The organism is Streptomyces sp. NPDC111656 (assembly GCF_055656965.1).
The window spans coordinates 112,538-170,208 of sequence record NZ_JBVKCA010000017.1 but is presented as its reverse complement, the minus strand read 5'-3'; the positions used below and the strand labels follow the sequence as shown (position 1 = coordinate 170,208).

General features: G+C 69.6%; 42 protein-coding genes and 7 pseudogenes (1 of these 49 cut by a window edge). 22 read left to right on the top strand and 27 right to left on the bottom strand.

Annotated features, from left to right (window positions below; genetic code table 11):
• Positions 1-1,385, bottom strand: partial view of a family 2B encapsulin nanocompartment shell protein gene (locus tag ACZ7M3_RS38515; protein WP_472069776.1) — the 5' portion only. It extends 46 nt beyond the left edge of the window; the window shows 1,385 of its 1,431 coding nt (coding positions 1-1,385); it begins with the start codon at positions 1,383-1,385; its stop codon lies off the left edge, out of view.
• On the opposite strand from ACZ7M3_RS38515, the gene ACZ7M3_RS38510 reads away from it, so the two are divergent.
• Both ACZ7M3_RS38510 and ACZ7M3_RS38505 read left to right on the top strand, forming a co-directional pair.
• Positions 1,386-1,508 (top strand): hypothetical protein, encoded by a 123-nt coding sequence (locus ACZ7M3_RS38510; protein ID WP_351296976.1) that lies wholly within the window; start codon positions 1,386-1,388, stop codon positions 1,506-1,508. It abuts the gene before it with no gap.
• Between the two features lie 414 nt (positions 1,509-1,922).
• A complete protein-coding gene (locus ACZ7M3_RS38505) occupies positions 1,923-3,368 on the top strand; it encodes a glyceraldehyde-3-phosphate dehydrogenase (RefSeq protein ID WP_472069774.1) in 1,446 nt (481 codons plus the stop codon).
• Between the two features lie 95 nt (positions 3,369-3,463).
• Here the strand turns inward: ACZ7M3_RS38505 and ACZ7M3_RS38500 are convergent.
• Positions 3,464-4,309: pseudogene (locus tag ACZ7M3_RS38500) on the bottom strand (sugar phosphate isomerase/epimerase family protein).
• Positions 4,310-4,907: 598 nt separating this feature from the next.
• On the opposite strand from ACZ7M3_RS38500, the gene ACZ7M3_RS38495 reads away from it, so the two are divergent.
• The 7 genes and pseudogenes from ACZ7M3_RS38495 to ACZ7M3_RS38465 all read left to right on the top strand — a co-directional run bounded on the left by ACZ7M3_RS38495 (position 4,908) and on the right by ACZ7M3_RS38465 (position 14,874).
• Positions 4,908-5,108, top strand: a complete 201-nt coding sequence (locus ACZ7M3_RS38495; RefSeq protein WP_472069772.1) for a DUF6229 family protein — start codon at positions 4,908-4,910, stop codon at positions 5,106-5,108.
• 362 nt (positions 5,109-5,470) lie between these two features.
• A complete protein-coding gene (locus ACZ7M3_RS38490; protein WP_472069770.1) occupies positions 5,471-8,350 on the top strand; it encodes a type 2 lanthipeptide synthetase LanM family protein in 2,880 nt (959 codons plus the stop codon).
• Positions 8,351-8,685: 335 nt separating this feature from the next.
• Entirely contained in the window at positions 8,686-9,825 is a 1,140-nt protein-coding gene (locus ACZ7M3_RS38485) for a PP2C family protein-serine/threonine phosphatase (RefSeq protein ID WP_472069930.1), read from the top strand.
• A gap of 48 nt (positions 9,826-9,873) precedes the next feature.
• Positions 9,874-11,490, top strand: a complete 1,617-nt coding sequence (locus tag ACZ7M3_RS38480) for a Na+/H+ antiporter (protein WP_472069768.1) — start codon at positions 9,874-9,876, stop codon at positions 11,488-11,490.
• Positions 11,491-11,811: 321 nt separating this feature from the next.
• Entirely contained in the window at positions 11,812-13,287 is a 1,476-nt protein-coding gene (locus ACZ7M3_RS38475) for an alpha/beta hydrolase (RefSeq protein ID WP_472069766.1), read from the top strand.
• A gap of 166 nt (positions 13,288-13,453) precedes the next feature.
• Positions 13,454-13,930: pseudogene (locus ACZ7M3_RS38470) on the top strand (transposase); the annotation flags it as partial.
• Positions 13,931-13,998: 68 nt separating this feature from the next.
• Positions 13,999-14,874: a PhzF family phenazine biosynthesis isomerase gene (locus tag ACZ7M3_RS38465; RefSeq protein WP_472069764.1), complete on the top strand. Its 876-nt coding sequence runs from the start codon at positions 13,999-14,001 to the stop codon at positions 14,872-14,874.
• A 141-nt stretch (positions 14,875-15,015) separates the two neighbouring features.
• On the opposite strand, the gene ACZ7M3_RS38460 is transcribed toward ACZ7M3_RS38465, so the two are convergent.
• The 3 genes from ACZ7M3_RS38460 to ACZ7M3_RS38450 form a co-directional block, all read right to left on the bottom strand.
• Positions 15,016-15,588, bottom strand: coding sequence for a dihydrofolate reductase family protein (locus tag ACZ7M3_RS38460; RefSeq protein ID WP_472069762.1), 573 nt, complete (start codon positions 15,586-15,588; stop codon positions 15,016-15,018).
• A gap of 184 nt (positions 15,589-15,772) precedes the next feature.
• Entirely contained in the window at positions 15,773-16,051 is a 279-nt protein-coding gene (locus ACZ7M3_RS38455) for a hypothetical protein (RefSeq protein WP_472069760.1), read from the bottom strand.
• Positions 16,052-16,499: 448 nt separating this feature from the next.
• Positions 16,500-18,122 carry a glycoside hydrolase family 76 protein gene (locus ACZ7M3_RS38450; protein WP_472069928.1) on the bottom strand — a complete coding sequence of 541 codons (1,623 nt, stop codon included), beginning with the start codon at positions 18,120-18,122 and terminating at the stop codon, positions 16,500-16,502.
• A 561-nt stretch (positions 18,123-18,683) separates the two neighbouring features.
• Here ACZ7M3_RS38450 and ACZ7M3_RS38445 point away from each other — a divergent pair.
• Positions 18,684-21,572, top strand: coding sequence for an alpha-L-rhamnosidase-related protein (locus tag ACZ7M3_RS38445; RefSeq protein WP_472069758.1), 2,889 nt, complete (start codon positions 18,684-18,686; stop codon positions 21,570-21,572).
• A gap of 58 nt (positions 21,573-21,630) precedes the next feature.
• Here ACZ7M3_RS38445 and ACZ7M3_RS38440 read toward each other — a convergent pair whose 3' ends face one another.
• The 4 genes and pseudogenes from ACZ7M3_RS38440 to ACZ7M3_RS38425 all read right to left on the bottom strand — a co-directional run bounded on the left by ACZ7M3_RS38440 (position 21,631) and on the right by ACZ7M3_RS38425 (position 25,030).
• Entirely contained in the window at positions 21,631-21,966 is a 336-nt protein-coding gene (locus tag ACZ7M3_RS38440; protein ID WP_472069756.1) for a hypothetical protein, read from the bottom strand.
• A 119-nt stretch (positions 21,967-22,085) separates the two neighbouring features.
• Positions 22,086-22,724, bottom strand: a pseudogene (locus tag ACZ7M3_RS38435) (glycoside hydrolase family 16 protein); the annotation flags it as partial.
• A 198-nt stretch (positions 22,725-22,922) separates the two neighbouring features.
• Positions 22,923-23,762, bottom strand: coding sequence for an SDR family NAD(P)-dependent oxidoreductase (locus ACZ7M3_RS38430; RefSeq protein WP_472069754.1), 840 nt, complete (start codon positions 23,760-23,762; stop codon positions 22,923-22,925).
• Positions 23,763-24,154: 392 nt separating this feature from the next.
• Positions 24,155-25,030, bottom strand: a complete 876-nt coding sequence (locus ACZ7M3_RS38425; protein ID WP_472069752.1) for a helix-turn-helix transcriptional regulator — start codon at positions 25,028-25,030, stop codon at positions 24,155-24,157.
• 222 nt (positions 25,031-25,252) lie between these two features.
• Between ACZ7M3_RS38425 and ACZ7M3_RS38420 the strand changes: the two genes are divergently transcribed.
• The 3 genes from ACZ7M3_RS38420 (at position 25,253) to cynS (ending at position 27,417) form a co-directional block, all read left to right on the top strand.
• Positions 25,253-26,125, top strand: coding sequence for a helix-turn-helix transcriptional regulator (locus ACZ7M3_RS38420; protein ID WP_472069750.1), 873 nt, complete (start codon positions 25,253-25,255; stop codon positions 26,123-26,125).
• Between the two features lie 159 nt (positions 26,126-26,284).
• Positions 26,285-26,851 (top strand): flavin reductase family protein, encoded by a 567-nt coding sequence (locus ACZ7M3_RS38415; protein ID WP_472069748.1) that lies wholly within the window; start codon positions 26,285-26,287, stop codon positions 26,849-26,851.
• Positions 26,852-26,973: 122 nt separating this feature from the next.
• Positions 26,974-27,417, top strand: a complete 444-nt coding sequence (cynS, locus tag ACZ7M3_RS38410; RefSeq protein ID WP_472069746.1) for a cyanase — start codon at positions 26,974-26,976, stop codon at positions 27,415-27,417.
• Between the two features lie 17 nt (positions 27,418-27,434).
• Here the strand turns inward: cynS and ACZ7M3_RS38405 are convergent.
• Positions 27,435-27,678: pseudogene (locus ACZ7M3_RS38405) on the bottom strand (transposase family protein); the annotation flags it as partial.
• Positions 27,679-27,747: 69 nt separating this feature from the next.
• Positions 27,748-27,912: a hypothetical protein gene (locus ACZ7M3_RS38400; RefSeq protein ID WP_472069744.1), complete on the bottom strand. Its 165-nt coding sequence runs from the start codon at positions 27,910-27,912 to the stop codon at positions 27,748-27,750.
• Between the two features lie 200 nt (positions 27,913-28,112).
• Between ACZ7M3_RS38400 and ACZ7M3_RS38395 the strand changes: the two genes are divergently transcribed.
• The 3 genes and pseudogenes from ACZ7M3_RS38395 (at position 28,113) to ACZ7M3_RS38385 (ending at position 30,701) form a co-directional block, all read left to right on the top strand.
• Positions 28,113-28,334 (top strand): hypothetical protein, encoded by a 222-nt coding sequence (locus ACZ7M3_RS38395; protein WP_472069742.1) that lies wholly within the window; start codon positions 28,113-28,115, stop codon positions 28,332-28,334.
• Between the two features lie 281 nt (positions 28,335-28,615).
• Positions 28,616-28,879 (top strand): annotated as a pseudogene (locus tag ACZ7M3_RS38390) (M24 family metallopeptidase); the annotation flags it as partial.
• Between the two features lie 211 nt (positions 28,880-29,090).
• Positions 29,091-30,701 carry a purple acid phosphatase family protein gene (locus ACZ7M3_RS38385; RefSeq protein ID WP_472069740.1) on the top strand — a complete coding sequence of 537 codons (1,611 nt, stop codon included), beginning with the start codon at positions 29,091-29,093 and terminating at the stop codon, positions 30,699-30,701.
• Positions 30,702-30,813: 112 nt separating this feature from the next.
• On the opposite strand, the gene ACZ7M3_RS38380 is transcribed toward ACZ7M3_RS38385, so the two are convergent.
• The 7 genes from ACZ7M3_RS38380 to ACZ7M3_RS38350 all read right to left on the bottom strand — a co-directional run bounded on the left by ACZ7M3_RS38380 (position 30,814) and on the right by ACZ7M3_RS38350 (position 41,667).
• Complete coding sequence (locus ACZ7M3_RS38380; RefSeq protein ID WP_472069738.1) at positions 30,814-31,875, bottom strand: threonine aldolase family protein; 1,062 nt, start codon at positions 31,873-31,875, stop codon at positions 30,814-30,816.
• 17 nt (positions 31,876-31,892) lie between these two features.
• Positions 31,893-32,468: a helix-turn-helix domain-containing protein gene (locus ACZ7M3_RS38375; protein WP_450424896.1), complete on the bottom strand. Its 576-nt coding sequence runs from the start codon at positions 32,466-32,468 to the stop codon at positions 31,893-31,895.
• A 259-nt stretch (positions 32,469-32,727) separates the two neighbouring features.
• A complete protein-coding gene (locus ACZ7M3_RS38370) occupies positions 32,728-35,712 on the bottom strand; it encodes a glycoside hydrolase family 2 TIM barrel-domain containing protein (protein ID WP_472069736.1) in 2,985 nt (994 codons plus the stop codon).
• Between the two features lie 46 nt (positions 35,713-35,758).
• Complete coding sequence (locus ACZ7M3_RS38365) at positions 35,759-38,539, bottom strand: glycoside hydrolase family 38 N-terminal domain-containing protein (protein ID WP_472069734.1); 2,781 nt, start codon at positions 38,537-38,539, stop codon at positions 35,759-35,761.
• Entirely contained in the window at positions 38,536-39,342 is an 807-nt protein-coding gene (locus ACZ7M3_RS38360) for a carbohydrate ABC transporter permease (protein ID WP_257017416.1), read from the bottom strand. Before ACZ7M3_RS38360 ends, ACZ7M3_RS38365 begins: the two co-directional genes overlap by 4 nt.
• 47 nt (positions 39,343-39,389) lie before the next feature.
• Entirely contained in the window at positions 39,390-40,325 is a 936-nt protein-coding gene (locus ACZ7M3_RS38355) for a carbohydrate ABC transporter permease (RefSeq protein WP_472069732.1), read from the bottom strand.
• Between the two features lie 7 nt (positions 40,326-40,332).
• The gene (locus ACZ7M3_RS38350; protein ID WP_472069730.1) at positions 40,333-41,667 is read right to left on the bottom strand and encodes an ABC transporter substrate-binding protein; all 1,335 of its coding nucleotides are present in this window, start codon (positions 41,665-41,667) and stop codon (positions 40,333-40,335) included.
• Between the two features lie 390 nt (positions 41,668-42,057).
• Between ACZ7M3_RS38350 and ACZ7M3_RS38345 the strand changes: the two genes are divergently transcribed.
• The gene (locus tag ACZ7M3_RS38345; protein ID WP_355311166.1) at positions 42,058-43,059 is read left to right on the top strand and encodes a LacI family DNA-binding transcriptional regulator; all 1,002 of its coding nucleotides are present in this window, start codon (positions 42,058-42,060) and stop codon (positions 43,057-43,059) included.
• A gap of 184 nt (positions 43,060-43,243) precedes the next feature.
• Here ACZ7M3_RS38345 and ACZ7M3_RS38340 read toward each other — a convergent pair whose 3' ends face one another.
• Complete coding sequence (locus tag ACZ7M3_RS38340) at positions 43,244-43,702, bottom strand: PPOX class F420-dependent oxidoreductase (protein WP_472069728.1); 459 nt, start codon at positions 43,700-43,702, stop codon at positions 43,244-43,246.
• 445 nt (positions 43,703-44,147) lie between these two features.
• Between ACZ7M3_RS38340 and ACZ7M3_RS38335 the strand changes: the two genes are divergently transcribed.
• The gene (locus ACZ7M3_RS38335; protein WP_472069726.1) at positions 44,148-45,326 is read left to right on the top strand and encodes an RNA-guided endonuclease InsQ/TnpB family protein; all 1,179 of its coding nucleotides are present in this window, start codon (positions 44,148-44,150) and stop codon (positions 45,324-45,326) included.
• A 112-nt stretch (positions 45,327-45,438) separates the two neighbouring features.
• Positions 45,439-45,561, top strand: a complete 123-nt coding sequence (locus ACZ7M3_RS38330; protein WP_472069724.1) for a dihydroxyacetone kinase subunit DhaK — start codon at positions 45,439-45,441, stop codon at positions 45,559-45,561.
• A gap of 461 nt (positions 45,562-46,022) precedes the next feature.
• Here ACZ7M3_RS38330 and ACZ7M3_RS38325 read toward each other — a convergent pair.
• The 4 genes and pseudogenes from ACZ7M3_RS38325 to ACZ7M3_RS38310 form a co-directional block, all read right to left on the bottom strand.
• Positions 46,023-46,485: pseudogene (locus ACZ7M3_RS38325) on the bottom strand (SCO2400 family protein); the annotation flags it as partial.
• A gap of 219 nt (positions 46,486-46,704) precedes the next feature.
• Positions 46,705-48,144: a gamma-aminobutyraldehyde dehydrogenase gene (locus ACZ7M3_RS38320; protein ID WP_472069722.1), complete on the bottom strand. Its 1,440-nt coding sequence runs from the start codon at positions 48,142-48,144 to the stop codon at positions 46,705-46,707.
• 15 nt (positions 48,145-48,159) lie between these two features.
• On the bottom strand, positions 48,160-48,558 hold the full coding sequence (locus tag ACZ7M3_RS38315) for a nuclear transport factor 2 family protein (RefSeq protein WP_472069720.1): 399 nt from the start codon (positions 48,556-48,558) through the stop codon (positions 48,160-48,162).
• A 73-nt stretch (positions 48,559-48,631) separates the two neighbouring features.
• A complete protein-coding gene (locus ACZ7M3_RS38310; protein ID WP_472069718.1) occupies positions 48,632-50,167 on the bottom strand; it encodes a purine-cytosine permease family protein in 1,536 nt (511 codons plus the stop codon).
• A 104-nt stretch (positions 50,168-50,271) separates the two neighbouring features.
• Between ACZ7M3_RS38310 and ACZ7M3_RS38305 the strand changes: the two genes are divergently transcribed.
• Entirely contained in the window at positions 50,272-51,723 is a 1,452-nt protein-coding gene (locus ACZ7M3_RS38305; RefSeq protein WP_472069716.1) for a PucR family transcriptional regulator, read from the top strand.
• Here the strand turns inward: ACZ7M3_RS38305 and ACZ7M3_RS38300 are convergent.
• Positions 51,713-53,068: an MFS transporter gene (locus ACZ7M3_RS38300; RefSeq protein ID WP_472069714.1), complete on the bottom strand. Its 1,356-nt coding sequence runs from the start codon at positions 53,066-53,068 to the stop codon at positions 51,713-51,715. The genes ACZ7M3_RS38305 and ACZ7M3_RS38300 overlap by 11 nt on opposite strands.
• A 55-nt stretch (positions 53,069-53,123) precedes the next feature.
• On the opposite strand from ACZ7M3_RS38300, the gene ACZ7M3_RS38295 reads away from it, so the two are divergent.
• On the top strand, positions 53,124-53,885 hold the full coding sequence (locus tag ACZ7M3_RS38295) for a helix-turn-helix transcriptional regulator (RefSeq protein ID WP_472069712.1): 762 nt from the start codon (positions 53,124-53,126) through the stop codon (positions 53,883-53,885).
• Positions 53,886-54,374: 489 nt separating this feature from the next.
• Here the strand turns inward: ACZ7M3_RS38295 and ACZ7M3_RS38290 are convergent, their stop codons facing one another.
• The gene (locus ACZ7M3_RS38290) at positions 54,375-55,571 is read right to left on the bottom strand and encodes an MFS transporter (RefSeq protein WP_472069710.1); all 1,197 of its coding nucleotides are present in this window, start codon (positions 55,569-55,571) and stop codon (positions 54,375-54,377) included.
• 54 nt (positions 55,572-55,625) lie between these two features.
• Here ACZ7M3_RS38290 and ACZ7M3_RS38285 point away from each other — a divergent pair.
• Positions 55,626-56,363 (top strand): annotated as a pseudogene (locus ACZ7M3_RS38285) (AraC family transcriptional regulator); the annotation flags it as partial.
• Positions 56,364-56,413: 50 nt separating this feature from the next.
• On the opposite strand, the gene ACZ7M3_RS38280 reads toward ACZ7M3_RS38285, so the two are convergent.
• Both ACZ7M3_RS38280 and ACZ7M3_RS38275 read right to left on the bottom strand, forming a co-directional pair.
• Complete coding sequence (locus tag ACZ7M3_RS38280; RefSeq protein WP_472069708.1) at positions 56,414-56,965, bottom strand: HdeD family acid-resistance protein; 552 nt, start codon at positions 56,963-56,965, stop codon at positions 56,414-56,416.
• A gap of 239 nt (positions 56,966-57,204) precedes the next feature.
• Complete coding sequence (locus ACZ7M3_RS38275; protein ID WP_472069926.1) at positions 57,205-57,435, bottom strand: STAS domain-containing protein; 231 nt, start codon at positions 57,433-57,435, stop codon at positions 57,205-57,207.
• Positions 57,436-57,671 lie beyond the last annotated feature (236 nt).

Sequence of the window (57,671 nt, the reverse complement as noted above, 5' to 3'; positions counted from 1 at the left end):
GCGTCGGGTACGAGGATGGCCATCGCGTAGTAGGCGGTCACCAGGTAGCTCATGATCGCGGTGCTGTCGATGCCCATGAACCGTACGTTCAGGCCGGGTTCGTACTCCTCCGGAATGCCGGTCTGGTGCAGGCCTACGACTCCTTGGTCCTTCTCTCCCGTGCGCAGCGCGATGATGCTGCTGGTGTGTTGGGTACTGATCGGGATCTTGCTGCACGGAAAGAGCGGAACGCCGCGCCACGCCGGTACTTCATGACCGTCGAGGTTCACGGTGCCGGGCACCAGCCCGCGCCGGTTGCACTGCCGGAAGAAGGCCGCTATCGCCTTCGGGTGGGCCAGGAACAGCCGGGTCTTGCGGCGCATCGACAGCAGTTCGTCGAGGTCGTCGGGCGTGGGGGGACCGGAGAAGGTGCTGACGCGCTGGCCGTAGTCGACGTTGTGCAGCAGACCGAACTCGCGGTTGTTGACCAGCTCCCACTCCTGGCGCTCGCGGATCTCCTCGATGGTCAGGCGGAGTTGCTGCTCGGTCTGGTTCATCGGATGGTTGTAGAGGTCGGCGACCCTGGTGTGGACGCGCAGGACGGTCTGGGTCAGGGACAGCTCGTATTCGCGCGGGGCGAGGTCGTAGTCGACGAAGCCGCCGGCGAGGACCGGTTCGCCCACGTGCCCGGCCTGCACGGGTACGTCGGCCTCGCCCTTGCGGTTCATGGGCTTGCTCTGCTGCTGTGCGAAGGCGTCCAGCTGGGCGGCGAGCGACGGGGTCCGCTCCACGAACGCCAGGAGCGTGTCCCAGTTGAGTGCCAGCACCACGCCCGGAGTCTCCGCCCGTACCGAGCTGAACCACAGTGGGTCGGCCTGGCCGATGGCCTCGTCCCCCATTCCGTCGCCGTCCGTGATGACTCCGGTGACCTCCTGCTCGCCGTACTTGCCGGTGGTGTAACGGGTGAACCGGCCGTGGACGACGAGATAGGCCTCGGTGACGGGCTGCCCGGCGTCGAAGAGGACCTGGCCCGTACGCACCTCACGCAGCCTGAACCGTGAGGAGATCTCCTGCAGGGCCGCGGTGTCGGAGTAGCCGCGCAGGGCGGGCAGCTCGGTCAGTGTCTCGGGAATGACCCTGATGTCGTCCGCGCCGTTCTGCTCGAACTGCACCCGGCCCCGGCCGACGCGGAGTTGGAGCCGCCGGTTCACCCGGTAGGCGCCGCCCTTGACGTCCACCCAAGGCAGCATTTTGAGCAGCCATCGCGAGGTGATGGCCTGCATCTGAGGTTCGGACTTGGTGGTGGTGGCCAGCTGACGTGCCGCGTCGGTGCTGAGACTGGTGGACCGTGGTCCGTCGGCGGTGGGCCCGGCGGCGCCTTCTGGGGAGCTTTCCGGGACTGTCACATGTCCTCCCGATACGTGAGCGGGCGTGGGTGGATACGCACGAACATCAGCGAACAAGACGGGGCGTGGACGCCGTACGCCTCGGGCAAGGGCTCCTGCTGCCCGGCCATGGACGACGTCTGACCTGAACCCGTGTCGAAGGGACGCCTCGGCGACGCGTCAGAAGCCGTGCGGCGTGGGTTCACGGAGGCGGTGGAGGTCGAAGACGGATTCCGGGGAGGTGGACGCCAGGACAGCAATCTCGTGACGGTCCGGGCAGTTGGGCAGCGCGCGCCCCATGTCAAGCGAAACAGTCACCGGTGGCGGTCGGAACCGCGTGAAAGGGGCGCATTCGTGCCCTCGAAGTGGGCATCCATCGCGCGAGGCGGACCGGCCGTGAGGGCGCGCTCGCACGCCGGTCGCCGGGACCCGCGCCACCGGCGCGGGAGCGTACGAGCGTCTCAGCTGCGCGTTCCTCTTGATCAGGTGGCCCCGCTCGAACGACCAAAAGGGCGCCGGGCTACCATCTGAGCGCCACCTAGCTCGAAAGATGAATCTGTGACTGTCAATGACGACTCGTTCACCAACTGGAACAACCGCGAGGAGATCGCGGAGTCGATGATCCCGATCATCGGGAAGCTGCACCGGGAGCGGGACGTCACGGTCTTGCTGCACAGCCGTTCCCTGGTGAACAAGTCAGTGGTGAGCATCCTCAAGACTCACCGGTTCGCCCGGCAGATCGCCGGCGAGGAACTCTCGGTCATCCAGACGCTGCCGTTCCTGCAGGCTCTCACCACGCTCGATCTGGGCCCGTCGCAGATCGACATCGGCATGCTCGCCGCGACCTACAAGTCCGACGACCGTGGTCTGTCGGTGGCGGAGTTCACCGCCGAGGCCGTGGCCGGCGCCGCGGGCGTCAACAAGATCGAGCGCAAGGAGCCGCGCGACGTCGTCCTCTACGGGTTCGGCCGCATCGGCCGCCTCGTCGCCCGCCTGCTCATCGAGAAGGCCGGCTCCGGCAACGGCCTGCGGCTGCGTGCCGTCGTCGTCCGCAAGGGTGCCGGCCAGGACATCGTCAAGCGCGCCTCGCTGCTGCGGCGTGACTCCATTCACGGCCAGTTCCGGGGCACGATCACCGTCGACGAGGCGAACAGCAAGATCGTCGCCAACGGCAACGAGATCAAGGTGATCTACTCCGACGACCCGCTGTCGGTGGACTACACGGAGTACGGCATCAAGGACGCCATCCTCATCGACAACACCGGCAGGTGGCGTGACCGCGAGGGCCTGTCCCAGCACCTTCGCCCCGGCATCGCCAAGGTCGTCCTGACCGCACCGGGCAAGGGCGACGTTCCCAACATCGTCCACGGCGTCAACCACGACACGATCAAGCCGGACGAGCAGATCATGTCCTGCGCCTCCTGCACCACCAACGCGATCGTCCCGCCGCTCAAGGCGATGGCGGACGAGTACGGCGTTCTGCGCGGCCATGTGGAGACCGTCCACTCGTTCACCAACGACCAGAACCTGCTGGACAACTACCACAACTCCGACCGCCGCGGTCGTTCGGCGCCGCTCAACATGGTCATCACCGAGACCGGTGCCGCCTCCGCCGTCGCCAAGGCGCTGCCCGACCTCAAGGCGAAGATCACCGGCAGCTCCATCCGCGTCCCGGTACCGGACGTGTCGATCGCCATCCTCAACCTGCAACTCGCCCGCGAGACCACACGCGAGGAAGTCCTCGACCACCTCCGCGATGTCTCGCTGACCTCGCCGCTCAAGCGCCAGATCGACTTCATCAGCGCCCCCGACGCGGTCTCGAGCGACTTCATCGGCTCGCGTCACGCCTCGATCGTCGACGCCGGCGCGACCAAGGTCGAAGGTGACAACGCGATCCTCTACCTCTGGTACGACAACGAGTTCGGCTACTCCTGCCAGGTCGTCCGCGTCGTCCAGCACGTCTCCGGAGTGGAGTACCCGACCTACCCGGCCCCGGCGGTCTGATCGCGGCAGCCTCTCCCTGTCGGCATGCGGTTGCCCTCCGCTCCCACCGTGCCCCGGCGGTCTTCCGACCGCCGGGGCACGGTGGGTCGCTCGCGTTACGCGGAGAGCTCCTTGCCGATGCGGTCCAGCATGAACGCGGAGGATTCCTTGGCGCGTTCCTTCCAGGCGAAGACGCACGCGGTGGCGACGCCGTCGAAGTTCAGTTCCCGGAGCGTGCCGAAGAAGGCGTCCCAGCCGACCTCGCCCTGGCCGATGTCGAGGTGTTGGTGGATGCGGGCCGTGGTGCCCGGCGGGTTGAGGATGTAGCGCAGGCCGGAGGAGCCCTTGTGGTCGAAGGAGTCGGCGAGGTGCACATGGTGGAGCTTGTCGACTGCGTAGCGCAGCATCGCCGTGATGTCCGCGCCGACGTCCGAGGCTCCCGCGAGGTGGAAGGAGTGCGGGGCGCAGTAGAGGTATTTCACCCAGGGCTTGTTGACGGCGCGAACGAGGTCGACCGCCGGTGTGTTCTCCTCACAGAAGTCGTCCGGGTGTGCTTCCAGGTTGAGGGCGATGCCCTCGCGTTCGAAGACAGGGAGCAGTTCCTCCATGGAACGTCAGAAGGCGGCCTCGCTCTCGGCGGCCCGTTCGGGGCGGCCGTTGAACTCCGAGTTCATCAACGGGCATTCGAGCTCCGCGGTGATCTCGATCATTCGCCTCCAGTAGCGGACGGCGGCCTGCCGTTCGGTCTCGTCCGGAGAGGACCACTTGTAGAGCGGGAGTACGGAGGAGAGCTGAACGCCGTGCCTGCACAGTGAGTTCTTCAAGTCGGCCACACGCTCGTCGTCCGCCCGTGGGTGCAGGAAGAACGGCATGAAGTCGTCGCGCGGGGACAACTCGATGTACTGATAGCCGAGTTCGGCGACCGTGCGGACCATCTCGTCGAGCGGCAGGGCGTGGAACATGTAGGGGTCGAGGGCGATCTTCTTGCGGCGCCTCCGTACAGGGCGGGGCGGGGCTTCATGTCCACGGTGGCGACAGTGCCCTCGGATGCGCTCTAGTGGCACGCGGTATGGAGCGCTCTCCCAGTGATGTCAACAGGTTTGTCAGGATGTTCCGACATGTGTCGGTGTCCGGATACGGCGATGGGCGGCCCTGGCCGGCCGTCGACTTCATGGGAGCCGGCGTCGGAGACCGCCGGTGCGCTTGTTGGCCAAGTGGCCGGTCTGGACCGGGACATGGGAGCGCGCGAGATCGGGGTCTTTCGGTTGCCGACCGGTCCCTGGTGACCGGACGAGCGCCGAGGCGCCCCTGCTTCGCTCTTCAGGGGCTCCTCGTCGGTGCGCAGCCCAGGCCGGAGCTGGGAGTCGGAGGCTCGGCGTCCGCTGCGCCCGCCCGGTCGGCGCTCGGCCGTGCGACCGTCCCACCCGTCCCGTAGAAGGCGGCAGGGCGCATGAACACCACATGGCTTTGGCCAGATTGGACGTCTGACGGGTGTTCGAACCCGGCGATACTCAGGGCTGGGCAATCCGCCCCAATCCACGCATCCACCGGAGGTCTCTCATGCCCCAGACCAGCGTTGCCACCACTGCCGTGCTCGATGCCTGGCTGGCGGGCGCCGAGAGCGCGTACGGCCAGACCAACCCCGCCGGGCCCCTCTACGTCGGCGGCTCCGCTGCCGAGGCCGCGCTCACCGACCCGAGCGACTCCCTCTACGGCTTCTGTTCCAGCCCGAGTGGGTCGCACGGCAGCTGGTGTTGCTGACCGCCTGCGGTGACTCCAGGGCCCTTCGCGGAGGGCCCGCCCGCTGAGTGCCCTCTCCAGGGCGCGCCTATCGACCGTATCGCCCGCGGAGTACGCCTCTTCGGGGGCTCCCCTGCGGAGTGCGGTTCATAAAGCCGGAGCGTGGGAAACCGCGCGCCATGCCACGACGCGTCCGCACCCGGGAACGCGCCGCAGCCTGCCGGTTGGTTGCCGCCCGCCCCGCGCGCGTCGGGGATGCGGGGGTTTCCGGCTCGGTCGGTTGCTGCCGGGTGCGGACGGGTCCGGGCTGGTCGCACAGTTGCCCGCGCTCCCTCGGAACGACCGCAAGAAGCGAGCTCACGGCGGAATGGGGAGGGTGGACGGTGAGCGGATCGGCGCCGGAAAGATCGGAAAGGCCGGAGAAGCCGGGGGAGCCGGGGGAGCCGGGGAGGCGGGACGAGGCGGAATGGTTCGCCGGACCCGTACGGACCATCGCCCGCCCTTGGCGGGAAGAGCTGGCCCGGCGGCTGGCCTCCATTGACGCCCTGAGCCGGGAAGAACGGGAAGCGGTACTGGCAGCCGGCCACACCGCCCTGCTCAAGTCCCTGCACGCGAAACTGTCCCGCCTGTTCCTGATCGAACTGCACGCGATGCGCATGACAGCGGGCGGCGGACGCCACGCCGAGGACGCGGGGGCGGGATCCGACACGCAGACGTGGACCGCGTTCCTGGAGCAGGCCGGGGAGGAGCGCTATCTCGACCGGCTGGCCGGCCGATACCCGAACGTCGGCCCGCGGATCGCGTCGGTGGCGCGGCTGTCGGTGGCGGCGACGGCCGGGTTCGCGGAACGACTCGCCGCGGACCGCGAAGTGCTGCGGCCGCTGCTGGGGGGACCCGCGGGGGAGATGCGAGCCGTCACGTTCGGGGCGGGCGACACCCACCGGGGCGGCCTGACGGTCAGTCGGGTCGACTTCGCCGGCGGGAGCGTCATGTACAAGCCCCGGCCGTCCGAATCCGACGTGGCGCTGGGCGCGCTGCTGGACGAGCTCTACGCGGACTTCCCCGGCGCGCCGTCGCCCGACGAGCGCATCCGGGTGCCGCGGACACAAGCACGCGAGGGCTACGGCTGGGCCGAGTTCGTCCGCCACCGCTACTGCGCGGGCGAGGCCGAACTCGCCGCGTTCTACCGGAACGTAGGGCACTGGCTGGCTGTCCTCCGCTTCACCGGCGGCACCGACATGCACGCGGAGAACATGATCGCCGCGGGTCCGGTGCCGGTGATCGTGGACGCCGAGACGCTCTTCGACGCCCCCGCGCCCTTCCCGCCCAGTGGCCGGGGTGACGCGGTGGACGTGGCCGCGGCGGCCATCCGCCGTACGGTGCTGCGCACCGGACTGCTGCCCGTACGCGGCACCGGCTTCGCGCTCGGCGGGGTCGACATCTCCGGAGTCGGGTCGCTGCCCGGCCAGCAGCCGCTGATCCCGAACCCGGTGATCGCGGACGCCGGCACCGCGGCGGCCCGTTTCCAGGTGGACCTGGTGGCGATGCCCACCGCGGGCAACCACCCCAGCCCCACTCCCGTGCTCAGCGCGTACTGGGACCGGATTCTGGCCGGCTTCCGCGAGATGACCGCGCACCTGTGTCGGCCCGGGACCGAACCGCACCGGCTGCTGCGCCGGTTCGAAGGCTCCCAGGCGCGGCGGATCCTGCGGCCGACGCAGGCGTACGTCGACATCGGCCGGATGCTCTGGCACCCGGCGTCGTTGCACGACGAGGCGGCGGCGGTCGAACGGGCCCGGGACATCCTGCGGCGCAACGCCGAGGTGCTGCCCGGTGCGCCGACCGAGCGTGCGGCCATCGACGGCGAGATCGCGGACCTGTTGGCCGGTGACGTGCCGATGTTCACCTTCACCGTGGACTCGGCCGCCGTACGGACCACCGTGGAGGACTGGCGCACCGCCGACCTGGCGCTGGAGGAGGCGGTGATCCAGGACGCGCTGGTCGGCGCGTACCTCAACGAGCGTTCGCTGCCCACGCGGACGCAGGCCGCCGCCCGCGACCCGCACGCCCGGGACCGCGAGCGCCGCCGCCGCGACCTGGCCGCGCAGATGGTACGGCGGCTGTGCGACGGGGCGGTGCGGGGTGAGGACGGTACGGTCACCTGGATCAGCCCCGTCTTCACCCCCGCGGGGTGGTCGATCAGGGTGCTGCCCGCCGACCTCTACACCGGGCAGGGCGGGGTGGCCCTGACACTCGCGGAGTACGTGACCGAGGCGCGGGCCGGGCGGGCGGAGGAGGTGCCGGGCGTCACCGAGACGTTCGAGGGGGCGCTGCGGGTCCTGGTCGGCACCGAGGACCGGACACCGACGCCGTCACCCGGGGCGTTCAGCGGTGCCGCGTCGCAGGTGTGGACGTGGCTGGCGCTGCACCGGGTGCTCGGTGAGGACTGGCTGCTGGAGCGGGCCGCATCGAGGGCCCTGCTGCTCGCGGAGGGCCGACTGGTCGAGGACGACGTCGAGGTGGACCTCCTCAACGGGGCGGCAGGCGCGGTCGTTCCCCTGCTCGACCTGGCCGCGGCGACCGGGCAGGACCGCTGGCTCGGCGCCGCCGCGCACATCGGCCGCCGACTGACCGGGCTGGCCACCCTCGACGCGAGCGGCGCCCGCTGGACGACCCGGCTCAACCCCGAGGGCATCGGCGGCTTCGCCCACGGCGCCACCGGCATCGGCTGGGCGCTGACCCGGCTCGCTCTCGGCGACGCGGGCTCCGTGGCCGAACGGCGCGACTGGAACCACCTCGCCGAGCGGGCCTTCGCCTATCAGGAGTCCCTGTACCAACCCGAGCACGGCAACTGGCTCGACGTCCGCATCGGCGCCGAGGAGGACTTCTTCACCAGCTGGTGCCACGGCAGCGCGGGAGTGGGCATCGGCATGCTCGACCTCCACCGGCGCACGGGCGATCCCGCCCACCTCGACATGGCCCGTCGGGCCGCACATGCCTGCGCCGCCGAGGGCTTCGGCTGGAGCCATACCCTGTGCCACGGCGACCTCGGCCTCTGGGAATTCCTCACGTCCATGGACTTCGGCGACCCCTCCGACCTCGACGCCGAAATCCTCACCGGCCTCGAGCAACGCGGTCCGGTCGGCGGCCTGGCCCGCGAGGCGTTCTCGCCCAGCCTCATGTCCGGCCTCTCAGGAGTACTTCACACCCTCCTGCGCATGCATCCCGCGGCCACCCTGCCGAATCCCCTCCTCCTCGACTGATCCGACCTCGCGCGTGGTCGCGGAGGTGGTCGCGTTCCGTGTCCGACCGGACGGCCACCGTGGTGGAAGCGACGCCGGACGGGCAGCGTGAGCCCCCTGGCCGCATGCGGTGGGCGGCCGGGCGGCAGCCCTGCCGACCCCGCGCCGGCGCCGACGCGGGGTCGGCCCCGTCGACGCGTGGTCCGGCGGGTGCGGGACGCGCTCGGCAGTTTTACCTGCGCATTGCCGATAGGTCTTGGCTGCGCTCGCAAGCTGTCCTGGGGCGGTGCACTGTGGAACATGTGGGGATCTGGAATCGCTTTGCCGGCTTCGGCCCGGGGCCGTCGAAGCATGTGATGCTGGCGATCCCCGTCCTGTTCATCGTGATGATCACGGTCGTCGACATCGTCGCCCCGGCCGACATCCACCTGGGCCCGCTGCTGGTGATCGCGCCGGCGATCACCGCGTCCTTCGCCGGTCCCCGGCTGACCGGGGCGGTCGGCGTCCTGGCGCTCGCGGCCCTGGCAGGCATCGCCGTGCACGACGGCATCCTCTTCTCGCGCAACGTCGTCGTGCAGATGGTCGCCCTCGCCGTACTGAGCCTTCTGATCGTAGGCTACTCCGTGGTGCGCGAGCGACACGGACGGGAACTGGCCCAGGTGAGATCGGTCGCCGAGGCCGCACAGCACGTACTTCTGTGGCCGCTGCCCAGCGGGATCGGCCCCCTGCGTACGGCGTCGGTATATCTGGCCGCCGAGGACGAGGCCGAGATCGGTGGAGACCTGTACGCCGTCACGCGTACCGACGACGCCACGCGCGTGCTCATCGGAGATGTCCGAGGCAAGGGCTTGGCGGCCATCGGAGAGGCCGCGCTGCTGCTCGGCGCGTTCCGCGAAGCCTCCCATCGGCACGCCGACCTCACCGCACTGACGGACGCGCTGGAACAGAGCGTCGGCCGTTACCACGGCGAATTCACCCCGCCGGAGGACGAGGCCGGGGCCGAGGAGCGCTTCGTCACCGCCCTGTTGCTGGAGATCCCCGACGATGCCGCCATCGTCAGGATGACCAGCTGCGGGCACCCCGCGCCCCTGCTGCTCAGCCCGGAACACTCCGTCACCGGCCTGCGGCTGCACCCCGCACCCCCGCTGGGAGTCGGCGTCCTGGGCCCATCGCCGCGCACGCTGGACGTGTTCACCTTCGAAGCCGGGGAAACCCTCCTGCTCTACACCGACGGTGTCATCGAGGCGCGCAATCAGCGCGGTGACTTCTATCCGTTCGCCGAACGAGCCGCCCAGTGGACCGAGTGCGGCCCCGAACCGCTTCTGCGTCACATCCGGCGTGACCTCCTCGCCCACGTCGGTGGACGCCTCGGCGACGACGCCGCGCTCATCGCCCTTCGCCGGACGCCCACCCACTCCGGCCACCACCTCGCACGGCTCATCCACGCCGAACCCTCCAAAGGGTGGGTGCGGGACTCCCAGGAACGCAGCTCCTGAGAAGGTCGTGGCCTGGTTACCCGTGCGTCGGGGCGCGACCGTGGAGCCATGAACACGAACGGCACCGGCGTGGAAAGCCTGGAACTGATCGTTGTCGTCGCCGTCGGTGTACTGGCGATGGGCTGGCTGTCGCGTCGTACGGGCCTGAGTGAACCGCTGCTGCTGCTCGGCGCGGGCTGCCTCGTAGGACTGACACCGCCCTTCGCCGGGTTCGCGCTGTCCCCCGACGTCGTCCTGTTCCTCTTTCTCCCCGCCCTGCTGTACTGGGAGGCACTGACCTCCTCGGTGCGCGAGATCCGCAACAACTTCCGCAGCATCGCCCTACAGGCCACCGGGCTGGTGCTGGCCACCGCGGTCGCCGTCGCCGCCGTGGCCCACGCGTTGGGCTACAGCTGGCCCATCGCTTTCGTCCTCGGTGCCGTCCTTGCTCCGACCGACGCCGCGGCCGTGGCCGCCGTGGCCAAGGCCATGCCACGCCGCATCCTGACCGTGCTGCGCGCCGAAAGCCTGCTGAACGACGGCACCGCTCTGGTCCTGCTGGCCGTGACCATCGAGGTCGTCACCGACGAGCGACCCTTCTCCTGGTCCGGTACGGCGCTCGCCTTCGTCGAGTCCTACGCCGGCGGAATCGTGATCGGTGCCGCGATCGCACTGCTCCTGATCCCGGTCAGGCGCCGACTGCCCGCGCCCCTGCTCCAAAGCGCGCTGAGTGTCGCCACCCCCTTCCTCGCCTGCCTGCCCGCCGAACTCCTGCACGTGTCCGGCGTCCTCGCCGTCGTCACCTGCGGCCTTGTGACCACCCGGTTCGGCCCTCGCGTCATCGGTTCCGACGCCCGGATCCAGGCCATCGCCTTCTGGGAAGTGGCCAGTTACCTGCTCAACGGCGCGCTGTTCATCCTCGTCGGTATCCAACTGCCCGCCGCCGTCAGGGCATTGACCTCGGTCTCCCTGGCGCAGGCGGCGATCGCCGCCTGCGCCGTGAGCGTCGCTGTGATCGGGACACGGCTGCTGTGGTTCTACTCGGTCCCTTATCTGGTCAGGTTCCTGGACCGGCGTCCTCAGCAGCGGGGCCGCCGTATCACCGCCCCTCAGCGCCTGCCGCTGGCGTGGGCGGGGATGCGCGGAGCCATCTCGCTGGCCGCGGCGCTGACCGTGCCCGCCGTGACCGCCGAGGGACATGTCGTCGAGCAACGCGACGCCGTCGTGTTCATCACGGCCGTCGTCATCGTCGTCACCCTTACGTTCCTCGGTCCGACGCTGCCGACCGTGGTCCGCCGGGCCCGCTTCCCCGAGGACGAGGTCAAGACCGCGGAACTCGCCCTCGCCCGCTGCCATATGAGCAGCGCCGCCCTGCGCGCTCTACCGGAGTTGGCGCAGCGGTTCGGGGTCCCCGAGGCGGCCACCCTCCGCATGGCCCACGACATCGAGGACCGAATGGCCCCCGCTCCCGGCTCCACGCGACGCCGCGAGAGCCTGCGGCGCCTCGAACTCGCCCTGCTCCAGGTCAAGCGGGACACGCTCAGGGACCTGCGCGACACCGGCCGCATCGACGACATCGTCCTCCGCACCGTTCAGGAAGTGCTCGATGTGGAGGAGGTCCGCCTGGGGAGAAAGACGCCTCACGCAGCGGCGGAGTCCTCCCAGGACGACCCCGCGCGCTCCTAGGGTGCGTATCGAGTCGTGATCAATGGGCGGTCCGGATGAGGACTTTGATCCAGATCATCGAGGCGCGTAGGAGTGGGCCGAGGTCGGCGTCGTGAACGACGGGCCGACCGGGACCGCGACGGAGCCTTCCCCTGACCCGACCCTGACCGTTTTCCGCCCTGCGCCCCGATCGCCCCTGAGCGGCCCCCGACCCGACCCCGACCCGCCCCGGAGAAGCCCCTGACAGGTGCACCACATGGGCAACAGTGCGCCTAACGTGACGACGGTGCCCCGGCCGGGTCCGCACGCCTGACACAACCGCTCTCTTCACGAGGAGGATCCATGTCGTTCAGGGGCAGATCCGCACTGCGGCGCATCGCCGCGCGGGGCACGGCCATGGTCGTGGGAGCCGCCACGGCCGTCATCACCGGTCTCGCCGCCGCTCCCGCGGTCCACGCGTCGCCGTCTGCCACCGGGGCCCTGCGGTGGACACCGTGTGACGACCCGGCGAAGCCGGGAGCCGAGTGCGCCACTCTTTCGGTGCCGGTCGACTGGGCCCACCCGGACGGGCCGAGACTCGACCTGGTCGTGGCCCGCCGCAAGGCCACCGACCCCGGCGCACGCGTGGGCTCGATGGTGTTCGGCCCCGGCGGGCCGGGCGACTCGGGTGTGGAGATGGTGGTGCGCCGTATCAGCCGGTTCAGCCCCGAGGTCCGCCGCAGGTTCGACATCGTCAGCTTCGACCCGCGCGGCGTGGGCGGCAGCAACCCGGTGACCTGCTCCGGCGACCTGCTTGCCGAGCGGCCGTCACCGGAGCTGAAGAGCCAGGCGGACTTCGACGCCACCATGGCGTACAACAGGCAGCTCCGTGCCGACTGCCGGGCCCGTACCGGCCCAGTGTTCGACCACCTTGACACCGCCCAGACGGTCCGGGACCTGGACGCTCTCCGGGCCGCCCTCGGCGAGCGGAAACTAACCTTCCACGGCAGCTCGTACGGCACGCTGCTCGGCGCGCAGTACGCCGAGACCTACCCGCGCCGGGTACGCGCGATCGTGCTGGAGAGCGTCATGGACCACAGCGTCCCGACCACCCGTGACTTCCTGCGGTCCGAGGCGGCCACGGCGGAGGATTCATTCCAGGAGTTCGTGAAGTGGTGCGACGGTGCCGCGGACTGCGCGCTGCACGGCCGCGACGTCTGGCAGGGCCTGTTGGCCCAGGCCGGGCGCGGAGAGTTGGAGGACCCGGCGAAGCCGGGCACCTCGCTGTCGTCTTCGGACCTGGTCAACAAGATCGCGTTCCGGGAGTTCTACGAGGCCGACTACGCGGGCCTGGCCACGGCGATCGCGGGGATGGACGCGAGCAAGCCGCTGCCCGCGTCGCCCACCTCGATAGCGCCGCTGCATCCGGCCACACCGGTCTTGTGCTCGGACTGGCACCTGCAGGTGCGCGACTACCAGGAATATGCCTCGCTCGTCGCCATGATGAACATGACCGCGCCCGACCTGCCTTACCTGCTGCCGATCCACATGGCAGCGGCATGTCTGGGCGCGCCGACCGCCAACCCGCAGCACCGCCTGGACGCACACGGTGCCCCGCCGATCCTGGTGTCCAACGCGCTGCACGACCCCGCCACCGGCTACCCGTGGGCGGTCTCGGTGGCCCGGCAGCTCGGCCGCAGCGGCGTGCTCCTCACCTACGAGGGCCAGGGGCACGGCAGCGTCACCAGCGGCCCGTGCATGGAGGACGCCGTGGACAGCTACCTCACCGACCTGGCAGTCCCACCACGGGGCACCAGCTGCCCCGCCGTGCCGTCCTGACAGCTTGCCGATCCGGATCCGCCTGGAAGGCGGATCCGGTAGGAAGACGATCGTGACGCGCAGGCGCTTCCGGGTCTGGCGGAACACCGGTGTCTTCACCGCCCTGTTGGAGGGCCCGATCGCCGAAGCCGCCCGCCAAGGCAAGACAGAGACAGAGGTTGCGCCCCTCCTGCAACGCTTGCGACTCGGCTGCTCCTACGAAGCAATCGCCGACACGACCTGCTCGGCCAGCGCGATCCGCAACCGGCGCGACGAGTGGATGCGACATGGCGTCTTCGCGCGGCTCCAGCACATCGCGCTCAAGTCCTATGACAACATCGTCGGCCTCGTGCTGGACCATATCGCCGTCGACGGCCCGCTCACCAATGCCCACGGCGGCAGCCATGTTGCCGGACGATCCCCGGTCGACCGGGGCAGACAAGGCCTGAAACGCTCCGGCATGACCGATGGGTACGGCATCCCCATCCGCCGTGTCCTCGCCCGGGCGAACTGCCATGAATCTCCGCTGCCGGCCCCCACGTCGGACCCCCTGGACGAGCTCGGGCCGCTGCCCGACGACATCACGGTGCACCTGGATGCCGGCTACGACTCGAACAAGACCCGCGCCCTGCTCGAAGAACGAGGTCTGCACGGGCGGCCCGCCGCAGGCACCCACCTCCTCCTCCACCCGCGTCCGGGAACAGCCACGGCCCGCCCCGCGTTGCCACGAGCATGACGACGAATACGCCGAGGCCCGAAGTGCTGCGATACACCGCCTTCTCCAGCGACCCCGACGGCGGAAACCCCGCCGGTGTCGTTCTGGACGCCACCGCCCTGGACGACACCGACATGCTGGCCATCGCCGCCGACCTCGGATACTCGGAGTCCGCGTTCCTGACCGCGCCCCCGGAGGGCCTCAGCGGCCAGGAGGGGCGGGCGTACAGCATCCGTTACTTCAGCCCCAAGGCCGAGGTGCCGTTCTGCGGGCACGCCACCGTCGCGACCGCCGTCGCGCTTGCCGAGCGGATAGGCCCCGGGGAGCTGGTGTTCGCGGCGCGCGCCGGCACCGTGCCGGTGGAAGTGGCCGAGGAGGGCGGGACACTTCGGGCCACGCTCACCAGTGTCGAGCCGCACATCGAGGAGATCGCCGACGCCGACCTTGCGGAGGCGCTCGCCGCGCTCGGCTGGCCGGCCGCCGATCTCGACCCCGCCTTCGCGCCTCGGATCGCCTTCGCCGGCGCCCGCCATCTCGTTCTCGCGGCGGCGACGCGCGCCCGCCTCGCAGATCTCGCCTACGACTTCGCGCGCCTCGAAGCCCTGATGCACGTCTTGGACCTGACCACAGTCCAGCTGGTGTGGCGGGAGTCGGCCACCGTCTTCCATGTCCGTGACCCCTTCCCCGTCGGCGGCGTCGTCGAGGACCCGGCGACGGGCGCCGCGGCCGCCGCGTTCGGTGCTTACGCCCGTCATCTCGGCCTGGTCCCCGAGGACGCCGTCCTCACCCTGCACCAGGGCGCGGACCTGGGCCGCCCCGGCGAGCTCACCGTGACGCTGCGCGCGGGAGAGACGCGCGTCCGTGTCACAGGCGCAGGAGCTCGCATCAGCTGAAGCTCAGCCATGTTGGCAGTGCAGGCACAGGTCTTCCCGATCGTCACAGAGCGTCGCAATCCCGTGATCGCTGGGCCTGTGCCTCTTCTGCTCCTGGGGTGCTCCATCGCGCCCCGCGGCGTGGAAGGCCCCGGGGCTTGGTCAGCGGACGACGTCGAGGACGTTCATCTGCAGGCCGTTGGAGTACACGGCGTGCTCGACGAGCTTGAGCTTCTGGGTGTCCTTGTCGGTGGCGGGGAACAGGCGCTTGCCCGCGCCGAGCAGCAGCGGGTAGACGAGCAGGTGGTAACGGTCGATCAGGCCGGCGTCGGCGAGGCTGTGGTTCAGGGTGACGCTGCCGTGGACGATGATCGGGCCTCCGTCGGTCTCCTTGAGGGCGGTGACCTCGTCGAGGGAGCGCAGGATGGTGGTCTCGCCCCAGTTCGAGACGAGCTTGTCCTCAGTGAGGGTGGTGGAGACGACGTATTTCGGCATGGTCTTGTAGTGGGCGAACTCGTTCATGTCCGGCCACACCGGGCTGAACGCCTCGTAGCTGGTCCGGCCCATCAGGACGGCGGTGGACTCCTGCTGTTCCCGCTCCTTGATGCCGAAGGCCTCGGGGACGAACTCGACGTCCTTGAAGGTCCATCCGGAGTTGCGGTAGCCGGGTTCGCCGCCCGGGCCCTCCATGACGCCGTCGAGCGAGATGAAGGCGGAGCTGATCAGGGTACGCATGCTGGTTTCCTTAGGGGTTTCTGGTGTGCGGTTTTCGATTGCTCGCCGCCGCTTCGACCACGTTCGAGGCGGCGGCCTCCTGGTGGGGATTCCTTGCGGGCCGCCCCGGAGGGAGGCTGGTGCGGTCCCTGGCGGGGTCGGGGCGCCGGCCTCGCGGACGGGCGTCCGGACGCGCCTGCGGATGTCAGCCGAGAAGCCCCGTCGGCGGTGCGGACCTCGATGTGCTCGTTGTCCGACGGGACCACCTCTCCGTCCAGTCAGTCCAGCGGCGCCAGGTCCGCCGTCTCGGCATGCGTCCCAGCTCCTTCAGGTGGTCATTGACCTTCTGCCGGGGCAGCCCCGGGCGGGCGGCCGGCATGACGGCCGAGCCGGGCTCGGCCAGGGCGGCGAGGATCCGGGCCCGTATCGGGTCCAGGGACGCCGCGGCCGCGGCGGGTTCTTGGATCACAGCTACGTCCAGCACCGCTCCAGAATCTCTCCGACAAAAAAAATTGTCAAGGAGAGAAGAGTTGTCGGTTGGCGGATCGACGGCGGGCAGGGCAGGCCTGGGAATCCGTCGGACAGTGGGAAACGGCCCGGGATTCCCGTGGCGGCAGGTCGCCAACGCCCGCTGTCCGCACGTCTCACGAAGCCGATCTCGTGATCGCTGTGATCCACGGGCGAGGTCCTCGGCCGTAGCCGGGGCTGTTCGACGAGGCGCCGGAAGAACTCATCGCGTCGTGGAGGGCCGAGCGCGCTCGCGCCCGCCGAGGCGTGGCCGGCGGCTCCTTATGGCTGCTCGACCGTCGGCCGGGTCGCGTCCGGCGAACGAAGCCAGGCCGCCCTGTGTCCAGGTGTACGGCACTCACCTTGCGCGCCGGCTCGCACGCAGGTCGGTGACGCGCGTGCGAGCCGGCTCCCGGAACCGGTCGTCAGCCCGCGGCGGCGGCCAGCGCTTCGAGGGCGCCGGCCTGGGTACGCCAGTCGGTCTGGTTGGGGCTGGTACCGGCCCAGCGTTCGCCGAAGGCGTTGAGGAAGCTACGGTCCCGCGCCCACAGCGTGTCGGCCTGCTTCTGGACGTAACTCTGGTAGGTGCCGGACCCGGTGGCCTTCGCGAGGTCGGCGAAGTTCCGCATGAAGATGCCCTTGAACTGCTTCTGGTTGTCGTCGCAGGACGCCGAACCGACGTCGCAGGACTCGGTGAGCACTCCGCCGGAGGTCAGCGTCGGGCTGCTGATCGCGGCGTCGGCCAGGGTGCGCGCGGTGGTCAGCAGCGAGCTGTCCCCGGTCGTCTTCCACAGTTCGGTGAAGCCGCCGATGGCCAGTCCCTGGTTGTAACTCCATACGGTCGAACCGTTGTTGGCGCAGGCGGAGGTCAGCCCGTCGTTCACCAGACCGGAGGAGTTGATCATCCCGCTGGACCGGTACCAGGCGGCGGACGTCTTGGCCCGCTGCAGCCATACGGTGTCGCCCGGGATGCGCTGGTGCAGCGCCGTGGTCAGCCAGAGATACTGCCCGTTCGTCACGGCGTTCTTGTAGGTGCGCTCGCGGTCCCACCACACGCCACCCCCGCAGGTGCCGGGGTCCCAGTACTGCTGGACGTAGTTGGCGATGGTGACCGCCTCGTTCAGATAGCGGGAGTCACCGGTGTAGTCGTACGCGTCGATCCAGGCGATGGCCCACCAGCCCGAGTCGTCGATGGAACGGCTGATGAAGTCGCCCTCGATCGCGTCCGAACTGCGCACACCGGCCGCGAAGGAGCCCTTGTTCTGGTCGAAGGTGCGCGCGATGACCCAGTCGTAGTCGTGCCTGCCGGTGGCCCGGGAGGAGTCGACGAGCGCGGTGAGGGTGGCGGCGGAGTTCCACCAACTGCTCGGCCACCAGCCGTTGTAGGGGTCGTACGAGGACATCAGCGCGTCGGCCGCCGCGCGTGTCCTGGTCGGCACGGGCCTGACCCACGCGGTGCAACTGCCCTCGTTGTGGCTCGCCTCCCGGCCGCAGGCGCGGACGGCACCGCCGTAGAGGAGCCCACGCGGATCGCGGGTGGCGTACATCGCGGTACGGGTGCCGGTGGCCCCGGACGGAGTGCTGGTGCGGCCGAGTGAGGAGCCGTCCGGCCAGGTCGAGCCGCCGTCCCACGAACGGTCGAGCCAGATCTCGTCGCCGGCGCCACCGGTGTCGATGCTCGCCCAGGCCATGGAGTTCATCTGGTCGACGTGCAGCCGGATCGTGCGGCCGTAGAGGGTGGTCGACGGCACCGGCTGGTCGTCGCCGGCCGCCTTGCCCGCGTCGGTGCCGTCGCAGAGCGTGTCGCAGACCGTGGGGTAGGCCCAGTTCGTACAGCCGACCCCCGTGGCGTCGCCGCAGGCCCGCACGAGCCCGCGCCGGTGGTTGCGAGGATCGGTGATGTTGTACATCAGCGTCCTGGTGCCGGTCCAGGTTCCCGGGATGCTCGCCTTGCCGAGCAGTCCTTCCCAGGTGGCGCCGCCGTCCCAGGAGCGGTCCAGCCACACCGAGTCGCCGGTCACGCCGTTGTCGATGCTGGCCCAGGCCATGTCGTCCGCGTCGGAGACGTGCAGTTCGAGGCGACGGCCGTTGAGGTCCTTGTTCGGCACCGGGAAGCTCTCCTGCCGGGCGTGTGAGGGGTCCAGCGTGTCACAGGCCAATACGCACACCTGCGTGGCGGCGGCCGCGGGCGTCGCCACCGGGACCAGTGCCACGAACGCGAGAGCGGCCGTCAGCAGGAAGCTGAGAAGCCGTGGTCTGACAACGATGTCGGAGTGTGGGGAGGGCACCGGAACTCGCCTCGATTTCAGGGTGGGGGACGCCGGTTGGGTCTCACTGAGCCGGGCGGGGGCGGGCACTGGTCCATACCTGTCCGGGAGGCAGTGAACCGGTTTGGTGAGGTGCTGTCAATGTCTCCAACGGGAGTGATTCCAGGGGGAGTTCGCACCCACCGTGACGGGTTGACACACCGTTGCGGGGCGCACATCATCGGTGGAACTTCGGCGAGGCGCCTCGCACACTCACTGCTTCATGAGTCCCAGACCTTCGTCAACGATCGATTTGAATCGATTCAAGCACCTCGTTCCCGCATCCAGACCCGGGAGGTACCTATGCGGCGCCGCCGCCCCTTGCTGATCCGAACGCCCGGTCCGGAGCGCCTACTCGGCCTCGCCGCAGTGGTGGCCGCCGCACTCCTCATGGCACCCGCGCCGGCCACGTCGGCGGCAACCTCGTCGACCGCAGCAGGCGTCGGCAAGGCGACCCTTGACGCCCTGAACTACTCGCCGACCTCGCGCACCCTCAAGCCGGCCGCGATCTACCGATCTTCCGGCAGTGTCGCGAACCCGCAGAACGTCCTCAGCGGGCAGCCGACGCGGATCTCCGGCTCGCAGTCGGCCGTCACCCTCGACTTCGGCAAAGAGGTCGGTGGTGTGACAACGTTGTCCTTCGGCAGTGCCAGCGACAGCGGCCAGCGCGTCGGCCTGGCCTTCAGCGAGTCGTCCCTGTACGTGGGCAACAACAGCGACCGCAGCAGCGGCCGCGACGGCGAGGACGGGGCGCTCTACGCCACGGCCTCCGCCAACGGCACCTACACGGTGCCCACCGCTCAACAACGGGGCGGATTCCGCTACTTGACGGTCTTCCTGGACACCTCGGGTTGGGTGGACCTCAAGGGCGTCAGCCTCAACTTCACCGCGGCTCCGGGCAAGGCCGACCCGGCCGACTACGCCAACTACTTCTCCTCCAGCGACGACCTTCTCAACCGCATCTGGTACGCCGGGGCGTACACCGTGCAGCTCAACACGATCGCCTCCAACCAGGGCCGCGCCTGGCCCCCGCCGTCCTCGGCGTGGGACAACGGCGCCACCGTCGGCGTGGGTGACTCCGTCCTGGTCGACGGCGCCAAGCGCGACCGTACGGTGTGGCCCGGCGACATGGGTATCGCCGTACCCACGCAGTACGCGTACTCCAACGACCTCGTCCCGACCCGCAACGCGCTCACCACGATGTACAACGCGCAGTCGGCGGAAGGCGAAATCCCCTGGTCGGGGCCGCCGTTCAACCTCACCGGCTCGGACACCTACCACACCTGGACGCTGCTGGGGACGTCGACGTACTACACCTACTCGGCCGACCGGACGTGGCTGGACTCCGAATGGGCCGACTACAAGCGCGGGATGGCCTTCATCACCAACAAGATCGACGGCAACAACCTGCTCAACGTGACGCGCACCCAGGACTGGGCCCGGGTCGGCCAGGGCGGCGAGAACGTCTCCGCCAACGCGCTGCTGTACGCCGCGCTCAAGGGCGGCGCCACCCTGGCCACGGTCGAGGGCGACAGCGCGCTGGCCGCGAGCTGGAACGGCAAGGCGGCCGCGATCAAGTCCGCGGCCAACTCCCTGCTGTGGGACGCCGCGAAGGGCATGTACAAGGACAACCCGACCAGTGGCCTGTACCCGCAGGACGGCAACTCGCTCGCCGTCTGGTACGGGTTGACCGACTCCGCGGCCAAGTCGAAGAGTGTCATCGCGGGGCTCGGGAAGAACTGGGGCATCTACGGTCCCGCCACCCCCGAGTGGGGCGGCAACGTGTCGCCCTTCGCCGGCGGCATGGAGCTCAACGCCCGCTTCACCGCCAATGACGACTACACCGCCCTGGACCAGATCCGCCGCACCTGGGGCCACATGCTGACCAGCGACATCGGCACCAAGAGCACCTTCTGGGAGGGCATCAAGGCCGACGGCGGCCTCGCCTACGGCGGTTCGTTCATGAGCCTGGCCCACGGCTGGTCCACCGCGCCCACCTCGACGCTCACCTTCGACGTGCTCGGCACCGCACCCGAGTCCGCGACCGGCACGTACCGCTTCGTCCCGCACCCCGGCGACCTGACCAGCGCCGAGGGCCGCATCACCATGCCCCAGGGGGCCGTCAACGCGTCCTGGTCCCGCGACCCCGCCGCCGGCACGTACTCGGCGCACCTCGCCAGCCCGGCCGGCACCACCGGCCGCATCGGCGTCCCGAAGTTCGGCGGCGGCAACATCTCGGTGTCCGTGAACGGGACCGTGGTCTGGAGCAACGGCACCTTCACCCCCGCCTCGGGAATCACCGGCGCGAGCCAGGACGACACCTACGTCTACCTCACCGGTGTCGCCCCGGGCGGCTACACTGTGGCCGCCGCCGGACTGGGCAATCCGACGCCGCCCGCCGATCCCGGTACCGGCGCGCTGCGGCCGGGCTTCACCCGGTGCGCGGGCGAGGCCGGCACCTGCACCTTCAGCGGCACCCGCTCGGTGGCCTACGGGGCTGGGACCTACACATACAAAACAGTGACCGGCAGCACCGCCTGCACCAACGACTCCTTCGGTGGCGACCCGGCGTCGAATCTCGTCAAGTCCTGCTACGTCGCCGACGCGGGCGGCCCGCCCGGATACACCGCCTGCGCGGCCGAGGGCGGCACCTGCGCCGTGCCGGGGTACAACCGTGACGTCGTCTACGGCGCCAACGGCAACTTCGCCCACCAGGTCACCAACGGCTCCGTCGCCTGCACCAACGCCCACTTCGGCGATCCCATCGACGGCGTGGCCAAGTCCTGCTATGTGGCGCCCGCGGGAGGACCATCCGGTGGCTGGACCAAGTGTGCGGACCAGAACGGCACCTGCCCGGCCGCCGCGGGGCAGCCGGTGACATACGGCGCCTTCGGCGCGTTCACGACGATCACGGCCACCGGTGACACCCCGTGCACCGACGCCACGTTCGGCGACCCGATTCCCGGCGAGTCGAAGTCCTGCTACACCGCCACCGGCGGCCCGGTCGGCTACGCCGCCTCCTGCTCCACCGAAGGCGGCACGTGCGCCTTCAGCGGGCAGCGGACTGTCGCCTACGGCGCCCGGGGCCGTTTCCTCTACAAGGCGTTCACCGGCGGCACCGGCTGCACGACGGCGGCGTTCGGCACCGATCCGCTGCCGGGCGTGAGCAAGACCTGCTACCTCACCTCCTGAGCAGCGCAACGCCTCCGGCAGCCTCCGTTCCCCGCGTGTCAGGGGTGGCCCATCCGGATCACGCCGGATGGGCCACTGCCTCCTTCTGCAGTTGCACCGCCGCCAGCAGGCTCAGTTTCGGTTCCGCCTGGCGCAGCGCCCGCACCGCCGCGACCGAGGTGATGTCCCCGGTGAAGCCGACGTCGGCCAGCCGGGAGTGGACCCAGCGGGCACGCAGCTGGGTCTCGGTGGCGGAGGCGGTGGACTCGACGAGCGCGGCAGCGCGTTCCAGGCCGAGGCGCTCTTCCGGCGAGGCCTCGGCCAGTGCCAGGCGCAGGGTCGCCGCGACCACGTCCGCGTCCCGGATGGCCAGCACGAAGTTGTTCTTCTTGCTCAGTCCCGTGATTCCTGTCATGGGGATCAGACTGACTGCCATGTGCTCCGCGTGCCAAGCGACTTGAGGAGGCTCAGAGGCTCGGCCACTCGCCGTCGGCCTGTGCGGTCGCCCTGGCCTTTCGTCCTCGGGCGAGGGGATCAGCTGCTGGGGACGGTGTCCTCGAAGGTGGTGCCCGCGCTGCGGTACGCCGTCACCTTGGCGGCGACCTGCGCCGGCGTGAGGACCTGGTCCTTGACGTGCAGGACGTAGTCGACCTGTTCGTCGTAGGCCCGCGCGGTGGTGCTGGTCTGGCCCGCGAGGTCGATCAGCCACTGGTTGAAGTTGATCGACATCGGCCGCTCCGGCAGGTACGCGGAGTCATGGGTGCCGAAGAGCTGTCCGTCGATGTAGTACTTGATGCTGCTGTTGTCGATGGTCAGCACCAGGTCGTGCCAGCCGTTGTAGCTCTGCCGGCCCTCGGTGTGCTGGTTGACCGCCACCCACGGGTCGGCCTGGTAGGTCTCCCAGGACGTCGTGTAGAGGATGTCGGAGGTCTCGCCCCAGCCGCCGTTGGGCAGGTACTCGAAGTCGTACTCGGAGTAGTCGTCCGCCATCGGCGCCGTGAGGTCGTTGATGGTGAAGAACGTCTGGACGAGGTGGTCGCCGTCCGGGCCGTACTTGGGCGCGTCGTTGAACTTGACCCGGGCCGCGTAGGTGCCGTTCCTGAACTTCCGCGCGTTGGTGACGATCTCGGTCTGCTTGGTGCTCTCCCCAGTGCCCGACGTCGAGGTCTCCAGGCGACACGGCCGGCAAGGGGAGTGCCGGTGAGCAGGGCAGCAGACATCACAGAACCTCAGTCTCTTTGATCGGAAGGCGGGGAGCGCGGGATTGATCGGAAGGCGGGGAGGGGCGGATCGGTGTGGTGCCCGGCCGGGCCGGTCGTCCTGCCCGGCGGGGCTGCTCGTGGGGGCTGTAGGTGCCCGATCGCGTCGGCGTCAGACGGCGACGTGGTGCGCGGTGGCGGCGGACTTCTCGCGCCACGGGGCGAGGTCCTCCTGCACCTGCTGGTACTTGACCTCGAGCCGCTCGATGGTGTCGCGCCCGAGGTAGAGGTGCGTGGGCAGCTTCTCGGTGGAGGCGACCTCGACGATGAGGGCGGCGCCCTCGACGGGGTCGCCGAGCTGGGCGTGGTTGGCCTGGTCGATCCAGTCCAGCGTCACGTGCGCGGGGGTGTCGTCGTAGTCGGTGATGCGGTTCGCGGCGACCGACAGCGAGCTGGCGTCGAGGAAGTCGGTGCGGAAGACGCCGGGCTCGACGACCATCGACTGGATCCCGAACGGCGCCATCTCCGCGGAGAGTGCTTCGCTGATGCCGGCGACCGCGAACTTCGACGCGCTGTACAGACTGACGCCGGGCTCGCCCTCGAAACCCGACCGGGAACCGATGTGCACCAGCCTGCCGGACCCCTGCTTGCGCATCACGGGCAGCACGGCACGGGTGACGTTGATCAGGCCGAAGACATTGAGGTCGAACAGCGACCGGGCCTCCGCGTCGCTGATCTCCTCCAACGCGCCGAGCAGGCCGCGGCCGGCGTTGTTGACCAGGACGTCGATGCCGCCGAACCGGTCCACGGCGGCCTCGACCGCCTGCGGGATGCTGTCGTTGTCCGTGACGTCCAGGGCGACCGCGAAGACGTTGTCGGAGTTCTTCAGATCGGCCGGAACGCGTTCCGGGTTTCGTACGGCGACCACGACATTGTTACCGCCTGCCAGAGCGGCGCGGGCGATTTCAGCGCCGATTCCACGGGAGGCGCCGGTGACAAACCACGTAGCCATGGGAAAAACCTCTTTCGTCGTTTCCCCTTCTCGGGGATTTCCTGTTGACGTATTCGACTGTGCCCGTCGGCTGCGGCGGTATGAAGGCTGTGCTTTTCCTGGGAGTCTCACACCCAGGAAGACGAGACGGCCCTGGCGAGCCGCTGTCCGGGGGAAGTGCCGGAGGCTGCGGCGCGAGCGCTGCGTCGACGACGTGTTGCGGGCGAGGGATCCTTGATCCGAGGTGGGCTGGGAACGAGGTGGGCTGGGAACACCGCCGTCCGTCCCATCGGATGAGCCGCGACGTCCGGAATACGTGCGGAATCTGGTTTTCAATCCGCCGACACCCGACGCGGCGCATATTTTCGGTGACTTCTTGAATCGAATTCAGGGTGCCGTCGACGGCACTCGGCTCAGGCGCCGTGTGCGGGATTCTGCTGGTGACGTACTTCAGGTGCGCTGATGGAGCCCAGCAGGGCCAGGCCGTCGGCGGAGGGGGAGCCGGGCTCGGCCTGCAGGATGACGAGCTGCTGTCCCGGAGCGCTGCGGATGGTGAGGGCCTCATGCCGCAACTCCAGGTCCCCCACGCCGGAGTGGTGGATCTGCTTGACGTCGTAGGGCGGGACCCGGGTGTACTCGCGTGCCCACAAGGAGCGGAACTCCTGGCTGCGCACCGACAGTTCGCCTACGAGCTCCAGGATGCGGGGATCCTCGGGCGTGCTCGCGGCGGACTGCTGAAGGTCGGCGACCGCACGGTGCTTGGCCCGCTCCGCGTTCTTGTAGAAGGTTTTCGCCGCGGGGTCCAGAAAGAGCATGCGCAGCACGTTGTCGTGCTGCGCGAAGTCGCGGTAGAGGGCGTCGGCCAGTGCGTTGGTGGCCAGCAGGTCCTGGGCATGCCCGACGATGAAGGCCGGCGTCCTGGTCCAGCTTTCAATCAGTTGCCGCAGTTGCGGGCGGACGCGCTCGACCCGGAAGGGTCGCTTCGTGCGGCGGGTTGCAGGCTGAGCCAGCCGGAAGAGTTCCCGCTTGTCCTCTTCCCCGAGTTGCAGGACGCGGGCCATGTCCTCCAGAACCCGGAGCGAGGGGCTGCGTTCACGGCCCTGCTCGAGTCGGCTGTAGTAGCTCGGACTGACACCTGCGAGCGTCGCGACCTCGTCACGCCGCAAGCCGGGCACTCGACGCCGGCCGGCGCTGGGCAGTCCTGCGTCCACGGGGTTGAGGCGTCCCCTGCGGGAGCGGAGGAACTGACCCAGCCCTTCAACGGAGTCAGGGCGCGTGTCGTGGTCCATGCTGCCGAGGCTAGGCGGAAAACGCCCGGAAAATTTCTGTCGAAGGTGGGTGCATTACACCCAGGATTCAAGGCCCCCGGGCGACACAAGGAGCTGGCGGACGACGAGAGGTCTCCCAGGCGTGCGAAGACGGCGAATTATTCTGTGTGCAGGGTGTGCGACCTGGTGCAATACTCCGCGACCGGCACTTCTGATCGGCGGGAAACCATCTAGTCTTGCTGCATGAGCAATGGGACACCTTTGGGTGATTTCCTCCGAGCCCGCCGAGAGGCCCTCAAGCCGCACGACGTCGGTCTCCCCGAACACGGGCGACGTCGGGTGCCGGGACTGCGCAGAGAGGAAGTCGCGCTGCTCGCCGGAGTCAGTTCCGACTACTACATCAGGCTGGAACAGGGGCGCGAAAACAGCCCGTCCCCGCAGGTGCTCGAGGCCGTGGCACAAGCGCTGAAACTGGATACGGAGGCTGCCGACCATCTCAACCGCCTCTGTCTGACCGCCTCGCAGCGCCCGCACGACTGGGGCGAGGCGGACGCCAGCCGGCAGTTGTTGCAGCTGATGGACGGATGGGAGCACACTCCGGCCTTCGTCATCGGCCCGGCCCTCGACATCCTGGCGGGCAACTCCCTTGCCACGGCTCTCCACAGCGGGTTCGAGCAGTTCGACAACCTCGCCCGCATGGTGTTCGTCGACCCGGCGGGGCGAGAGTTCTACCAGGAATGGGAGCGCGCCGCGCACTCCTGTGTCGCCGAACTCAGGGCAGCCTACGGCCACGATCCCGAGTCGGCCCGCATCGCCGAGGTCGTGGCGGAACTGTCCTCCCAGAGCGAGGAGTTCGCGGGGATTTGGCAGATGCACGAGGTCAAGGGAAAGTCCCAGGAAGGAAAGCATCTCAAGCATCCCCTGGTCGGCGACCTGCACATCAAGTTCGCGGCTTTCACGGTCAATGGGGCCCCGCATCAGCAACTGGTGGTCTATCAGGCCGAACCGGCCAGCCCGACCGCGGATGCCTTCGAGGCGCTGAGGACCATGGCGGCCGAGCCGAAGCATGCCCGGGCGGCCGTGCCCGCGGCCGACCTCGCCGCCAAGGGGCAGTAGCGGCGCACATGAGCATGTGCGCCCGGTGGAGGCTGGTCCTGCCGCACCCAGGAACAACGCGGCCTTCATAGCGGTGCGCCCGTCTGCCGACACTCGATTCGACAGACAGTGCGCCGGCCGGGATGCCGACGCGCGGATCGCACGGCACCAGGAGCACACATGATTACCGTAAAGGACCTTCAGCCCCACGCCCTCGACCAGGTTCACCGTCTGATCGAGCCTGGCCCCGTGATCCTGGTCACCACCCGGCACCGCGGAATCCCGAACGTGATGACCAACGGGTTCAACATGATGGTGCGCCATGACCCGCCTCTGATCGCGTGCACCATCGGCCCCTGGGACCACAGCTACCAGGCCCTGGTCGAAACCGGCGAGTGCGTCATCTCGGTCCCGACGGCGGACATGGCTGCCACGGTGGTCGACATCGGCAACTGCTCGGGCGCCGACGTGGACAAGTTCGAGGAGTTCGACCTGACCGCCGTATCCGGTGCGGAGGTCCAGGCACCCCTCGTGGCCGAATGCTTCGCCAACATCGAGTGCAGGGTCGCCGACAGCAGCCTCGTGGCCCCCTGCAGCCTCTTCCTGTTGGAGGCCGTCAGGGCGTGGACAGACCCCTCTCAGCCCCAACCGCAGCTGTTTCACCATCGCGGAGACGGGACCTTCACCCTGGACGGGCCGACCGTGGACCTGCAGGACCGCATGACCAAGTGGCAGTACCTCGTGTAGGCCAGCAGGGCCAGTGGGTTAGTAGGCCAGCGGGTCATTAGGTCGGTGCCGCGACACGGCTCCTACGGCTCCTACTCTGGTGTGACGTGCGACCAGGACCACCGTCGTCAAGGGAGATGCACATGCTCACCAAGCAGGAAGCCGCCGAAGCCGTACGTCAGGCCAAGGTGAAGACCGGGGTCACGTGGGCCCAACTGGCCGAAGCGGTCGGCAAGCCGCTGGCCTGGACCACGGCGGCCCTGCTCGGCCAGCACCCGATGGGCAAGGACGAGGCGGCCACAGCGGCGGCACTGCTCGAACTCGGTGGCGACGCCGCCCTGGCCTTCCAGCTCCAGCCGACCCGGGGAGCCCTGGACGGGGCCGTCCCCGTGGATCCCACGATCTACCGGCTCTACGAGGTCGTCCAGGTCTACGGGCCGACCATCAAGGAGCTGATCCATGAGCAGTGCGGCGACGGCATCATGAGCGCGATCAACTTCCGGCTCGATGTCCGGCGTGTTCCCGACCCCGCGGGCGACCGGGTCGTCATCACCCTCGATGGGAAGTATCTGCCGTACCAGTGGTAGCGACTCACTGAGCCCTTTCAACGCTGTCGCTCCAGGGTGAGGACGGCCGCGGCGATCGACGACATTCGATTCGGGCTGCACCGGGACCTGTGGAAGATCCTCCACGACTTCGGTCGTGCGACGCCGCGCTCGACCGGTGCCCGTGCCGCGGACGATGCGCGGTTGACGGACTTGCTGGGTTGGCGTGAGGTCACGGCCTGGCGGGCGTCTGAGGGGCGTCATCACCCACGGGCCGGCTCTCATGTAGGCACGCTCGGCAAGTAGGCTGATCGCGGCGGTCGTGTGGGCGTGGGCGGTGCCCACCGAGATGCCGAAGCCGGCTGCGATCGGTCAGGTACGGGACGGGTTGGGCCCGTTGCCGCCGCCGCTGGCGCGCACGCTCGGCGGCGAGGTGACCGACGTACGCCCCGTGCCGGACCACCCCGTGGGATAGTCGGCCACCGTCGTGCTCACCACGTCGTACGACACCGAGGTGATCGTGGTGACCGGCTCCACCTCGGTCGGAGTCGCCGACCAGCTGAGACGGCTGTTGGCCGAGCACGGTGCCCGGTGGGTGGTGGACGCGGTCGCCGTCCGGCGCGGCCTTCCTCAACTGCTCGCCCAACTTCCCGACCACCGCTGGTTCGTGAGCCTTGCCGGAAATCCGTACGCGGACCTGCCCGCCGCCCACACCCCGCTCGCCGCACTTCGCAGGCGTGACCGGGCGCCTGCTGCCGGCCCTGCCCCGCATCTCGCTGACCGGTGCCATCGCGCCGGCCCCTGGCTGTACCCGGCTGATCCCTGTCACTTGGGACGGCGCCACCGCCAGCCCCGTCGGCGGACACCGGACGGCGTTCCTGCCCGACGCCGCCCTCGCCGCCGTACGACCGCACGGGCAGCCCCACACCCCGGTGCCCCTGCTTCTGTTGACGGGATGAGGGGTGCCTCACGCCGCTGCGCCGGTGAGCCCTTGACCGCGCGGTTTTGCCCCACCCGTATCCGGTACCCAGGGTCGACTGCGCATGACCGAGGCCGACCGGAGCCGCCCGCCCTCACCACCGCCGACACCGACGGAAGTCCTTCGACCAGGGTGTTGCAGGTCAAGGCGGCGTCGCTGCACTTCTACTGGCGCGAGACCCTCCGGTAACTCACCGTGGCCGGACCGGATGACGAACCCACGTGCGCCGCGTGTCTGCTGGATGCCCAGGCGAAGGCCGAGCGGCTGTACGCCGAGGTCGAGCGGCTTGCCACCGGCGCGGGCTGGGGACTGGGCGGCTGGCACGTCGGACACCTCGTGGGTGAGTTCCCGCACGAGACGATCGACGGTGCGGACGTGGAGTCGTACATCGCGCCGGACAACGACACCCCGCTGCGACGCACCGACAAGGCCGGGCGCCGCTGTCACTGGATCCTCGAGATCCACCTCGTCGACCGGGGCCGCGAGTTCGGCGGCTTCTACGAGGAACTGCTTGACCTCGGCTGATCCGTCACGCTCGCTCGGCAAAGAGTGGCGCCCCGGGCCCGGTCGCGTCAACGGCGGGGTGGCCACTGGCAAAGGCGAGGGCAAGAATCGCCTCCGTGGCCCGCCACGCGCGGCGCAATGACCGTCTGGCAACGCACCGTTCACTCAGGGGCCGCTGGGGCGCGCCAGGGTGCGGTCGTTGTCAGCTCAACTGCTCGCCAGAGAGGGCACCATGGCCACACAGACAGGGACATCGGACGAGTCGACGAAGTCTTCCGAGGGGGTCAGCCGTCGCCACGCGCTGGGCCTTCTCGGTACGGCAGGGGCCGGCGCGGCCGTCACCCCGTTGCTGGGAGCAGGTACGGCGCAGGCCGCTCCGCTTGCCGCCCCGGCCCTTCACCTCACCGCGGACTCGGCCGGTGCGCCCCCGGTCCAAGGGCTGCACCTGACCTTCGGGGCGGACCCGCGCACCCAGATGACGGTGTCGTGGATCACCGACAGACCGGTGACCAGACCCGTTGTGCACTACGGCACGCTGGAGCACGGCTTCGGATCCAGCGCCGACGCCCGGACCGTCACCTACGTGGACGGCACCTCCAGCCGTACCGTCTACGTCCACCACGCCTCGCTGAACCGGCTCACCCCGGGCACCGACTACGTCTACCTCGCCACCCACGAGGGCACGACCCCCGACAGCGGTACGTTCCGCACCGCTCCGCGCGGACGGAAGCCGTTCACCTTCACCAGCTTCGGCGACCAGTCCGCTCCGCAGGTGACCTGGGCGGCCGATGGCACGGTGGCGCTCGACGCGAACTCCACCCCCGCGACGAAGGACATCGTCACCGGCATCGAGCAGGTCGCCCCGCTCTTCCATCTGCTCAACGGCGACCTGTGCTACGCGAACCTGGACGTCGACCGGGTGCGTACCTGGAACAACTTCTTCACCAACAACACCCGTTCCGCGCGCTTCCGTCCCTGGATGCCCGCGGCCGGCAACCACGAGATCGAGAAGGCCAACGGCCCGCTCGGACTCGGCGCCTACCAGAGCTACTTCACCCTGCCCTCCACCGAGACCGACGCCGAACTCGCGGGCCTGTGGTACGCGTTCACGGTCGGCTCCGTCCGGGTGATCGTGCTGCAGAACGACGACAACTGCCTCCAGGACGGCGGCGACGTCTACATCAGCGGTTACTCCGGTGGACGGCAACTCGCCTTCCTGGAGAAGGAGTTGAAGGCGGCGCGTGTTTCGCGCGATGTCGACTGGGTGGTCGTCGCCATGCACCAGGTCATGATCAGCTCCTCGGACGCGAACGGTGCCGACCTGGGCCTGCGCCAGAAGTACGGCCCCCTGTTCGACAGGTACGGGGTGGACCTCGTGCTGTGCGGCCATGAGCACAACTACGAGCGCTCGCTCGCCGTTCGCGGCGTCGTCACCGGCAGCGAGACGCTGACCCCTCGCCCGGTCTCCCGGGCCACCGATTCCATCGACACCGGTCTTGGCACCGTGCACATGATCCTCGGCGGCGGAGGTGTCTCGGGCACGACGAACGAGAAGTTCTTCACGGACGGCACCGCCAAGGTGATCACCGCTGTGTCGGCGACCCCCGGCTCCAACGGCAAGCGCACCTCCACCTACACCAAGGAGGAGGCGGTCTGGACCGGAGTCCGGGACCTCGAGCACCCCTACGGCTTCGCCGCCTTCACTGTCGACCCCGGACGGCACGCCGGTGACACCACCCGCATGCACGTGACCTACTACAACGTGAACAAGCCGAACGGCGACCTGTCGGTGTTCGAGACCTTCACGCTCCACCGTCGGCGCTCCGACGGCCACACGAGGTGACCCTGCCGGTTCAGTGAAAGGTGCCTGACGGGTAGACAACCAGGTCAGGCGCCTTTCTTCGCGCGCCTGGAAGAAGCTCGCGAAGAACCGGATCCTCGGCGGCGGCCGCCGGTCAGCGGGTGTGGTGGCGGACCGCGTCGAGCAGCTGGTCGACGTCGTCGGCGCTGTGGGAGAAGGCGGTGACGAACCGGACGATCCCCGGTTCCCAACGGTCGTGGTAGAACACGTAGCCCTCGGCGAGGAGTCCTTCGGTGACCTGCTGGGGCAGGCGGCAGAAGAGGATGTTGGCCTGTGGGGTGGCCAGAAGACCGGTGCCGGGGATGGACTTGAGACCGTCGCCGAGGCGCGTGGCCATCGCATTGGCCTGGCGCGCGTTGCGCAGCCACAGGTCGTCGGCGAGGTACGCGTCGATCTGGGCCGCCTGGAAGCGCATCTTGGAAGTGAGCTGACCGGCGCGCTTGACGCGGAAGGCGAGTTCGGCGGCGAGTGCGGGGTCGAAGGAGACGATGGCGTCGGCGGTCATCGCGCCGTTCTTGGTGGCGCCGAAGGACAGGACGTCGACGCCGGCCTTCCAGGTCATCTCGGCCGGGGTGGCGCCGAGATGGTCGAGGGCGTTGGCGAAGCGCGCGCCGTCCATGTGGACGCGCAGTCCCGCGTCCTTGGCGATGGCGGACAGGCCGCGGATCTCCTCCAGGGTGTAGACGCTGCCGCTCTCGGTGGCCTGGCTGATGCTCACCGCGGACGGCTGCACGCTGTGCACGTCACCGGCCCGGCGGCGCACCGCCACCCGCAGTGCCTCGGGGTCGATCTTGCTGTCGGCGCCTGGCACACCGACGAGCTTGGCGCCGTGGGTGAAGAACTCCGGAGCGCCGCATTCGTCGGTGTTGATGTGGCTGCCGGGGTGGGAGAGCACGCTGCCCCACGGCGGGGTGAGGGCGGCCAGACTCAGGCCGTTGGCGGCGGACCCGGTGGAGACCGGGAAGACATCGACGTCCCGCTCGAAGATCTCGCTGAGCCTGCGGCGAGCGCTGTCGGTGAAGGGGTCGTTGCCGTACGGCAGCACCTGCCCGGCAGCCGCGTCAGCGACGGCCTGGGCTATCTGCGGGGACGCCCCGGCCATGTTGTCGCTGATGAAGGCACGGCTGGAGGGGGTGATGGCGATGGTGGTGCTCATGAGCGTCTTCCTCGGTCTCAGGTGCTGATGGGGGAGGCGAAGACGACGGTGATGTCCACTTCCTCCGTGCCGGTGCGGTAGAAGTGCGGGGCGTCCCCTGCGAAGGCGAGCATGTCGCCGGGGCCCAGATCCTGCGGGGCGTCGACGGGGCCGGCGGTGACGTGCCCGGTGGCGATGAGCAGGTGCTCGATCGTGCCCGTGGCGTGCGGGACGCCGGGCAGCTCCGTCTCGGGCGGAATGCGCAGCCGCCAGATCTCCAGGCTGTTGCCGCTGCTGATACGGCGCAGCAGTTCCCGGGAGACCTCGCCGGGCTCGATGTCCGTGCCCGGCCGGAAGACCGGCCCGGTGTCGGCGTCACGCGCCAGCAGGTCGGCGATCGGAATGCGCAGGGCGATCGCGATCGCATCCAGGGTGTCGATCGTCGGATTGCCGTTGCCGGCCTCCAGCTGCGACAAGGTGGCCTTGCTCAGCCCGGCGCGCCGGGCCATCTCCGCGGCGCTCATCCCGCGCTGCTGGCGGCGCAGGCGGATCTTCGCGCCGACCGCGGCTGCGGTACTGCTCACCGGCTGGCGGCCGGACGGAGGGGGCGTCATCAGCGGCTCCTGTGGGTTGCGGAGCGGGAGGCGCGGACGCGGACCCAAGGAGCCCCGATTGAATGAACCATGCGTTCACTATACCGAACTCTCACAGGAGTGAACACTGCGTTCGATTTACTGAACGCCCTTGGTCGAGGGGAGGCACGCCACCGGTGGCTCATACGCAAGACCCGTGTCGGCCGCGCCGCTGTGCTGCGGCCGGCCGACACGGGTGCCCCTCGCGGTCCGGTGCTCCGTCGCTCGGGAGCCGGGGAGGTCAGCCCGCCGTGATGCGCAGCCTGATCGTGCGGGCCTCGGGACGCAGGGCGAACTCGGGCCACACGTCCGGGCCGCACGAGCGCGAACCGAGTCCGTGCTGCGCCGCGTCGATGGTCAGACGGCTCGTCGTCGAGGCGGGGAGGTCATACGGGTGTCCGGCCCGTGCGAGTTCCTGGGGCGTGTGGCGGCTGAGCGTGAAGCCGGGCCGCCGTCCGTGTGTGTCGGGCAGGGCCTCGACACGGAGCACCTCCGCGCCCGCGCTCGTGAGGGTCAGCCGTCGCAGGCCGGACCGGTGTCCGGTCTCCTGGGGACGTGCGTAGTCGACCGAGAGGTCGTCGATGCCGGAGGAGAAACAGCCGGTGCGCGCCGCCCGCAGACTGTCGGGATACGACTCCGACGGGCCGAGCCCGAACCACTCGGCGCCGTCGACGGGTGCCCCGCCGTCGGGCAGGTCGAAGCGGATTCCGATCCGCGGCCACACCGTGCTCCAGCCCCTCGACGGCTCGATCTCCACCCGGAGTTCGAGCTCGCCGGCTTCGAGCGACCAGACGGACTCCACCATCACGAACAGGGCGGAGTTCGCCGCGGAGACCTTGTCGAGCGTGTGCAGCGCGTCCGTCTTGTCGTGGGGTCGCTCCACCGACACACGACGTGCGGTCAGCCGGTCGAGACCGTCGCGACGCCACAGCTCGGCGTTGGACACCCCCGGTACACTCGCGTCGCTCTCCTCCACACCGTCCGACGGGCTCTCGTCGTTGTCGGTCGGGGCACGGAACAGCTCCAGCCGTGGTCCCGCCACGGCGCGGCCGGCCAGGTTCACGAGGCGGCCGTCCACGAACTCGGCGACCCCGAGCGTCAGCGTTCCGGGGTCCGGTCGCCAGCCCGTGCGGTGCCGGACGGCGGGCACGGGGATGTGCGGCGAACGGTCCGACTGGACGGTGGCCACCACATGGCCCTGGGGAGCCCAGGGGGCGGCGGTCGCCAGGACCGCGTCGATCGTCAGCCACGTCTCGCCCTCGGGCGCCACCGGGACCGGCGGGAGGGACACCCACCCCGACTCGCCCGCCGCGACCACCGGAACCTCCAGGTCCCCGGCGTCCACAGGCGTTCCGTCGTGCTCGACGCGCCAGCGAAAACGCAGGTCGGACGTGTCGGCCGAGTGCCGCAGGTTCGTCACCGCGACCTTGTCGCCGTCGAAGACGAAACGGACCGGCTGGACGACCGCCTTGTACTCGTACAGGCTGGGCGTCGGGACGTCGTCGCTCAGCAGCATGCCGTCCATCACGAAGTTGCCGTCGTGCACGACCTCCCCGAAGTCACCTCCGTAGGCGTGGTACGGAGTGCCGTCCGGCGCCGTGGCCAGGATGCCGTGGTCGCGCCACTCCCAGACGAACCCGCCGTGCAGCCGCGGATGTTCGTGCACCAGCGCCTCGTACTGATCGAGCGCCCCCGGCCCGTTGCCCATGGCGTGGGCGTACTCGCACAGCAGGAACGGCTTGGCCCGCTGCCGGGCGCTCTGCGCGGGGGTGCAGTTCAGCAGCGGCGTGTCCGTGCCGTCCGTGCCGATGCGCCCGGTCTCCGGCACCGACGCGTACATACGGGAGTACACGTCGGTGTACTCACCGGTGTAGTCGCCCTCGTAGTGCACGGGGCGTTCGGCGTCCCGGGCGTGCACCCAGGCCGACATGGCGGCGAGGTTGCTCCCGGTACCCGACTCGTTGCCGAGCGACCAGATCACGATGCTCGGGTGGTTCTTGTCCCGTTCCACCGTCCGCCGGATGCGGTCGAGGTACGCCTCCCGCCACGCCGGGTCGTCGCTCGGGTTGCCCACCCAGCCGAGCTTCTCGAAGCCGTGGGTCTCCAGGTCGCACTCGAGCACGACCCAGAAGCCGAGCTCGTCGGCGAGGTCGAGCAGACGCGGATGCGGCGGGTAGTGGCTGGTGCGGATGGCGTTCACGTTGAACCGCTTCATCCGGGCCAGGTCCTCGCGGGCGTGCTCCTCGTCGAAGACCCGGCCGCGCACGGGATGCGCCTCGTGGCGGTTGACCCCGTGGAAAACGACACGACGGCCGTTGACCAGGAACCGGTCGCCGCGGATCTCGACCGTACGGAAGCCCACGCGCAGCGCGATGCTCTCCGCCGCCGTCGACACGGTGGCGTCGTACAGGCGTGGCCGCTCGGCCGACCAGGGCTCCACCTCGCCGATGTCGACCGGCGTCACGTCGGCCGCGGTCGCCCAGACCTGTTCGACGCCGAGTTCGGGGATGCGCAGGGTGACCGGGAACGCGGACGCCGCGGCGGTGATCTCCGCCTCGACGCGCCCGCGACCGTCACGGAACCCGGTCCGCAGCCAGACGTCCTCGATGCCGCCGGCCGGCCGGGCGGTCAGCGTGACGTCGCGGAAGATGCCCGGCAGCCACCACTGATCCTGGTCCTCGACGTAACTGGCCGCCGACCACTGATGCACTCGTACGGCGACGACGTTGTCGCCCGGACGCACCGCCCGCGTGACGTCGAACTCGTGGGCGAGTCGGCTGCCGCCGGCGCTGCCGATGTCGACACCGTTGACCCAGACCCGGAAGAGCGACTCGACACCGTCGAACCGCAGCACGATCCGCTCGGCGTCGGACCAGTCGGCGGGCAGGGCGAAGTGACGCCGGTAGTCGCCGGTGGGGTTCTCGTCCGGGACGTGCGGCGGATCGATCGGGAACGGGAACTGGATGTTGGTGTAGATCGGCCGGCCGTGGGCTCCGTCGCCCTCCAGCACCCAGTGGGACGGCACCGGGATGCTCTCCCAGCCGTGGTCGTCGAATACTTCGGCCGCGAAGTCCTGTGCCACCGACGCCGTGGGCGACAGCCGGAAACGCCAGGCTCCGTTGAGCGAGAGCGAGGGAGCGTCGGAGTGCAGCCACGAGCGCGCCGGGCGTAGCGCACCGCGCCCGGGTGTGGGGTCCGAAACGTACGCGGAAAGCTCGGAGGGCAAGAGGTCACAACTTTCTTGGTGGCAGCCGGGGGAAATTTTGGGTGGGCTAGCGGAGGACCACGGTGCGGATCTCCCAGGGGCCGAGGGCGAGTTCGAGGCCGTCGCCGGACGGTTCCGCTTCCGCGGAGAGGGGTCTGCCGAGCAGGTCGACCGTCGTCGCCTCGGTGAACGAGCCCGTCACCCGGACGACCGAGCCGGTGTCGCTCATCGCGGCCAACCGCACCTCGGTTCCGGACCCGCGCTCGGCGTCGGTGACGCGGCGGACGCTGGAGACGAGGACGTCCCTGCCGTCGACCCCGAGTCCGGTCGCGTCGTCCGGCAGGTCGCCTCCGCCGGGTGCGGTGCCGCGGGTGACGAGCACGTCGCCCCGGAACTCCTCGGCGAGGGCGACCGCGTCGGCCCCCTGCCAGCCGGCCGAGGAGGGCAGCACGGCGAAGCGGTTCGCGATCCGCATGCCGAGGTCCTGCGCACCCGGCGCGGGGATCTCGCTCGCCGCGGGCTCGTCGCGCAGGGGGTGGATGTTGACGCTGATCGAGCCGATCGCGCGCAGCAGGGTGACGGCCAACTCCGCACCGCCGTCGACGAGTTCGTACTCGCAGGAGTGGTCGAGCAGCACGGTCGCCGCTCCGGCCGACACGAACGAGCTCGCCGGGAAGGTCGGGAGCGGGTACTCGCCCCAGCCGCCCTCGGCGGTGAGCCCGCGCTCGGTCACCGCGAACTGCCCGGCGGACGCGGAGACGGTGACCGGCTCGGGCAGCGGCACGTGGAAGCGCAGCCGGTGGTCGGCGGACTGGTTCAGGAACGATGTGGAGACCCGGACGAACGGCTCGCCCGCGCGCACCTCCACGAGCGTCTCCACCGGAGTCGCCACGGTCCGCTCGGCGCGCAGGTCGCGGTCGTCGCAGAGCGCGGCGGGCCAGGCGTAGACGCGGGTGATCCGCAGTCGAGAGCGCAGCGGACCCTTTTCGAGGACGTCGACGGTTGTCTCCACCGGCTCCGACACGAGTACGTCCCGTGCCGGGGGCGCGTAGTTGTAGCTGTCGCCGCGGTCACCGCCGTCGACGAGGCGGCCGACGCCGCTCAGTACGGTGCCGTCGGCGCCGGTCACGGTCAGGGTGCCGTCGGCGGCGACCTCGACGTCGACCAGGCCGTTGGACACTCCGCGAGGCGTCGCCGTGGCGTCCGCGAGGGTGGTCGACGGGGCGGCCGGCCGCTCGCTCGGCGCGACCCGGAAGCTCGCCAGCCCGGAGGCCGGCGCGTGCACGGGCACCAGCGCGGTCGCCCGCGCCTCCTCCAGCGTCAGCACCCGCCACTCGCCCGGGTGCGCGGCGGCCGCCTCGGCGACCTCGCGGCGCAGGATCAGCAGGTCGAACGGTCCGCTGGTGGGCACTTCGGCGAGGTGGAAGACGAGGGAGTTCGGGGTGAGTTCGTAATGGTCGATCAGACGGCCGAACAGCTCGCGGCGGTGGATGCGGCGCAGGACGCGTTCGAGCTGGGAGGCGTCCATGCGCTCGTCGCTCAGCACGGTCGGGGCCTGCGAGATCAGCTGCACGGAGTGCGTGGAGCCGTCGGCGGCGGTCGCGACAAGACCGGCTCCTGCCGGTGGCGCCACGACGTCCACCTCGACCAGCGCCGTACGGGCGAACGGCAGCGGGTTGGCGACGAGATGAGCGTCGCTCGGCACCCGGGCGGCGGGCTCGGCGAGCGCGGCGTCCCGCACGGCACGCGCGGTCTGCGCGGCCTCGGCCAGGCGGGCGTCGACCTGGTCGCAGGTCTCGTCGGTGCCCGAGCCGACGACCGAGTCGTGCGCCGTCGACTCGATGATCTTGTGCCAGGCGAGCGACAGGAACGGCGCGTCGTCCCGCCGGGACCACAGGGCGTTCACACGCTCGGCGTGGTCGACGGTGCGTTCGGCGACGGCCATCCGCTGCTTGAGCCCGAGCCGCACGGAGAGCACGCCGGGCAGGATGTTGCCGCGGACATGGCTGCGCAGCTCGCCGGTGACGACGGCGGACACCTCGTCCCGCACATGCTCGCGGATGTACTCGTCGAGGGTCGCGATCGTGATGGCGCGCTCCTCGCCGGAAGCGCGCCGCAGCCAGTCCGCGAGCCGCGGGTCCGGCGCGTTGTGGTCGGTGCCGGCCATCGCCAGCACCGGGTCACCGCCCCATCGCTCGGCCGTCATCCGCGCGTAGTCGCCGAGCGCGCGGCCGATCCGGTCGGGCACCAGCAGGACGTCGAGACCGTTGTCGTAGCCGTCGAAGAGGAACTCGGTGCGCACCGCGGACCCGTCCGGCGCGCGCCAGCGGAAGGCATGGCCGTCGACGGATCCGGGCACACCGCGCCACAGCGCCGCGTGCTCGATCCCGGCGCGGGCGAGGATCTGCGGCATCTGCGCGATGTGGCCGAACATGTCCGGCAGATACCCGACGGGCATCGCACCGCCCAGTCGCTCCGCCGCCTCCCAGCCCATCCGGAGGTTGCGCACGATCGTCTCGCCCGAGCAGAGGAACTCGTCGAGCAGGATCAGCCACGGTCCGATGGCGAGTCGGCCCTCGCGCACCAGCGCCACGAGGCGGTCGCGGTTCTCCGGCCGCATCTCCAGGTAGTCCTCGACCGCGGCCATCTGCCCGTCGACGGTGAACCGGAAGTCCGGGTTCGCCTCGGCCGTCTCCAGCACGGTGTCCAGGGCGGTGACGAGCCGGTGCCGGAACACCTGGAACGGCTCGTACCACTCCCGGTCCCAGTGGAAATGGGGCACGAAGACGGCGGAGTTCTGCATGGCGAGGGGGACCTTCTGTGCGGACGTGCGGGGGAGAGCGGTCACTTGAGGGAACCGGCGGCGAGCCCGGTGCGCCAGAACCGCTGGAGGAGGATGAACACGATGATCACGGGCACGATCGACACCAGTGAGCCGGTGATCACGGACTCCTGGAGCAGCGGGGCCCGGGCGGTCTGGCCGTTCCACTCGTACAGGCCGAGCGTGATCGGGAACAGTGACTCCTTCTGGAGCATCACCATCGGCAGGAAGAAGTTGTTCCAGATGGCCACGAACTGGAACAGGAAGATGGTCACCAGGGCCGGCGTCATCAGCCTGGACGACACCGAGAAGAACGTGCGGAACTCGCCCGCGCCGTCCAGCCGCGCCGACTCGATCAGCTCCTGGGGGACGGCGGCGTTGGCGAAGATGCGCGCCAGGTAGACACCGAACGGGCTGACGATGCTGGGCAGGAACACCGCGAGGTAGGTGTTGACGATCCCGGTCGCCGAGAAGAGCAGGAACAGCGGCAGGGCCAGTGCGGTGGTCGGGACGAGGACACCGCCGAGTACGACGGAGAAGAGGAACTCCCGGCCGCGGAAGCGGAACTTGGCCAGCGCGTAGCCGCACAGGGCCGAGATCAGGGTGCCCACGGCCGCGCCCAGCACCGCGTAGATGACGGTGTTGAGGGCCCACCGCCCGAAGATGCCGTCGCTGCGGGTGAACAGGATGCGCAGGTTCTCGAACAGGTTGAAGTGCGAGAACGCCAGCCCGTTGGTGGTGGCGAGCTCACCCTGTGGCTTCGTCGCCGCGACGATCAGGAAGTAGACCGGCAACAGGAAGTAGACGGCCAGGAGGAACATCAGGGCCATGACGGCCGTACGGCTGCCCCGGCTCTCGCGGATCGTTGATGGGTTGCTCACAGTCCCGCCTTCTTCGAGGTGAGTCGCATGAACCCGAAGCTCAGGACGAAGGTGATGACGGCGATGACCACCGAAATGGCCGCGGCCTGCTGGTAGTTGTTACCGGAGGCCACCGCGTACGCCAGCATGTTCGGGGTGAACGTGCTGGAGATGTTCGAGGAGATCTGGCGCAGCACGGCCGGCTCGGCGTAGAGCTGGAGTGTGCCGATGATCGAGAACACCGTCGTCAGGACGATCGACGGCGCGATGATCGGGACCTTGATCCGCCACGCGATCGTCCAGTTGGTCGCACCGTCGATCTTGGCGGCCTCGTAGAGCTCCTGCGGGATCGACTGGAGCGCCGAGTACATGATCAGCATGTTGTAGCCGGTCCAGAGCCAGGTGGAGACGTTCGCCGCCGACCACAGCACGGCGCCCGGACCGAGGAAGTCGGGGTGCAGGCCCATGCGCTGGAACAGGTCGACAACGGGGCTGAGTTGCGGCGAGTACAGGTACGACCACATGATCGCGGCGATGACGCCGGGCACGGCGTACGGCATGAACGCGGTGATGCGGAAGAACGCCTTGAGCTTCAGCAGGGGTGTGTCGAGCAGCAGCGCCATGACCAGCGCCACGAACAGCATGACGGGCACCTGCACGATGCCGAACAGCCCGATGCGGCCGATGCTGTTCCAGAACTCGCTGTTCTGGAACACCTGCGTGTACTGGTCGAATCCGCCGAAGGTCGTGTACGAGGTCCCGTACTGGCCTCCGGTCCGGCGCACGACACGGAAGCTCTGCCAGAGCGCGTAGCCGACGGGCACCAGGTAGAACAGCACGAACGGCAGGAAGAACGGGGTGAGGAACGCGATGACGGTGCCCGCCCGGGGGCCGCCGCCGCCTGGACGGCGGCGGCCACCTGACGTCACCGCGCGGGGTGCGATGTCGGTCATTCCTGGGTCACTTGCCCGCCGTGGCCGGGATCGCCTGGGCCTTCATCGACTTCAGGGCGGCGGCCTGGGCGGCCGAGAGCGCGTCGGTCAGCGTGCCGTCACCGGCCGCGGCCTTGGCCATCGCGTCCTGGAGGGCCAGGTTCACCGTCTTCTGGGTGGGGCCCCAGGCGAAGTTGGTGTCGATCTTCCTGGACGAGTCGGCGAAGACGTCGAAGACCTTCTCGTTGTTGTAGTACGGCACCCCCTTCGACAGCGCGGGCAGCTTGAGCCCCGCGTCGGCCGCCGGGTAGAGGCCGCCCAACTGGTTCTCCAGTGCCAGCGCCTCCGGGTCGGAGTTCAGCCAGGTGTTGAACTTGACCGACTCGTAGAGGTGCTTGCTGCCCTTCATGAACGCGACGGTCGAGCCGCCCCAGTCACCGGACGCGCCGTTCGCGCCCCACGTCGGCATCGGTACGATCGACCACTTGCCGGACTGCTTGGGCAGGTTGTCGCGGAACATGCTGTAGCCCCAGGCGGCACCGACGTAGCTGGCGATCTGGTCCTTCTGGTACGCGGCGTACATCTGCGTCGAACCGTTGGCGAGGTCGGTGCGCACGAGCTTGCCCGCGATCAGCTTCTGCCAGTAGTCGGCGACCTGCTTACTCTGGTCCGACGCGACGGTGACGTGCCACTTGTCGCCGGAGTAGCTGTACATCTGCGCGCTGTTCTGCCAGAGGAGCCCGTTGAACCACTCGGCGTTGTTCGGGTCGAAGAACGTGATGTCGAGGCTGGGGTCCGCCTTGTGCAGCTTCTGCGCGGCCGCCGCGTACTCGTCCCAGGTCGTGGGGATCGCGATGTCGTACTTCTTGAAGATGTCACTGCGCACGTACAGGGCCATCGGGCCGGTGTCCTGCGGGAGCGCGAAGACACCCGTGCCGCCGAAGCTGGTCTGCGACCAGGTCCACGGCACGAACTTCGACTTGGCCGCCGTGGCCGCCGAGCACGCCGAGGCGTCCACGAAGGCGTTCTGGGTGCGCAGGGCGGGGAGCTCGTCGTAGCCCACCTGAGCGAGGTCCGGCGCCTTCCCCGCCTTGAGGGCGTTGCCGAGGGTGCCGTACTGGTCGTTGGAGATGTTCTTCGTCTGGACCTGGATGTCCGGGTTCTTCTTGTTCCACAGGTCCACGACCTTGTCCATGCCCGGAACCGTGTTCCAGTACTGGAGGGTGACCTTCCCCTTGGCGGGGGTGCAGGAGGCCGCGGACGCCTTGTCCGACGGAGCGGACGACGAGCAACCGGCGAGGGCGACGAGAGTGGCTGCCGCGGCGGCTGCTGCGAGACGGGTGCGCGTGACTGTCTTGCTCATGTTTTCCGTTCCAGAGAACGACTAGCGGCGGCGCTAGGCGGGTCGACGTTGACAGCTCAGGCGGGGATGCCTTCTGGTTGGGATAAGGTCCGTGAGCGTTCACGTGAACGTTCACGGGAGCGCTCACGGGAGCGTGGGATGAAGTGATTCGGAGTTTGCGCCGCGGCACGGCCGAGTGTCAAGACTCTCGAGTCGTCCATGGGTCCGGCAGGTTAAGGAGAGCTCACATGACGCCGCTCACCACCGGTGATGGCCTGACGCCACCGGCGAAGGGCTCGCCACGTCCATGATCGTCGAGCGCCCGCGCACAAGGTCGCACCATGGCTTCGGCCCGGTGCATACTCATTGTCCCTACGGCGCGCCTGCGTCGACACAGGTACGGAGGTAGTGATGGCGTCGTCGGGGACCGGACCCCGCAGAGTGACGATCAACGATGTGGCCCGGACCGCAGGAGTGTCCCGGCAGACGGTGTCACGGGCGCTCAACGACAAGGGCGAGATCGACGTCACCACCAAGCAGCGCGTCCTCGACGCGGCGCTCGCGCTGGGGTACCGCCCCAGCAGGTTCGCCAGAGGGCTCGTGCGACAGGACACCATCAGCGTCGGGCTGGTGATTCCCGACCTGCTCAACCCGTTCTTCACCGAGGTCGCCGCGGCCGCTCTGGACGCGGCGCGGTCCCGTGGCTGGCATGTCGTCGTGTACGACACGGGTGACCGCATCGAGGAGGAGCGCGGCACACTCCAGGTGATCGTCTCCCAGGTGGACGCCGTGGTCGGCTATCTGAGCCAGCCCGAGGACGAGATCGACAAACTGGCGCGCGGACTGCCCGTGGTGCTCATCGACCGGGAGCACCGTACCGAACGGTTCAGTTCCATCCGGATCGACGGCGAGAAGGGCGTCCGCGCGGCCATCGCGCACCTCGTCGAGTCCGGACACCGGCACATCGGCATGCTCGACCACGCGGGCCGCTCCGAGCCCAGCATCCGCCACGCCTGGTTCGCCGACGCGATGGCCGCCTGCGGGCTCGACGCCGGCCCGGTGAGCCGCGCCGACCAGAGCGTGGAGGGCGGGGAGAGCGCGCTGAAGGACCTGCTCGCCGAACACCCGGACGTGACAGCCGTGTTCGCCTTCAACGACATCGTCGCCATAGGTGCGCTGCGCGGAGCGCGCAGGCTCGGACGCGAGGTTCCTCGCGACCTCGCGGTGATCGGCTTCGACGGCCTCCAACTGGGGGCGCTCGTCGAGCCACCGCTGTCCACCGTGGCCCTGGACACGCGAGCGCTCGGCGCTCTCGTCGTGGAACAGACGGCCCGGCTGCTGACCGGCGAGGATCCGCTCGGCCATGACGAACTGGTGGTGGGGGCCGAGCTGCGGCTGCGTGAGTCCGCGTAGGCCGTGTTCGCAGAGCCGCTCGCACGGTTTGCCCCGCGTCGGGATGCTCACGCAGCGGGGCGGTGTGGACGGCCGGGGGTGGGACTGGCCTGTCCGGCCGAGGGAGGGACTGGCCGCCCGTCCGGCCGACGGTGGCCGTCCGTGGTCGGCTCCGTGGCGGTGACCAGCGCCCTCCCGGTGGACCCTAGTCGTTGACGTCGAGCGCCGTGCCGTACAACCGGTCCACCTTCAACCGGATGACCAGCCGACGCTCGTCGATCAACTGCCGCAGGAACGCGGCTTCGTCCGCCGGCTTCGAGTCCTTCGGGACCATCCCGAGGAGTTCCCGCCCGACCGCGTCACCGGGAACCGTCGTGATCTCGGAGACGGAGGCCGTGCCCTCGGCGACGGCGAACGACCACACATCGCCGCCGTGCACATGCAGCGCGGCATGCGGGTCGCGCCGCAGGTGCTCGACCTTGACGCGGTCGGCCGTCGTCGAGAACCGCAGGATGCGGGCTTCGGCGTCCCAGCTGTAGAGCATGGTGGTCAGGTGGGGATGGCCGGTGCGCCTGACCGTGGCGAGGGTGCCGAACTGCTGCTTGCCGAGCAGCTGGGAGAGGGCTTCGTCGGACAGGGGGCGCGGTGCGGGACCTTGAGTCATGATGTGAGCAACATCCGCTGCGCGCCCGGCATTTCTTGCGTACCGTCAGTCCGAAGTCGCCACGGCGATGGTGCCGCTGACCGGCCGCACCGACCCGCCGGTGCTTGCGCGGAAGCTCCCGGAGCGCATGGCCCGCTCCGGCGTAACCCCTCTTTCCGGCCGGCCTCCGGCATGGGTCCGGCCGCCCGAGTCCAGGCTACCGGACTTCTTGCGCAGTGTTCCAGGGTTCAGCCTGGGGGTGAAGTGCATCCTGTGGCTGCGACGCGGAGTGTTGCGGTGCCGGGTGGGGTGGGCGCGGAGCGCCCGCAGGGCTGCCCGGCGGAGCTGGGGAATGCTTTGTCCGGGCCGGTGTTGCTCGTATGACAGCAGTGCAGGAGTGTTCCGGCGAGGCTGGGTTGGGCTGATCGGGTCGGGGTTGTCGGTGGTGGGTGTCAGCGTCCGGATCATGCAGCTTCGGTATGCCTTCCGCCTCGACCCGGGGCCCGGTCAGCGCGTTGCGCTGGCGCGGGCGTTGGGGTGTGCGCGGGTGGTGTACAACGACGCGGTCGCCGCCCGGGAGCGGGCGCGGCGGGAGGGTGCCGCGTTTCCGAGTGCGGGCGTGCTGTCGAGGACGCTGATCACCGAGGCGAAGCGGAGCCCCGGGCGGCAGTGGTTGTCCGAGGTGTCGGCAGTCATCCTGCAGCAGGCGCTGCGGGACGTGGAGCGCGCCTACACCAACTACTTCTCCTCTCTGAAAGGAGCCCGCCAGGGGGCGCGGGTGGGGGCGCCGCGCTTCAGGTCGAAGCGGGATGCCCGCCAGGCGATCCGGTTCACCGCGAACGCCCGATGGAAGATCAACGAGGCGGGGCGGCTGCTCCTGCCGAAGATCGGCGAGGTGAAAGTGCGCTGGTCGCGCACCCTGCCCTCGGTGCCGTCCAGCGTGACGGTGATCCGGGATGCGGCCGGCCGGTACTTCGCCTCCTTCGTCGTGGAGACCGACCCGGACGCCGACCTGGCGCGGATGCCGGATGCCGACGGTCTGCCGTCTGTGGGGATCGACTTGGGTCTGACTCATTTCGCGGTCCTGTCGGACGGGACGAAGATCGACTCCCCGCGCTTCCTGTGCCAGGCGGAGAAGAAGCTGAAGAAGGCTCAGCGGGAGTTGTCCCGCAAGCAGAAGGGGTCGAAGAACCGGGAGAAGGCCCGCTTGAGGGTGGCTCGCGCACATGCGCAGGTGGCCGATGCCCGCCGCGAGTTCCACCACCAGCTCTCCACCCAGTTGATCCGCGAAAACCAAGCGGTCGCGGTGGAGGACCTGGCGGTGAAAGCCCTCGCGCGCACCCGGCTCGGCACATCCGTGCACGACGCCGGCTGGGCGCAGTTCCTCGCGATGCTGGAGTACAAGGCGCAGCGGTACGCCCGCGTCTTTGTGAAGGTCGGCCGGTTCGAGCCCACCAGTCAGGTGTGCTCGGTCTGCGGGGTCAAGGACGGGCCCAAACCCCTGCACGTGCGTACCTGGACGTGCACGCACTGCGGCACGGTCCACGACCGGGACCACAACGCCGCCAAGAACGTCAAACAGGCCGCCGGACTGGCGGTGACAGCCTGTCGAGCGCAGGTAAGACCGGAACTCGTTCCGGCATAGCGCGAAGAAGCAGGAAGCCACGGAATCCACACCGGAGCTCGTGCCGCGCAGCGGCACAGCACCCGGTGAGGAAGGCCAGAATCTCCCTGCTTCAGCAGGGAGAGCAAGTCAAGTGGGTGAGTACTGCACCTCGTCGCTCGACATGGCAGGCATCTCCGTCACACTGGTCCGGCTGGACGACGAGATCTCCGAGCTGCTCGCCGCCCCCGCCGAGATCCCGATCCGCGTCTTCTGAGGAAACGACGACATTCCTCGCCCGGAGGATCGGGGGCTGACCTCCCGTCTCAGGAGGTCAAGACGTTCGGCCCGGTCAGCCGAGGCACACCAGGAGCAGGCAGATGTGTGAAGGCGAAGTCGTTGTATGCGTGGGGCTCGTCTGAGGTGTGCCCGGGGCCGCCACGGCAGGCGCGGACGTCTCCTGCGCCGGTGTACTGGTGTGGTCGGGCACCGTTCCGATGGAGGAGGGGGAGGCGGCCAGAGGCTGCGGGGTCGCCGACGCCGCCGTCGGATGCGGAGAGGCAGCGGCGAACGGCTGAGCGCTCGTCGGCGTGACGTGGGACGGGGCGGCGGCGGACTGCCGGCGTGCAGGGTCGGTCCTGGGCGACTGCGCGGGGGGAGTGTGCGAAGACACGTGGGTTTCAGGCTGTGTCGACGACGGGCGGGGCTGCTCGGCCGCCTGTTCGTCCGCGGTGCCCATGGTCTCGACGTCCGGCGCTGTCGCCGCCTGTGCTCGGTCGCCGGAGTTCCGGTCCATCGAGGCGACGGTCAGGCCGCCTCCGACGAGTGCGACGGCAGTCGCGACCACGGCCCGGCGCTGGTTCTTCTTCCAGCGGGCCAGCTGGCGCCGCCGCGCCGCCCGCCCCTGCGGTGCGGGCGGCGTGCCCTCGAGGTCGCCGTACGGATCGGTCTGCGAGGCCTCCTCCAGATCGGCCTGGACCGCTGCCTCGTCATCAAGACGGTGGTCGTGCCACGCCTCCGAGGCTGTGTACTCCCACGGCACCGATGCGCTCACCGCCGTGCCCGTCGGCGCCATGCCGACCCGGGTCGGGACGATGCCACGGTCGGCGCCGGCCGGTGCGATGTCCGGAGCGTAGGCGCCGCACCCGGGACATACCAGGGCGCCATTGAGATGCCGCCGACACGAGGAGCAGTAGTCCATTTGCGGTCTTCCTGAGTTGACATGCCGTCGGCCCGCCGGGCCTGGTCGCGTTCGTACGTGGGATCGAACAGCCAGCAACGCTAACGAGGCTTTCGAAAGCCTGTGTGCAGTCCGTGTGGCGCTGTTGTGCGGATTCCCCGGGCCCGGCCCACGAGAACGCGTCGGCCGTCCCGGGGCAGGCCCGGGGCGGCCGATGAGTTCCTGGATGTCAGCTGGATGTCAGAGCGACGTCATGACGTGCTTGATCCGGGTGTAGTCCTCGAAGCCGTACGCGGAGAGGTCCTTGCCGTAGCCGGACTTCTTGAAGCCGCCGTGCGGCATCTCGGCGACGAGGGCCATGTGGGTGTTGATCCACACACAGCCGAAGTCGAGGTTCTTCGACATCCGCATCGCCCGCGCGTGGTCCTTGGTCCACACCGAGGAGGCCAGTGCGTAGTCGACACCGTTGGCGTACCGCACGGCCTGGGCCTCGTCCGTGAACGACTGGACGGTCATGACCGGGCCGAAGACCTCGTTCTGGATGATCTCGTCGTCCTGCTTGAGGCCGGAGACCACGGTCGGGGCGTAGAAGTAGCCCTTCTCGCCGACCCGGTGGCCGCCCGCCTCGATCGTGGCGTGCTCGGGGAGGCGCTCGATGAAGCCGCTGACCTGGGCGAGCTGGTTCGCGTTGTTGAGCGGTCCGTACAGCACGTCCTCGTCGTCCGGCTGCCCGGTCCTGGTGTCGGCCGCTGCCTTGGCGAGGGCGGCGACGAACTCGTCGTGGACCGACTCGTGGACCAGGACGCGGGTCGCGGCCGTGCAGTCCTGACCGGCGTTGAAGAAGCCGCCGACCACCAGGTCCTCGACCGCCTTCGTCAGGTCGGCGTCCTCGAAGATCACAGCGGGGGCCTTGCCGCCGAGCTCCAGGTGGACCCGCTTGACGTCCTTGGCCGCGCTCTGGGCGACCTGGATGCCGGCGCGTACCGAACCGGTGATGGAGGCCATCGCGGGGGTCGGGTGCTCCACCATCAGGCGGCCGGTCTCACGGTCGCCGCAGATCACGTTGAAGATTCCGCGGGGCAGTGCCAGCTCCTCCAGGACACCGCCGATGATCTCGGCGATCAGCACCGTGGAGGCCGGGGTGGTGTCCGAGGGCTTGAGGACCACCGCGTTGCCCGCCGCGAGCGCCGGGGCGAACTTCCACACCGCCATCAGCAGGGGGTAGTTCCAGGGCGCCACCTGCGCGCACACACCGACCGGCTCGCGACGGATGATGGAGGTCATCCCCTCCATGTACTCGCCGGCCGCGCGGCCCTCCAGCATGCGGGCCGCGCCCGCGAAGAAGCGGACCTGGTCGATGGCGGGGGCGAGTTCCTCGCTGCGGGTGAGGTGGAGCGGCTTGCCGGTGTCCCGGCTCTCCGCGGCGACCAGTTCGTCGGCCCGTGCCTCCATCGCGTCGGCGATCTTCAACAGCGCGCGCTGCCGCACGGACGGCGTGGTGTCGCGCCAGACGGGGAACGCCGCGGCCGCGGCGGCCATCGCCGCGTCGACGTCCGCCGCCCCCGAGAGCGGGGAGGTCGCGTAGATGTCACCAGTGGTGGGGTCCACCACATCGAGCGTGCGGCCGTCCGAGGCGTCCGCGAACGCACCGTCGATGTAATTGCGGAAGGTGGTGCTCATGAACGTCTCTCCTGGTCAGGCGGCGGTACGGGCGGACAGGTGCTCGTGGACGGCGACCCAGCCGCCGTCGGCGCGGGTGAAGACGATGGTCTCCCGCTCGTGGACCGTTTCCTCGCCGGCGTTGGTGGCGACCCGGGTCTCGACGTCGTGACTGAATACGGCGGTGTCGCCGAAGTGCTGGATCAGCTGTGCCGACGAGGTGCAGCCGAGGATGCGGAAGCCGTCCTGTTCCACCCACTGCTGCCAGAGCGCGCGGTACTCGGCCGTGGAGCCGAGGCGCTGCGGGGTGGTGTGGAAGATGAAGGTCGCGTCGGGGGCGAAGGCGTCGAAGTAGTCGTCGAGGCGGCCCTCGGCGAAGGCGGCGACAAGCGCGGCCGCGGCGGTCCGGACTTCCTGGACGGTGGTGGTGCTCATGCACGGCTCCTGGTCACGGGCGTTCGGCGGCGGGGCCGGAACGGCGGGCGTTCGGTTACGGGGGAGTGAGGCCTCAGTGGGCCGCGGCGGGTTCGGGGACGATCTCCTCGGTATCGCCGGTGATCGGCGGCACCGGGGCGTCCGACGCCCGGACGAAGCGGGGTCCGGCCGGTCCGTACACGGCGCGCGGCTCGGGGAAGAGAGTGAGCAGGGCGAGGTAGAGCACGACCGCGAGGGCGAGGCCGACCGGCAGCGAGATGTCCGTACCGCCCGCGAGATTGCCCAGCGGGCCGACGAACTGGCCGGGCAGGTTGGTGAAGAGGAGCGCCACGACGGCGGAGACGAGCCAGGTGGACATGCCGCGCCAGTTCCAGCCGTGCGTGAACCAGTAGCGGCCCCCGCGCTGGCGGCGGTTGAAGACCTGCAGCGCGTCCGCGTCGTACCAGCCGCGTCGGGTGACATAGCCGAGCGTCATGACGATCATCCACGGTGCCGTGCACGTGATGATCAGCGTGGCGAAGGTGGAGATGGACTGCGCGAGGTTGAGCGCGAAGCGGCCGGCGAAGATGAACGCGATGGACAGGGCGCCGATGAAGAAGGTGGCCTGGACGCGGCTGAAGCGTGTGAAGACGCTGGAGAAGTCGAGCCCCGTGCCGTACAGGGACGTCGTGCCGGTGGAGAGGCCGCCGATCAGGGCGATCAGGCAGAGCGGCAGGAAGTACCAGCCGGGTGAGATCGCGAGCAGTCCGCCCACATAGTTCGGGGCGGCCGGGTCGACGTACTTCGCGGCCTTCGACGCGATGATCGACGCGGTGGCCAGGCCGAAGAGGAACGGAAGCAGGGTCGCGATCTGGGCGAGGAACGCGGCCCCCATCACCCGGCGGCGCGGAGTCCCGGCCGGGATGTAGCGGGACCAGTCGCCGAGGAACGCGCCGAAGGAGACCGGGTTGGAGAGCACGATCAGCGCGGCGCCGATGAACGACGGCCAGAACAGCGGGTCGGCGGTGGAGGCGAAGGTTCCCGCGTAACCGGGGTCGAAGTCGCCCGCGAAGGCGAAGGCGCCGAGCACGAAGAGGGCCGATGCCGCCAGCACCGCGATCTTGTTGACCAGCAGCATGAACCGGAAACCATAGACGCAGACGACGAGCACGAGCCCGGCGAAGATCGCGTACGCGACGCCGTAGGTGACGTCCGACTCGGGGACGTGCACGAGCCGGTGCGCGCCGCCGACGAGCGCGTCCCCCGAGGACCACACCGAGATCGAGAAGAACGCGACGGCGGTGAGCAGGGACAGGAACGAGCCGACGACCCGGCCGTGCACGCCCAGGTGCGCGGAGGAGGAGACGGCGTTGTTCGTGCCGTTGGCAGGGCCGAACAGCGCCATCGGGGCCAGCAGCAGCGCACCCGCCACGAGGCCGAGCACGGTCGCCGCGAGCCCCTGCCAGAAGGAGAGCCCGAAGAGGATCGGGAAGGCGCCCAGCACACAGGTCGCGAAGGTGTTGGCACCGCCGAAGGCGAGCCGGAACAGATCGATCGGGCGGGCCGTGCGGTCCTCGTCCGGGATCCGCTCGACACCATAGGTCTCGATTTCGGTGATCGAGCTCGTCACGCGCGCTCCACCTTCCGTTCATACAGGAGGGACGGTTTCACAGTGTGTGGCCCATGGCTGACCAGCGACAATTGTGTCCATCACGGAGACGTACGCTGTTTTGTGTGGCCAGCAACAAACTCACCGTCGGGGACCTGCTCTCCTTCCCGGCACTCCAGCTCTCCGTGAAGGCCGGCAGCGGCGGTCTGCACCGGTCCGTGTCCTGGGCGCACGCCAGCGAGCTCGCCGATCCGACGCCCTGGCTCCTGGGCGCCGAGGTGATCATGACGGCGGGCCTGGCGGTCCCCCGTACCGCGGCCGGACAGCGTGCCTATCTGGAGCGGCTGGACGACGCCGGGGTATCCGCTCTCGCGCTCTCCGCGCAGCTGCACATGCCCCCGCTGCACGACGCGTTCTTCCAGGCGGCGGAGGAGCGGGGCTTCCCGGTCCTCGAAGTGCCGCTCGCCGTCCCGTTCATCGCCGTCGCCCAGGAGATCGCCGCCGCGGCCCAGGAGGACGCCCGGCACCGGCTGGGCGCGCAGCTCCAGGTCTTCGGCGCGCTGCGCTGGCTGGTCGCCGAGGACCTCGACACGCCGACACTTCTGCGCCGTCTCGAAGGCCTGTCGGGCTACGACGTCTACCTCTGCACACCGCAGGGCCGCCCCCTCCTGCCCGGCGTTCCCGTACCGGATCCCGCTGTCCTGCCCGCTTCCGTCGACGCTCCACCGACGATCCCCGGCGGATTCGTCCTCCCGGTGCCCGCGCCCGGGGGCCCGGCGGGCTTTCTCGTCGCATACGAGCGCCAGGGCGCCCAGCCCGCGGGACTCGCCGTCGTCCAGCACATCGCCACCGTGGCGGCGCTGCGGCTGGCGATGGTACGCAATGAACGCGAGACGCTGCGCCGCGAGGGCGCGGAGACGCTGGCCGAACTGCTGCAGGAGGTGCTCGACCCGGAGGCGGCGCGCCGCCGGCTCGCCCGGCACGCGATCGAGGGCGACACCGTACTCCTCGTAGTGCGCCACACCACCGACGAGGCGCTGCTGCGCTGTCTGGAGGACCGACCCCATCTGCTGCTCACCCGGGGCGAGGACCGCTACGTCCTGGGGGCACCGGAACTGGCAGCGGCCATCGGTGAGCTCCCGGCCGTCGCGGCCGGGATCAGCCGCCCGTTCCTGCCGGGCGCCGCACTGAAGGTCGCCCAGCGCGAGGCGCTCTGGGCGGTCTCCAAGGCCGTGGAGTCGGGCCGCCCCGTCGTCCGGTACGGCGACGACTCGACGGGCCGGTGGCTGCCCGACGACCCCGCTGTCCTGACCGCGCTGGTCGAGCACGTGCTCGGCGAGGTCCTGCGCTACGACGAGGCCCATGACTCGCAGCTGCTGGTCTCCGCCCGCACCTGGATGGAGCGCGACCGTCGTACCGAGACGGCTGCGGCCGCGCTCCACATCCACCCCAACACCCTCGCCTACCGGCTGCGCCGCTTCGGCGCCCTCGCCGATCGTGACCTGACGTCGACGGGAGCCCTGGCCGAGGTCTGGCTGGCGATCCAGGCAGCGGGGGCGCTGGGCCTCACCGACTGAGCGGGTCAGTGGCGGGCGGGGAGGGCTGCGTGGGTGGGGACGGAGGCGGTGCCGAGGTGACGGCATAGCGCCAGAACGGTCGCACGAGCAGTGCCCCGACGATGACGACGATCATGCAGAGCAGTGAGCTGCCCGTCCATGCGAGGCCGAGACCGGTGGCGGAGGCCATGGCGCCGGCGCGCAGGTCTCCGAGGCGGGGCCCGCCGGCGACGACGACGGTGAAGACGCCTTGCAGACGGCCGCGCATGGCGTCAGGCGCGTAGGTCTGCAGAATCGTCTCGCGGTAGACCGCGCTGACGAGGTCCGCCGCTCCGGCAGCGGCCAGTAGGGCCGCGACGGCGAGGAGGTGGTGGACGGTGCCCGCGAGGGCGATGGCCGCCGCCCAGGCCGCCACGGCGGCGGCCAGTGCCCGGCCTTGGCGGCGCACGCGTCCGATCCATCCGCTGAAGAGCCCCGCTACGACCGACCCGACGGCGATGGCCGAGTACAGCAGCCCCACTTCTCCGCCGAAGCGCACCTGTGCCGCTTCCGGGAACAGGGCGGTCGGCATGGCCAACGTCATCGCCGCGATGTCGACCGCGAAGGACATCCACAGCACGGGGGCGGCAGCGATGAACCGCAGCCCGTCGAAGACCGAGCGCAGCCCACCGGTCCGGGCCCCCGATCCGGTCGGCATGATCGGGGGCAGGTGAACGGCCGAGTACAGCAGGAGAGAGAACAGCAGGGCGTCGGCGCCGTAGGCCCAGCAGTAGCCGTTCGGCAGTGAGATCAGGATGCCCGCCACAAGCGGCCCGGCGACCTGCCCGACGTTGCCGGCGGTGAAGTACAGCGTGTTCGCGGCGGGTACCAGGGGTGTCGGAACGATGCGGGGAATGATCGCGCCCCGGGCGGCGGACGATACGGCGAAGGCGCCGGCCTGGACGGCGACGAGGGCGAGAATGAGGGGAACCGAGCGCAGATCGGTGATTGCCTGAAGCAGCAGGGCGAGTGTGGTCACCCAGGTGAGGCATGCCGACGCCAGGTACAGCGCACGGCGGTCGAACCGGTCGGCGATGGCACCGCCGTACAGACCGAAGACCACGAGCGGCACGAGGCCGGCCAGTCCCGTCAGCCCCACGGCCAGCGACGACCGCGACAGCGCGTAGATCTGTACCGGGATGGTGACGCCGGTGACCATGGTCCCGACGTAGGCCGCGCTCTGCCCGATCAGCAGGCGCCGGAAGACGGGGTGCGCCAGCGGGCGCGTGTCGAGGGTGACGCCGCGCAGACCGGAGGCCAGCCGGGCCTTCAGTGCGGGTGGGGCGACGGGGGGAAGATCACGCGGAGTGTCGGATGTTGTGGGCATGGTCATCACGCTGGCAGGACCGCACGGTGCGCCGCTTCCGATATTCTGCCGTCGTATGTCGGAAAACGGTCAGGCGCAGAAGGCGGCGGCGGAACCCAGGGACAGCACCCATGCCCACCTCGCGGGTGAGGTCATCGGCCGCCACCAGCATGGCTATCACCAGCTTCTCTACGTCAGCGCCGGTGTGGTGGCCGTGCAGACGGGCGAGGCGTCCTGGGTGGCGTCCAGCGCACGCGCCGTGTGGATTCCGGCGGGCACCTGGCATCAGCACCGGGTACACGGGCACAGCTCCGTGCACACGCTCGGCTTCGCCGCCCACGACGTCCTGCTGAGGTCCGAGGCGCCGGTCGTCGTGGTCGTGGACGCCCTGGTGCGTGAACTGATCATCGCGTGCAGTGAACCGTCCCTCCCGCAGCAGGAGGCACGCCGCCTGCGCGCCGTCCTGCGGGACCGGCTGCGGCGAGCCCTCGTAGAGCCATTGACGCTGCCCACCCCCAACAACCCCCTGCTGCGGCAGGCATGCGCGCTGGTGACCGACGATCTGCGGCAACCGCGGACCGTCGCCTGGCTCGCACGGCGCATCGGCGTGAGCGAGCGCACCCTGGCCCGGCTGTTCAGGACCGAGTTCGGCATGACGTATCCGCAATGGCGGACCAACATCCGGGTCTTTCACGCCATGGTGCTGCTGGCGGAAGGAGCAAGCGTCAGCGAAACGGGACGCCAGTGCGGATGGGCCACGACCAGTGCGTTCATCGACACGTTCGGCCGCACCATGGGCCAGACACCGGGAAGTTATCGCATCGGATCCGGTGGGTAGGGCCACAGGCCGACCACAAGAGATGGATACGACCGAAGCGGCAGCCGGCATGGCCAAAACGGCCCTTGAGGCCCCGGCCGGGCGGCGGTTACCCCGGGCGGCGCTGCTGGTCGGCGTCGGCGTCGGCGGCGTGCGGCCTTCGGTGTCGATGCCGGGCGCCGTACTGGACAACGCCAGAGGTGGCGGGCCGTACGAGAGCACGCCGAACCGGCTCGGCTCGGCCCCGCCGTCCATCTCACCGTCGGCGGGCGGCACGAGCGCGTCGCTGCCGTCACCGGCCAAGGGATCCGCCGCGGACGGCGGTCCCGCCACTCGCACTGGTTCAGCGGTCCGTCTCCCCGGCCGCAGGCTCCGGCCCCATCACCGACTACTCCGTCTGCGCAGCCCCCGGAACCGTCACTCTCCGGGCGACCTTCAACACCTCGCAGAGCCACTTCCACGCCCCGGTGATCACCTTCAGCCCGGCAGTAGAAGTCGATCGGAGGACCATCAGCGCGTCACAGGTGCTCCGGCAGTACTCGACTTCGCCCGCGCCGCCGCTATGGGCTTCGGCGCGGTGGGTTCGGGCAGAGTGCGGAACAACAGCCAGCTCAGAGCGGGCATCAGGATGAGTGGTGTCAGGGCGATACGCAGGGAGGTCGCGTCGGCGACGGTGCCGATGAGGGGGCTGACCAGGCCGCCGATGCTGACGGTCAGCCCGAGGGTGATCCCGCTGGCGATGCCGACGCGCGTGGGCAGGTAGTCCTGGCCGAGGGTGACCTGCAGGGAGAAGGGCACGTACAGGCCGGCGGAGGTCAGCGCCACGAACCCGTAGATCGCGGGGCCGGGTACGAACACGATCCCCGCGACGGCGACGACTGTGACGAGGTACGACCAGCGGGCGACCGCGACCCGGTCCCAGCGGTTGGCCAGACTGCCGCCCAGCACGGAGCCGATCGCGCCGCCGAGATAGAGCACGAACAGCGCCGTAGTGCCGACGGCCGTACCGCCTCCCAGACGTTGCCGGGCGTAGAGCGAGATGAATGTGCTCAGGCCGACGAAGACGACGGACCGGCAGACCACGGCGAGCGACAGCTTCACGAACGAGACCGTGTCGTCGGCGCCCGCCGCAACTGCGGTGCCCGAGCCGCCGTGTCCCGTCCTCTCCAGTGCGCGAAGGACGGGCAGGCACAGCACGCTCCCGGCGAGGGCCGGCAGCACGAGCAGTGGCGACAGGCGCAGCCCGCCGGAGGCGACGACGGCGGTGACCATGAGCGGCGCGGCGGCGAAGCCGAGGTTGCCACCGAGGGAGAACCAGCCCATCGCGCTGTGGCTGCCCTCGCTGACGAGCCGCGCGACGCGGGCGGACTCGGGATGGTAGGCGGCGACCCCGACGCCGGACACGGCCACGAACACCAGCGTCAGGGCGTAGGAACCACTCAGGCCGCTCAGGGCGATCCCCAGTCCGCCGAGGATCGTACTCACCGGCAACAGCCAGGGCATCGCCCAGCGGTCGGCGAGCATGCCGAACAGCGGTTGGGCCACCGAGGACAGCAGGGACGCGGCGAGCACGATGCCCGAGACCGCGGCGTAGTTGTAGGCGCGCTCGGCGATGAAGAACGGGACCAGCGAGGCGACCGCGCCCTGGTAGACGTCGACGCAGGCATGGCCGACCGACAGCTTGATGATCGATTGATTCCTTGGCACATCGCCATGGTCATCGCCGCACATCGTGGCGCGCTTCCGATAAACTGCCATACAATGACAGAAATCCGCCACGACCCCGTAGCGCCGACCCGCACCCAGTGGCTGGCGTCCGGAGCCGCCATCGACGCCCACCGCCATGACGACCACCAGATCGTCTATGCGGGCCGCGGAGTGCTGGCCGTGACGACCAGTGCCGGTTCGTGGATCGCGCCGGGCACTCGCGCCATCTGGATACCGGCCGGCACCGTCCATGCCCACCAGGCCCACGGCGAACTCGAACTGCACCTGGTCGGCCTGCCCGCGAGTGACAACCCGCTCGGCCTGGACGAGCCGACCGTGCTGACCGTCGGGCCCCTCCTCCGGGAACTCATCCTCGCCTACACGCACACTCCGCACGACGACAGCCCCGAACGCGGGCGGCTACGAGCCGTGTTGCTCGACCAGGTGCGGGCCTCACCCCAGCAGCCCCTGCACCTGCCCACCCCGACCGCCCCTCAGCTGAGGGCGGTGTGCGAGATCCTGCGCGCGAATCCGGCCGACGACCGCACCCTCGCCGCACTGGGCAGGCAGGTCGGATCCAGCGACCGCACCCTCTCCCGCCTCTTCAAAGCCGATCTCGGCATGACCTTCCCGCAGTGGCGCACCCAACTGCGCCTGTACCAAGCCTTGGTCCTGCTTGCCGAGAGCATCCCGGTGACCACCGTGGCACACATGTGTGGCTGGTCGTCGGCCAGTGCGTTCATCGATGTCTTCCGCCGTACCTTCGGACACACTCCAGGAACACATCAGCCTCGCCGGCAGACCGGTTCCTGCACCACCGACGCCTCGCCCGCGAACGCCGCTCAGGCGCTGACCGGATCGGACCGCCTCGGGTCGGTACGGCGGCGCCGCTCCTCGAACGAGGCGAAGACCGCCGAAACGCCGTAGACGATGCTGAACAGCCCGAAGACGGTGGCGAGTGAGACCGCGCCGATGTCCGGACGGACGAACAGCACGAAAGCAAACGCGATCGACACCAGGCCGGTCAGCAGGAACAAGGCCCGCTCGCCCGCCTTCTCGCCGCGCTGGAACGCCAGGACGATCTCCATGACACCGGTCGTCAGTGCCCACGCGGCGATCCAGATCGTGAGCGCGAGAGCCGTGATGCCGGGCCAGGCCAGCGCGATCACGCCGGCCGCCAACGAGAGCAGGGTGAGCAGCAGCCAGCCCAAGACGGGCCCCACCCTGTCGCCGGCGAAAGCAAGGGCAGCGTCCGTCGCCGCACTCATGAACGCGTAGACGGCGAAGAGGACGACGAAGGCGCCGACGGTGATGCCGGGCCATGAGACGGAGACGATGCCGATGACGACGGCGAGCAGGCCGCGCCAGAGGAGTGCGTTGGGCGAACTGAGCATGGTGACCTTCCAGATACGAGGGAGGCGCCTCGTTCCTGACACGAAGCGGGGACTGCACGGTGCGCTGCCCGACCTCGTCCGAGGCCGTGGCGTTCGCCATGAACGCTGGAGTCGTGGCTCTCCGTCGAGATCTGTCATGCGACTGCTTCAGCTACTTCACCCTTGGCCTGCTCACGACCGGCGAGGGTGTGTCGGAAGCGAGGACGCCGCCGTCCGTACCCCGGCGAAATGACGGGTCGCTACAACGTTGCGCCGATGCAGTGCATCAGGCCGGGGGTCGTCTCCCAACCCATGAGGCGGATCACTCTGTGTGCGCCGGGCGGCGTGGCGTGTAGCAGCAGACGGCGGCCGTCGCGGCTGAGCGTCCTCGCAACGGACGTCATCATGCGGATTCCGGCGACGTCGATGAACGTGATGTGCGTGAGATCAACGTGCAGATCACCACTGCCGAACTGGACCGCCTCGTCCAGAGCCGCGGCCAGCAGCTCCCGGGAGCAAAGGTCTATTTCTCCTTCGAACCGCAGCCCTGACGGGCAGGTCGTCGAGATGACACGTAGGAGTGGGTCATCCCGTAGCAGGCGTTCGAGGGTCGGAGCAGCCGCAAGGACGACGGACGACGGACGGAGCGGTCGACGATCGGTCATGGAGAGCCCGTTCATGCTTGTTGGGAGCGCACCACCGTGGCTGCCTCAGGAGAGCCGCCAAC

Coding starts and splice junctions, on each gene's coding strand:
- ACZ7M3_RS38480 (WP_472069768.1), top strand. CDS start 9,874: ATGAACACGAACGGCACCGGCGTGGAAAGCCTGGAACTGATCGTTGTC.
- ACZ7M3_RS38315 (WP_472069720.1), bottom strand. CDS start 48,558: ATGAGCACCACCACCGTCCAGGAAGTCCGGACCGCCGCGGCCGCGCTT.
- ACZ7M3_RS38355 (WP_472069732.1), bottom strand. CDS start 40,325: ATGACCGACATCGCACCCCGCGCGGTGACGTCAGGTGGCCGCCGCCGT.
- ACZ7M3_RS38280 (WP_472069708.1), bottom strand. CDS start 56,965: ATGCTCAGTTCGCCCAACGCACTCCTCTGGCGCGGCCTGCTCGCCGTC.
- ACZ7M3_RS38335 (WP_472069726.1), top strand. CDS start 44,148: ATGCAGCTTCGGTATGCCTTCCGCCTCGACCCGGGGCCCGGTCAGCGC.
- ACZ7M3_RS38425 (WP_472069752.1), bottom strand. CDS start 25,030: ATGGACCACGACACGCGCCCTGACTCCGTTGAAGGGCTGGGTCAGTTC.
- ACZ7M3_RS38445 (WP_472069758.1), top strand. CDS start 18,684: ATGCGGCGCCGCCGCCCCTTGCTGATCCGAACGCCCGGTCCGGAGCGC.
- ACZ7M3_RS38300 (WP_472069714.1), bottom strand. CDS start 53,068: ATGCCCACAACATCCGACACTCCGCGTGATCTTCCCCCCGTCGCCCCA.
- ACZ7M3_RS38380 (WP_472069738.1), bottom strand. CDS start 31,875: ATGAGCACCACCATCGCCATCACCCCCTCCAGCCGTGCCTTCATCAGC.
- cynS (WP_472069746.1), top strand. CDS start 26,974: ATGCTCACCAAGCAGGAAGCCGCCGAAGCCGTACGTCAGGCCAAGGTG.
- ACZ7M3_RS38510 (WP_351296976.1), top strand. CDS start 1,386: ATGTCCTCCCGATACGTGAGCGGGCGTGGGTGGATACGCACGAACATC.
- ACZ7M3_RS38495 (WP_472069772.1), top strand. CDS start 4,908: ATGCCCCAGACCAGCGTTGCCACCACTGCCGTGCTCGATGCCTGGCTG.
- ACZ7M3_RS38295 (WP_472069712.1), top strand. CDS start 53,124: ATGTCGGAAAACGGTCAGGCGCAGAAGGCGGCGGCGGAACCCAGGGAC.
- ACZ7M3_RS38440 (WP_472069756.1), bottom strand. CDS start 21,966: ATGACAGGAATCACGGGACTGAGCAAGAAGAACAACTTCGTGCTGGCC.
- ACZ7M3_RS38420 (WP_472069750.1), top strand. CDS start 25,253: ATGAGCAATGGGACACCTTTGGGTGATTTCCTCCGAGCCCGCCGAGAG.
- ACZ7M3_RS38430 (WP_472069754.1), bottom strand. CDS start 23,762: ATGGCTACGTGGTTTGTCACCGGCGCCTCCCGTGGAATCGGCGCTGAA.
- ACZ7M3_RS38340 (WP_472069728.1), bottom strand. CDS start 43,702: ATGACTCAAGGTCCCGCACCGCGCCCCCTGTCCGACGAAGCCCTCTCC.
- ACZ7M3_RS38320 (WP_472069722.1), bottom strand. CDS start 48,144: ATGAGCACCACCTTCCGCAATTACATCGACGGTGCGTTCGCGGACGCC.
- ACZ7M3_RS38460 (WP_472069762.1), bottom strand. CDS start 15,588: ATGCGTACCCTGATCAGCTCCGCCTTCATCTCGCTCGACGGCGTCATG.
- ACZ7M3_RS38475 (WP_472069766.1), top strand. CDS start 11,812: ATGTCGTTCAGGGGCAGATCCGCACTGCGGCGCATCGCCGCGCGGGGC.
- ACZ7M3_RS38465 (WP_472069764.1), top strand. CDS start 13,999: ATGACGACGAATACGCCGAGGCCCGAAGTGCTGCGATACACCGCCTTC.
- ACZ7M3_RS38360 (WP_257017416.1), bottom strand. CDS start 39,342: ATGGCCCTGATGTTCCTCCTGGCCGTCTACTTCCTGTTGCCGGTCTAC.
- ACZ7M3_RS38345 (WP_355311166.1), top strand. CDS start 42,058: ATGGCGTCGTCGGGGACCGGACCCCGCAGAGTGACGATCAACGATGTG.
- ACZ7M3_RS38415 (WP_472069748.1), top strand. CDS start 26,285: ATGATTACCGTAAAGGACCTTCAGCCCCACGCCCTCGACCAGGTTCAC.
- ACZ7M3_RS38375 (WP_450424896.1), bottom strand. CDS start 32,468: ATGACGCCCCCTCCGTCCGGCCGCCAGCCGGTGAGCAGTACCGCAGCC.
- ACZ7M3_RS38385 (WP_472069740.1), top strand. CDS start 29,091: ATGGCCACACAGACAGGGACATCGGACGAGTCGACGAAGTCTTCCGAG.
- ACZ7M3_RS38485 (WP_472069930.1), top strand. CDS start 8,686: ATGCTGGCGATCCCCGTCCTGTTCATCGTGATGATCACGGTCGTCGAC.
- ACZ7M3_RS38350 (WP_472069730.1), bottom strand. CDS start 41,667: ATGAGCAAGACAGTCACGCGCACCCGTCTCGCAGCAGCCGCCGCGGCA.
- ACZ7M3_RS38450 (WP_472069928.1), bottom strand. CDS start 18,122: ATGGCCTGGGCCAGCATCGACAACGGCGTGACCGGCGACTCGGTGTGG.